We start from the raw sequence: 57,671 nt of genomic DNA on the forward strand, positions 1-57,671 counted from the left end.
CTCGAACTATAGTATATTCCTAATTTATTTAAAAATAAAATTATTAAAAATAAATATTACTTTAACACGCTACGATAAATTGGAATAAAAATAATTATGAGAATACCGCTGCTTTTTTGTGGTAAACTATATGAATAACTTTTCAAAAGCTGCCCAGCAGCCAGTTTAGTAATGGAGGGACAAAAAGTGTCAGACAAAAACACCTATTATATCACCACGCCTATCTATTATCCCAGCGACAATCTACATATTGGCCATGCGTATACAACCGTTGCGGCTGACTGCATGGCTCGATTTAAAAGGATGCAGGGCATGGATGTATTTTATCTGACCGGTACCGATGAACATGGACAGAAAATCGAAAGGGCCGCGCGGGAAAATGGCAAAAAACCTATTGAACATGTGGATGAAATCGTTGCTGGCATCCGTAAACTATGGGATTTGCTGCTGATTACCAATGATGACTTTATTCGTACCACCGATGAGCGCCATGAGAAACTGGTACAAAAGATCTTTAACCAGGTCTATGAGCAGGGCGATATTTTTATATCTGAATATGAGGGCTGGTATTGCAGCCCCTGTGAAACATATTTTACCGAACGCCAGCTGATGGAAGGCAAATGCCCTGATTGCGGCCGGGAGGTGGAGTTGCTCAAGGAAGAGAGCTACTTTTTTAATATGGCTAAATATGCGCCCCGTCTGCTTAAACATATCGAAGAAAATCCGGAATTTATTCAGCCTGATTCCAGGCGCAACGAGGTTGTAAATTTCATTAAGAGCGGGCTGGAGGATCTTTGTGTATCCCGCACCACTTTTAGTTGGGGGATACCGGTGCCCTTTAATAAAAAACATGTCGTCTACGTCTGGTTTGATGCCTTGATAAATTATCTGACCGGGATCGGCTATCTGGAAGATGACGCAAAGTTTAACAAATATTGGCCGGCCGATGTGCATTTGATGGCTAAGGACATTATTCGCTTTCATGCCATCATCTGGCCCATCATGCTGATGGCACTCGATCTGCCCTTGCCTAAAAAGGTATGTGCCCACGGCTGGATTATGCTGGAAGGGGGCAAGATGTCCAAATCCAAGGGCAATGTCATTGATCCGGCGGTGCTTATAGAAAAATACGGGGTAGATGCGGTGCGTTATTACCTGCTCAAGGAACTAACCTTCGGGCAGGATGGCTTTTATTCCGAAGAAATAATGGTCAATCGCATTAATGCTGATTTGGCTAACGATCTGGGCAACCTTATCAGCCGCACCGTTGCCATGATTATCAGATATTTTGACGGGGTTATCCCGGCTCCTGGGGCGGGCGCACCGGTAGACGGCGAATTGCAGAAAATGGCCCGGGACACTTTTGCTGAAGCTACAGAAAAGCTGGATAAACTGGATTTTTCCGGTTATTTGATCCTGGTTTCGCGCTTGATATCCCGCGCCAACAAATACATCGATGAAACTGAACCCTGGAATCTGGCTAAAGACGAACAGCAAAAAAGCCGGCTGGGTACAGTCATGTACAACCTAACCGAGACCATCCGCATAGTTTTGATTATGACGGCTCCGGCTATGCCGACCTTGATTGAACGTGCCAATCAACAGCTGGGGATTTTCGCTGATGTGAAGAATATACGTTGGGAGGAAGCCGGCACCTGGGGCCTTAGCCCGGTTGGAGCCCAGGCCAAGAAAGGGCCTGCCTTGTTCCCGCGCATTGATCCTGCGTCATTGCAGAAAGATGATAATACGGATAATGCCCAAGCCCCAGCGGCTGTCCAAGAAACTTCGGCAGAAACAGCCGCAACAAAGAGCGTTATCACCATAGAAGATTTTGCCAAAATGGATCTGCGGGTGGCGGAAGTTATCGCCTGCGAAAAGATGGAAAAGGCCGACAAGCTGCTTATATTAAAGTTAAAACTGGGGGAGGAAGAACGTACAGTAGTGTCCGGCATCGCCAAGCACTACAGCCCGGAGGATCTCATCGGCAAAAAGGTTATCCTGGTGGCTAACCTCAAACCGACCAAACTAAGGGGAGTTTTATCCGAAGGGATGATCCTGGCCGCATCTGATGCGCAAGATAGCCAGTTGGAGGTTATCATGCTGCAATCGGATTTACCCTCAGGCAGTCAGGTAAGATAAAAACGAGAAACGAGCGATAAAACGTTGAGAGCGGCCGGTATTCTGGCCGCTTAGCCGCGTTAGGAGGTAGAACGATGTTAATTGATACCCATGCCCATCTGCAAGATGATGATTTGCAAAATGATTTGCCTCAGGTACTTAAGCGGGCAGCGGAGGCCGGAGTGGAGAAAATCATCTGTGTTGGCTATGATGTTAAGTCCTCCCAGGAAGCCTTAAACATGGCTCGCAAATATCGCCAGGTCTATGCTGCGGTAGGCATCCATCCGCATGATGCCCAACACCTGGATGATAAGGCCTTAAAACAACTCTATACTATGGCCAAGGATCCGCGGGTGGTAGCCATAGGTGAGATCGGTCTGGATTTTTATCGGGATTTATCGCCGCGTGATATTCAGCGGCAGGCCTTTGTGGCCCAGATCAAGCTGGCGCAGGAACTAAGCAAGCCTATTGTCATTCATGACCGGGATGCCCACCAGGAGGTAATGGAGATCATAAAAACCGAAAAAGCCGGGCGAAATCAGGGCATCATGCATTGCTATTCCGGAAGTTTGCCGCTGGCAGCTGAGTTGATAAAAGCTGGTTTCTACATATCCTTTGCCGGGCCCATAACTTTTAAAAATGCCCGCAAGGCCCAGGAAACAGCCGCCCAAATACCCATGGACAAAATACTGATTGAAACCGATTGTCCCTATTTGGCGCCGGAGCCATGGCGAGGCCAACGTAACGAACCGGCTAATGTCAAATATGTAGCTGCCAAATTGGCAGAACTGCGTAACAAAGGCGCGGACGAGATTGCCTATTTAACTAATCTAAACGCCAAAAAAGTCTATCGCATCAAAGATTAATATACCGACGCGGATAATATATTATATTATCCGCGTCCATTAAAAACCTCCCGAAAAACCTACCGTATTAAATCACCATTTATGCAAAATTAACGTGAATAAAAAGGGTTGGAAAAGGTTCGATTTCTGCAAACTTTTTACCTGCCCAGGAATAAAATAATAAAAAACAGCTAAGAATATTAAAGAATCAAAAAAGGAAGGAGCAGGCGTAACTGCCAATAAGTACCTAATTATTTGACTTTTGTATTTTTGTTTGTTATTTTGATAAAACTGGATACCTTTTTATAATTTAACTAGGGAGAGGTAACAGTAAAGGGAGGAAAAATATGAATTTAGCCTGGTCAAGAAGAGGCATATATATTTTAGTTGGCCTTGTGACTGTGGGAGTGCTTTTCATAAGCCTATTTTTTGCCCTGCAAAAACCAGTTTCCGTAATAATTGATGGAAAGCTAATTAAAAGCAGTGTGTTATTTACAGGTACGGTAGGAGATGTTTTAGCCAAAAACCATATAAAACTTGGGCAAATGGACAAAGTCGAGCCGGGTATCGATGCCGGGGTCAAAAAGAACATGAAAATCATCGTGACACGCGCTTTTAAGGTAAAAGTGCTGGCCGATGGACAGGTGAAAACGATCTATACGACTCCGGTATCGGTTAAAGAGGCGGTAGAACTGGCCGGTTTTGAAATGGGCGAAAAAGATATGATAAAGACTTTAGCCACAGCCAAGGTACGCCCCAATCAGGAAATAGAACTGATAAGAGTGACTGAACAGGAATTGACTATTGAAGAACCGCTTCCATTTGGAGTAGAGAGGGTGGATGACCCTACCCTGGAAAGAGGTTTGACGAAAACCGTAAAAGCCGGCAAAAATGGTGTAGCCCGCAACAAGGTCAGGATTACCTTTTATAACGGACAGGAGGGGAAAAGGGAAGTAATCGGCACTGAAGTTTTGGTGCCTCCGGAAAATAAAATTCTGGCTATGGGAAGTATAACGGCTGTTTCCCGTGGAGGCGAACGCATGAATTTCCGGGAAGCCAGATATATGCAAGCCACAGCCTATACTTATACCGGCTACCGGACGGCAACCGGTCTTAATCCGGCGGTAGGAATGGTAGCGGTCGATCCTCGGGTTATCCCGCTGGGAACCCGTTTATATGTAGAAGGCTACGGTTATGCCCGGGCGGCTGATACAGGAGGAGCCGTCAAAGGCGATAAAATAGACCTTTTCATGGAGGAATATAAACAATGTATCAACTGGGGGCGCAGGGTTGTCAAGGTCTATATATTGGAATAACAGCCGTAAAAAGATATCTTCGTTACGATACTGGCGCTGTAATAAAGCTATAACATCCAGCCCCCGGAGTCACATAGATTTTCGGCTCATTGCCAAAGCCACGCTAAAAGAATAACGATGCTAAAACCCACTTAAATGGCTTGACCTTTTAAGTGGGTTTATTTTGCATACCAGATTTTACCCAGTTTTAAAAGTGAAAAGAAAATAGAAACTATATTATAACCGGGCACTTAGCTATATCCACGTATATATTTTTGGCAAATCGGGCATTTCTTTAGCAGTGTGAAATCACAACGTTATCGTTACACATAAGCAAAGCGCACCAAAATCTATAAAATCAAGAACAACTGCAGTATAAGGGGGTTTTAGAAATGCGAAAAAAATATAGCAGCCTAATTATTCTTTTAGCCGGAGTCCTGTTGCTGGGGGGCTGTCAGCAGGCTAAAAAACCAGTTCCACCCGATACGGCACCTGCTCCCCGGCAAGTGACCGAGTCGGATGAAAGGGTTCTGGCAAATCGATTTTCCAGCCTTGCCAAGGAAGTTAACGGAGTAAATCAGGCAACGGTGGTGGTAGCGATGGCTGATGCCAGCCTAGGCTTGGGCAAAACCACCCCCGACAAAAACGACACCGACAAGAGCCTGGAAGAAGCCAAACACCATCCGGGGAAAATGGTGGTAATGGTCGGACTGACCCTTAATGACCATGCCATGGGAAATGAAAGACGCCAACAAAACGTAAAAAACGCCGTCAAAAAACGTATTTTAAAGAGCGATGAAAAGGTAAGCGATGTACTGGTAACGACTGATCCTAATATGGTAAAGAAAATTAATGACGTGGCTGCCGGTTTGCTAGAAGGCAAACCAATATTAAGTTATGCCAAAAGCGCAAGCGAGTTAGGCAAAGCGATGAAAGGCAAGGTTAAATAAAAATCAAACCCGGGGCATAACCCCCGGGTTTGATTATTTGGATCCTAAGGTCAATAATGTATAATATTATTTAATTACGACAGACCGGGGTTTATTAACCCCCCCCTAAATAAATTCATAATTGGGAGAGGTAATGACATTGTCCTTGGGATCAATAAACACAGTGCGGGGACTAATGCAAAGGCATGATTTATATGCCCGCAAAGGCATGGGTCAGAATTTTTTGCTGGATCAGAATATTATCAACAAAATCGCTGAATCTGCCGATATTGAAGCTGATGATTACATTGTGGAAATCGGCCCGGGACTGGGTTCTTTGACCCAGGCACTGGCTAAGCGCAGTCAAGGAGTTTTAGCGATTGATATTGACTTGCGCCTTAAAGCAGTACTAGAAGAGACCCTGGCCGATTACTCGAATGTAGAGGTTGTATTTCAGGATATACTAAAAACAGATATCGAAAATGAATTAATCAAAGCCTTTGAGCTAAAAGAAATAAAGCCATATAAGGTCTGTGCCAATATCCCTTACAATATCACCACCCCAATTATTTTCCAATTGCTCAAAGATTGTCCGCATATGCAGTCTGCAGTACTTATGATGCAAAAGGAAGTCGGGAATCGCATCCTGGCTTCCCCCGGGAACAAAGATTATGGAAGGCTGACAGTCGCCGTAGGTTGTTTTGCAAAAATTGAACATATATTAAATGTATCATCTAATTGTTTTTATCCCCGGCCGCAGGTAGATTCAGTAGTTCTAAAGTTTACCCCCAACCAGAATCCGGATTACCTGCAGATAGACGAAGCATGTTTTCATAAACTATTAAATACAGCCTTTCAACAACGCCGCAAAACAATCTTAAATATCTGTGCCGGTTTTTTTAACCAGGATAAATCAGTTGTTAAAATAAAGCTTCAACAATTGGGATTAGACCCCAATTTAAGACCGGAAAACTTAAGCCAGCAGGATTATATAAATCTTTTAAAGGAATTTAATGAAAATCGTGGATATTATCAACGGTAGTTGTGGCCCTGCGGGTCATGGGCTGTTATGATAACCATTCTTAGATTAGCTAGTCTTACTCTAGCAGGAGGGCATCAACCCATGGAGTTATTTACCAGCCCCAGCAAGGGCAAAATGAGTCTTAAAGAAGTAGTAATGGATATCCTTGATTATGTATGTGAGGATACCAGTTATAGCTACAAATTAATAGTAGGCAGTGATTCGCATCCTTACGAAAACGAAACCTGTTTTGTTTCGGCTATCATTATTCATCGTATCGGCAAAGGGGCCAGGTATTATTACCATAAGCAGAATCAGAAACGCATTAACAGCCTCAGCCAGAGAATATTTACGGAGGCTGCCTTAAGCCTGGATCTGGCCGATCGGCTCAGCACCAGTTTAAAGGAAAACGGACAGGAAGACATGCCGGTAGAAATTCACCTGGATGTGGGAACCCATGGAGCTACCCGCGAATTGGTAAAAGAAGTGATTGGCATGGTCGTTGGCAGCGGATTTGATGCCCGCATTAAACCGGATGCGAGTGGAGCCAGTAAGGTGGCCGACCGGTACACCAAATAACCGCTTAAGACCAGCCTTGATCATTGCGGCAGGTACTAGATGCCATATGGCACTGGTACCTGTTTTGCTTTAGCTTTTATGGCAATCTTTACTTGGTAAGACTAAACGCAACCTTTTTCTCTTTACTGGGTTGCATTTACTTTGTCTATTGAGGGGGATAGATAAACTCTCGATTTTAACGTATTATGTGTTGACATGAGGATGCTTTTTTAATATACTATTTATTTCCCGATTGACATTATTGTTACGATGGTATAATATTAACATGGTAAATTGAATTAAGAGGGTGGTAATGTGATGACTTCTCCCAGAGCTATCTCAGATATAAAAAAAGATCTGGAGTCTTTCGTTGGCAGCAAAATAAAACTAAAAGCTAACCGGGGAAGAAACCGTATCATTGAGAGGGAAGGGGTACTTGAATCCATTTACCCAAATATATTTGTGGTTAAGCTAAATGAGAGAAAAATAGACCGCCGGGTGTCTTACACCTATGCGGATGTCTTAACCGAGACGGTGGAGCTTTTCGTATATGATACCCAGGATGAAGAGATAAGAATTGCCTCTGCGAACGGCTAAAATATTTTTTTAAGACTGCGATTTATTCGCAGTTTTTTTTTTGCATCTTTAGCAGCGTTCTCTAAATGCGGTTGGGATTGTTAAGGGCAGTTAAAGGATATTTTTTAATGCCTAATACATAAACTTTAGTTGGGTAAAAACCAGGTGGTAAACATACTTCTGCTTTTAAGGCCATATAATGAAATATTAATGGCACAGATTAATAATATTTATGCGCAAGACGGTGAGGTGGGATTTGTGTACCCGCAAGTAATTATCTGGTCTCCGGTGGTCGTGGCCGGTCTTAAGTCAACACGAAACTATAGATGCCAAAGCAGCTATCCGCTGGATAAAATATATAAAAAAATAGAAGATATGAAAATACGGATAAAGTCCCACCAGGTCAAGATTTACGGCAAAGCGGCAGAAAACCAAGTATATCTGCAGGTATTATGTTGGCTGGAAGACTACCAGGGAAAATCGTGTTCCATCATCCGGGAGGAAAAATTAACGGAGAGAGTATCCCTGAATGAATTTGACGATCATCCCTATGACCCGCTGGAGTTACGCCATATACTGGATATTCTGGATTTTAGCTGGGACGCAGACCTAAACGGTCAGTTGCTGGAAATAAACTACGAGCTGACCTATAATGTCTTGGCTGTGCGGGAGCAAAAGGTGTCAATTCAAACTGCTTTGGGAATTGCTCCCTTAGATGCGTTGCTGCCTCCCGGGGAGGGTGATCATTTAGAGCAGATTGCGGAGGAAAACAGGCAATTGCGCAAGCAAATGGATTTATATGAAAAAAACCTGGGCAGCCTGAAGCGGGGTATAAAAAAAGCCGAAAGCCAAAACAACTTATTAAATAAAGAACTGGGCAGTTATAAGGATATGGTTAGCGAATTAAGGGAGGCCGTCAGGAGGGATCAGGGCAGCTCAGGTTATCAAAACGAGTCGGCAAAAATGGCGCCTACCGAAGATAGCCTGGGCAAAAAAATAAAAAGGATGTTTTTAAACAACCAATAAGAAAACCGGAGCCAAAGCGGCCAACCTCTCACAAATATAGAGGTTGGCCGTTTTGGCGCTCTTATTTTGGGATGGATAAATTCGTTAACCAGGTAATCACACAATGATAACCCCTTTCATAATATATCATAGAAATTTAGCAGTAAATTTCTATGATTACCAGCAGCCTAAAGAATATTAGAGAAACGGAGGGGAAAGTAAGATGGCCGAACTAAAGTGCGAATATCCGGAAGGATGCAGGTTGGATCTCTGGGCCAAAGTCATCAAGGCAAAGTATATTGAAAAACAAGTCAAAGTTATGGAAGTCTTTGAATGTATACCCCTATATCCCCGTGATGAATGGGGTGACGGGTGTTATGTAAACATGATCGATGACTTTAAAGTCAAAGTAGTAAGGGCCGAGGAGATTCTTAATTTTAACCGGGTAAAAATCTTAATCGAGTTTGACGTTACTTTATTTGTAATCCTGGAGGACGGCAGTTATCAGGTATATAACATGCCTGGCAATATTTATGAACAAACCATAGAACTCGATGAGTTTGATCCGCCGCTGAGTGTTGAAGAATTCCGCAATGAAATTGATGATTCGGACATTATACTCTGCAACTGGACGTTTGATTACGAAATCAAAGGAGCTTGCGAAGATCCTTGTGGACCCTGTTATCCACTTATGGAGGGAGCGGACTGCCCAATCAATCGCGGAACCTGCGTATATCTGGTTGTTTATGTTGATATCATCGACAAACTGGGCAAGATGCATGACATTATCGTCTATGGCGAATTAGACCCGGAGGTAGACTGTTAAATCAGATTCTGTAAGCCCGGTGAGTGGTAAGCTGCCATGCCCGGCTGACTGGCCGGGCATTTGTCTGTCGATGACAAGTTTTAATGTAAACCCCTTATCCTGGAGGTGTTTAGATGAATACGCGAATTCCCAGGCCAGATAAAGACCGAATGCGGGCTCAGCTGGAAGAAGTTTTACGCCAACAGAAAGCCTGGATGGAAAAGATTGAAGCCTTCCAGATGGAAACAAAAGCCCCTGATTATCAAGCGTTTTGGGCAGATTTAAACAACAGCTACGTGGAGTTAAACAACAAAATATCCCGTTATATGGTAAGAAAATGCAACCGCTGAATATAGCGGCGGGTGAGCAGGTGCTCACAAACGCCGGGAAGGATCTTACCAGGGGAGGGAATGGATGAAAAGCCTGGGATTGGCTCTAGGCGGCGGTGGCATGAGGGGGATGGCCCATATCGGTATATTGCAGGTATTATGGGATCATGGTCTGACCCCGGAATTTATATCCGGTACCAGTGTGGGCAGCATAATGGCAGCTTTTTATGCCGCGGGTATTTCTCCCTATCGCCTGGAAAAGATCGTTTTAGGGTTAAAACCGACCGATTATCTGGACTACAATATCGGCGGAACTATTAAATATTTGTTCAGTCTGGTCTGTCCCGGCTATGATACTGCCTTAAACGGAGTTTTGCAGGGCAACAAGATTGAAAAGATCATATATCGTTATACCAAAGGCAAAAAGTTAAAGGATATGCCCTTACCCTTGGCTATCGTTGCCTGCGATATCGATACCGGCAAAAAAGTGATCTTTACCAACCAGGATATAGACTATGAGCAAGCCGATGTGGTTATTATAAAGGACGCCCTGGTCAGCGAAGCTGTGCGAGCCAGCATCTCTATACCGGTTACCTTTAAACCCAAGCATTTGCAGGGAATGCAGATGGTTGACGGCGGAATCAAGGATATCCTCCCGGTTACTGTTAATAAAGTGATGGGAGCGGATTATGTTCTGGGGGTAAACCTCGGCCGGGAAATATATGATACCAAAGTAGAAGGGATTTTACAGATAGTATCCCGCACTCTCAGTATCCTGACCTATGAAACTTCGGATTTGGCGGAGGAAATATATGCCGATATGATCATCTATCCTAAAATAAATGGAGCCCGGCTGGAGGATATTGGCAAAGCGGGAATATTTATACGCGCCGGGCGTCGTGCCATGAAAGAGAAGTTAAATGAATTAAAACAGGGTTTAAAGGAGTCTGGATAGTAACAGAAATTACCCCATCAACATATACTAAGCACAAAGCAGAACTTCTAGTCCAGGATTCACGATCTGACGGGGAGGGGGTAAAAATGGCTACTGAACAATTTGAACATGCAACGTTTTATTTAACACGTCAACAGGTCAATGACATAAAAGAGCTGGCCAAGAAAAACCAAATATCGCGCAGTGCATTGGTTAGAATGATTATTAGAGAATACCTGGCCAAACAGGATGAAAATAAAGGCTGATCTTACAGAGGGGGTTGTTTCCAGTCTGTATGCTTACATCTTAAAGGGGCACAGTCTGACGTTCTTGGGGTGTCGTTAAAATGACACCCCAAGAACGTCAGACTGTGCTGTACCATAACCATAGCAGTCTTAAAAGTGCAAGTGTTGTAAAGCAATCATTTTCCACTCAGGCATTGCTGAAGCCCTGTTTAGAGAGTTCTGCCAGTAATGGAAATTAAATTCATGTATCTGCCGTTGTCAGCATTTATCATGGCTCTATCTTCAACCGCATAAGGATTGTCAGTAGAAAGCCAATCATTCCAGGCCCTATCAAAGCAGTTCATTTCTTCTATACAGTAGTCAGCAAGCGACTTTTCAAACATTGGTCTCCACCAGTCAATTGAATGCCACATAGCCAGGGCTTCTTCTTCCCAAAATGACTTCATCTCAGCAGGAATATTTTCCTGCACTTCAAATTTCATGCCGGGAAAAGCAAGAGCCACCCAAGCATTATTTTTTAAGAACGGTTTTAACTTTTCGCTGAAGTATTTATCGTTATTCCCAAAATAATGATAAGCATCTACACTTACTACAGCATCAAAATAATCATTGGCAAACGGGAGGCTTAGTGCATCTGAATGTATGGGGATAATTAAATCATCAACCTCCATTTGTCGGAAACGCCTTAGGTTATCGGTTGCAGAAACCCACAAATCAACCGCAAAAACCTGCACCCCATATTTTTTTGCCAAAAAAATAGAAGTTAAACCTTTCCCGCAACCCAAATCTAGAACCCGCATCCCTTTTTTTAAGGGAAGAAGGTGAGTTAGTTCTTCAATTATGATTAGTGAGTTCGGTCCCATCATATGCAACGCCAGAAATTCTTTACTAAAGTTCATTGTCAAACCTCCCCAGTCAAGCCAGCCAAGGGGATGGATCTTGAGGCAGGCATTTCCAATTAACCGCATCCTTTATTAACGACCTGCCAAGACCGGTTACTCTGGAAATCTGACTGCAAGATAATCTTTCCCCGTGGTGTATAGCGTCTTTTTCATGCTTTAAAATAGTCGGCCGGTTTTTTCCCCGCCAAGCAATATGGTATATACCTGCCCATTTCTCCCGGTCAGTTCCCGGCATGGCATGCACCTCCTAGATTATAGTATAATTATACGGATATTTTTACCAGACCCAAGAGCCGTCTGGCTGGTCGAGATAAAATTCCCCAGCCCAAAAAATAAATCCATTCCCCAAAAAGTATCTGAATCCGGGTTAAACTGATATTTAGAAAAAAAGAGATTCCATTAGCCTGGTGAGGAAATCAAAGCTGGGGAGTCTGCTCCACCTTCCAAGAGCGTTCTCCTGGGGCATGGTATAATGATGTATACTGAATACCCGGTATTCATGTATACAAAATACGGGTATATTTAGTTATAATCATTTTTAATGAATGAAGCCATATTAAATGCAGCAGGGAGGAAAAAACCGCAATGAGTTCTTATAACCCTTATGAAAATGCGCAAGCCCAGTTTGACCGGGTGGCGAAAATTATCGGCCTAGATGAAGCCAGCTGTCAGCTGCTGCGCCAGCCGATGCGGGAGTATCATTTTACTATTCCGGTACATATGGATGATGGTACTACCAAAGTTTTTAACGGTTACCGGGTGCAGCATAATGATGCCCGAGGCCCGGCCAAAGGCGGCATACGCTTTCATCCTCATGAGACAGCGGATACCGTAAAAGCGCTGGCCATGTGGATGACCTGGAAATGTTCGGTAGTCGATATTCCGCTGGGCGGAGGCAAAGGCGGGATTGTCTGCGACCCCCGCAATATGACCGAGAACGAGCAGGAAAGACTTTGCCGGGGCTGGGTCAGACAGATTGCTAAAGACGTAGGGCCGCTTATCGATGTCCCGGCACCGGATGTAATGACTAACAGCAAACATATGTTGTGGATGCTGGATGAATTTGAAACGATTCATGGCGGCCGCTATCCCGGCTTTATCACCGGTAAACCGGTAGGCATGGGCGGATCTTTAGGCAGAACAGAAGCCACCGGTTACGGCGTAATCTATACCGTTCGCGAAGCCCTTAAAGACCTGGGGATCGATATTAAAAACACCACCGCCAGCATCCAGGGGTTTGGCAATGTAGCCCAGTATGCCACCCGGCTGTTTGAAAATCTGGGGGGTAAAGTGGTGGCAGTTTCCTGCTGGGACAATGTCGACCACAAAGCTTACACCTTTCTTAAAAAAGATGGATTAAATGGGGAAGCCCTGCAGGCAATAGCTGATCCCTTCGGAGGTCTTAATAAGGATAAAGCCCGCGATCTGGGCTGTCAAATACTGCCGGGAGATGCCTGGCTGGAACAGGAGGTTGATGTTTTAATCCCGGCAGCCCTGGAAAACCAGATCAATATGGATAATGTGAAAAAGATTAGTCCCGCCGTAAAAATTATCGCCGAAGGAGCCAATGGCCCGATTAATACCGAGGCCGATGAAATTATCAGGGCCAGCGGTATTTTCCTCATTCCTGATTTCCTGGCCAACGCCGGAGGAGTAACCTGCAGTTATTTTGAGCAGGTACAATCGAACCTGAATTTTTTCTGGGAAAAGGACGAGGTCTTGGACAAACTTGATATTAAGATGACCTCAGCTTATAGAGCCGTTAAGGATATAGCTGAGCGGAAATCCTTATACATGCGGGATGCAGCCTACGTCATAGCCATAAACCGGGTAGCCCAGGCTGTAAAGATGCGAGGCTGGGTATAAGCGTATTAGAAAGCGGAAACGCTGCGGGGAAATAATGTAGGGTGGGTAGCTGATGGATGATAGGCAAGCCGCCGGTGAATATTTGCTGGACAACCTGAAAGAAAGAGCCAAAGAGTTAAACTGTCTATATAAGGTGGATGAGATACTAAATAATCCGCGCTTATCCCTGGCGGAGATTTTTACGGGCATAACGAGGGTTATGCCCTCGGGGTGGCAGTTTCCTGAGCAATGTCAGGCCCGGATAGTATATGCCGGCAACAGCTACCAGACCCCGGGTTTTAAAAGCTCGCCCATATCCCTGAGTGCCGATATTAAAATAAGCGATAAGATTACAGGCACGATAGAAGTTATCTATACACATGAAGTGCCCAAAGCCGAAGACGATTATTTCCTGGAAAAAGAAATAAAACTCATCAATACTATTGCTGATCGGATTGGCCAGAGCATTTTTAAACGGCATATGGAACAGGTTTGGCAGGAATGGAATACCTCCAGAAACGCAACCGCGGACAGTGATGTTACCCGGGAATGGATGGTTATGGTTGACATTTTGAGCAGAACTGATCCCCATATGCTGCTGCATATCTGCCGCAAAATGATAAATCACCTCTATTTAAGCGGGATACAGGAAGCCGCAGCGATCTTCGGGGATTTTTCGTCCGGTTGGCAAGGAGGGTACGCCGGGGAAGTTAATTATCCCAGTGAAAAGCAGCCTCGGGCCAACATAGAAGATATACGTAAAAAAACATTTCACTTGGCTGCCCATCATTTAAGCGATGCGGAAATATCCGTGCGGCTGAAGCAATGGATACAGGAAGAAAAAGCCTATCCCTTGATAAGGGCCGTTGACCGGCTCGATGCTTCCGTAAAAGAAATAGTAAACGTAGTCAGTCGTTACAGCTATACCGCCCAGGACAACGAACGCAGTTATTTTCCCCTGGAAAGATGGCTGGTGGTAGCATTAATCCAGCGTTTTCTTTCCGAAAAAATGGACTTTATTGTCATTGCCCGTCAATACCTGGAAATAAGCGATTTTAGTAATATCGTCAGCCGGCTCATCTTTCCGGAAGGCAGCCATGGCAAAATTGGGGGCAAAGCCACCGGCCTGTTTTTAGCCCAGCAGATTATAGAAAAAGCCGCGGAGGATCAACCGCTCTTAAAAGCCGTCAAGGTGCCCAAAACCTGGTATATAACTACAGATGAATCCAAAGAATTTATCCACTACAACCATCTGGAAGATTTAAATGTGCAAAAATACAAGGAACTATATGAGATAAGACTTGATTACCCCAACATTATCCAAATCCTAAAAAATTCCGAATTACCGCCGGGTGTCGTTAAAAGTCTGGCCATGGCCTTAGATGATTTCGGGGATGTTCCCCTTATTGTACGCAGCTCCAGCCTGCTGGAAGACCAGTTGGGGGCAGCATTTGCCGGCAAATACAAAAGCCTTTTTCTGGCCAACCAAGGCAGCAAACAAGAACGGCTGCAAGCCCTTATGGGTGCCATAGTAGAAGTTTACGCATCCATTTACAGCCCGGACTCAATTCAATACCGGGCCGAAAGAGGTTTGTTGGATTTTAACGAAGAAATGGGCATCCTCATCCAGGAGGTGGTAGGGTGCCGCATAGGGCCTTATTATCTGCCGCTTTATGCCGGGGTGGGCTTCAGCCAAAATGAATTTCGCTGGTCCCCGCGCATCAAACGTCAGGACGGACTGCTCCGTCTGGTAATGGGTTTGGGTACCCGCGCGGTAGATAGATTAAGTGATGATTTTCCGGTGCTGGTTTCGCCCGGACAGCCCCAGCTCAGGGTCAATAAAGTTCCGGATGAAATAAAACGTTATTCCCCCCAAAAAGTAGATGTTATCAACCTGGAGAAAGACACCTTCGAGACGGTAGAAATAAACGAGCTGATTAGAACCCATGGTGACCAGGTTCCCCATCTGCAGAAACTTTTTTCGATATACAGGGAGGATTATATCAAAAAACCGCTGGCCTTTGAGGTTGACTGTAGGCAGGATGATCTCCTGCTGACATTTGATGGTCTGATTTCCGATACCCCCTTTATCAGGCAAATATATATGATCCTTACGCTGTTGCAGGACAAACTAGGCACAGCGGTGGATATTGAATTTGCCTCTGACGGGGAAAACTTCTATCTTTTACAATGCCGTCCCCAGTGTTTTGGCCCGGAAAACGCCGCGGCACCCATTCCCAAGGACATCCCGTCTAAGGACATCGTCTTTTCTGCCCAGCGTTACATTGCCAATGGAACCATATCGGATATATCACATATTGTATATGTCAGACCGGAAGGTTATAACCGGCTGCCTAACCGGGACAATCTGCTGGATGTAGCCCGGGCAGTCGGTAAACTCAATTTACTCTTGCCCAGACGTCGCTTTCTTTTAATGGGGCCGGGGCGCTGGGGAAGCCGCGGCGATATTAAGATGGGAGTTCCGGTAAGCTATGCCGATATATACAATACCGCTGCCCTAATCGAAATAGCCCGCCAAAAATCCAACTATCTGCCGGAACTGTCCTTTGGCACCCATTTTTTTCAGGATCTGGTCGAGGCTGATATTCGTTACCTGCCTCTTTATCCGGATGATCCGGGGATTGAATTTAACGAAAGATTCTTAGACCGCTGTGAAAACATACTAACCCGAATTCTGCCGGAATTCAGCTACCTTGACGAGGTCGTTCGGGTAATCGATGTGCCCGCCAATACCGGGGGCAACATACTGATGATAGCAATGAATGCAGATTTGAATGAAGCTTTGGGATATCTGGCGCCTTCTTCGCCGGCTATCCAGGCGCCTTATGCAAAAGCCATAATAGACTGGCAGGAGCCCGGGGAAACGTATTCTGAGGACAGGTACTGGCGCTGGCGTTTTCATATGGCGGAGAAAATAGCCGCCCACCTGGATTTAAAAAAATTGGCGGTCAAAGGGATATATCTGTTCGGCAGTACCAACCACGGAACCGCCGGCCCGGGAAGTGATATTGACCTTTTGATCCACTTTCAGGGGGATAATAAACAGTATGAAGAGTTGATGCACTGGCTCAAAGGCTGGAGCCAGTGCCTGGCCGAGATTAATTACCTAAAAACCGGCTATAATACAGAAGAATTATTGGACATTCATATCGTCACCGACCAGGACATCGCCAACCAAACCGCCTTCGCGATGAAAATAAATTCCCCCACCGACCCCGCTTACCCGCTAATTCAAATAAAATAGCGAGGGCCCACAAGGGTACTTTTTCAGTGGTCTCGGACGGTTCTTATGACACTACATCCTTGCTAAATGTGGAAAGTAAAAGTAATTGATGCCGGAAACAAATAGTTTTGATTTCTATCTGAGGCTTCAACCGATGCTTTCCTGCTTTAGTCACCTCACGTATACAAACTACTGTTTACGGCATATACTATGGATAAAGAATTCTTGATAATTCAAGAATTAAAAGGAGTGATATTGATGAACCTGGCAAAGGTATCTGCAAACGGTCAGGTCACTGTTCCCATCGAAATTCGACGCAAACTTAACCTTAAGGAAGGAGATAAAATACTCTTTATTGAGCGTGAAAACGGCGAAATTGTAATTAACAATGCGTCTGCCACGGCCATTCTAAAAGCACAAAAGGCATTTGCGGGAGTGGCTGAAAAAGTCGGTATCGAGGATGAAGACCAGGTGCAGATTCTTATTGATGAAGTACGCTACGGAAAGGATTCCAAATAATGAAGATACTGGTCGATACAAACATTCTCATATACGCAATACTCTGGCCTAATTCAAAGCCTGCTGCCGCTTTGCTCCACGTTGCGCGGTTTCATGAATTGGTGCTATGTGACCGTAATATCTTTGAACTGCGGGATGTGCTGAGACGTAAGGCACCGCAGGTTTTGGCCGATGTTGATGTTTTTCTGGCCGAGCTTGCTTATGATTTAGTGCCTGCGCCTGAATATCCGCAGAAACTGATAAGCGATCCAAAGGATCAGCCGATTCTCAATGCCGCCATCATTACGGATGTTGATATCATTATCAGTGGAGATAAGCATTTCTTGATGCTTGATATGGAGCGGCCGCGCACAATGACTGCCGCACAGTATTTGGAATGGATTGTATCAAAAGAATAGATTCAGCCTGTTTATCCATATCAACACCCTTTATTACCGCATTAATAAAATAGAGCATTTACTTGAACTCGACCTGTCCCGGATGGATACCCGGGTCAACCTTTACACAGCCATTAAAATATGGGACATGCTGAAATGCAATCGCCTTTTAGCATAAAAAAGCGGCGCCTGCTGACATCTCTTTCCGCAGGCGCCGCCGCTTAGAAGCCCGGGGATCTTTTTAGGGAATGAAATTCATCTTGCGGGTTTCGAATTCCAGGCAGTCTCCAGTGCCTGGCCGAGATTAATTACTTAAAAACCGGCTATAATACAGAAGAATTATTGGACATTCATATCGTCACCGATCAGGACATAGCCAACCAAACCGCCTTCGCGATGAAAATAAATTCCCCCACCGACCCTTTGTGTCCTCTGGTGTTTAAAGTTTTGGATTGCTGGCAATACTGAAAGCATAAGGGGGAGAGATGGGAATGTATAAAAAGTTAAGTGCTCTTATCGTTTTAATCACATTTATTTTGGCCGGGATTCAACTGGCCGGTGCTCAGGATGAAAAAATAGCTGATTCAGTACTGCGTTTGCACGTAATTGCCAACAGTGATGATCCGGCCGATCAGGCCTTGAAACTAGCTGTCAAGGATGAAGTGGTGCAGTATATGCTTAAGGAGTTTGTTGACACTGCCGATGCTGCCCAGGCCAAAGAGTTGGCTCAAAAAGAACTGCCTCGTATACAGGCTCTGGCCAAAGCCAAGGTAGAGGCCAGTGGTTACAGTTATCCTGTAGAGGTATGGGTAGGAGAATTTGATTTTCCCGCCAAGTCTTATGGCGATATGATTTTTCCGCCGGGAAAATATCAGGCAGTGCGGGTGATTATCGGCGAGGGTAAGGGCCAAAACTGGTGGTGCGTTCTGTTTCCGCCCCTGTGTCTGGTTTCATCCGGTGATCAGGGGTTAAGTCTCAACAGCCCGCAGAAAGCCCGGGTTACTTTAAAATGCCTGGAATTTTTCCCGGCGGGAAAAAATAATGACAAGTTATAAAAAAATATTGCTTTCCCATCCCCCATTTTAAAGGAACGGCCTTGGTGTCGTTCCTTTTTTTTCAAGTAAAAGTTATAATAATTAGAAAATGATGAAGGAGATAATATGCAAGCGCAGCGTTCTGACCTGACAGATCACGAAGCCCGACTTAATATGTCCGCCTCAGATCTTAAGGCTCAGCATTTTAATTATTGGATTGAAGCCCCGGCCAAAATCAATCTGACCCTGGACATCAAAGGCAAACGGCCTGACGGTTACCATGAACTGGAGACCATGATGCACCAGATTACTCTGGTGGATCGGATAGGTTTTAGGCGGGGCGGGCAAGGGATAAGGCTTAATACCGACAGTCCGGATATACCTGCTGACGAGCAGAACCTGGCCTATAAAGCCGCCCGGTTGCTGTTTGAAAAATTTAATCTTCAGGAAGGTATACAGATTTTTATTGAGAAAAATATACCTGTAGGAGCCGGCCTGGCTGGAGGCAGTACCGATGCAGCTGCGGTACTGACAGGTATCAACCGGCTTTTTGATCTGGGGCTTGAGGAAAAACAATTGCTGGAATTAGGGGGCGGTCTGGGATCGGATGTGCCGTTTTGTTTGCTGGGAGGAACCGCCCTAGGCAGGGGTCGGGGCGAAATACTAACACCGATAAAAAATGGGCCAAAACTTACTATCGTGCTGGTCAAGCCCGATTTTCAAATTTCAACGTCCGAGGTTTACAGTGATTTTCGCATGGACAGGGTAAAAAAATTTCCAGACAATGAGGCTTTTATTTCTGCTTGGCAGAGTTGTGATATTATTAGTGTATCCCGACAGCTGAACAATGTTTTGGAATCGGTCAGCATACAATGGCATCCCCGGATTGCGGACATTAAGGAGCAGCTTTGCGAACTGGGAGCCTTAAACGCCCTGATGTCGGGAAGTGGCCCGAGCGTATTTGGAATCTTTACCAGATATGAAATTGCCCGGCAGGCTTGGGCGCATATCAAGCAGCAATACCCGCAAACCTATCTGGTTTCAACTTATAAGAAGGGGGAAAAATATGACTGAAAAACGACTCATGCCGGTAAACTTGGACTCCTATAAGCCTTTACGGGAACTCGTTTTGGAGGCTATCCGTGAGGCGATTATGAACGGTTCTTTACAGCCCCGGGAAAGGTTAATGGAAATTCAACTGGCTGAGGAGTTGGGGGTATCCCGCACCCCGGTTCGGGAAGCGTTGCGAAAGCTGGAGCTGGAGGGTTTTATCGTCATGGTTCCCCGTAAGGGAGCCTATGTATCTGACCTCTCCCTGAAGGACATCGCTGATGTTTTTGAGATAAGGGCCGCCCTGGAAGGCCTGGCCGGGGGTCTGGCAGCGGATAGAATCACCGAGGATGAACTGGAAGAAATGGAACACACGCTGGTTGAAAAGGCCAATGCCATCCAAAATGATGATATCGATAAACTGGTAGAGGTGGATACCAAATTCCACGAAGCCTTGTATAAAGCCAGCCGTAACGAAAGGCTGTTTCCCATTATCAGCAACCTGCGGGAACAGATCCAAAGATTCAGACTAAACTCCCTGTCAGTTCCCGGCCGCAAACAGGAATCCCTGGAGGAACATCGTAATATCCTGGAAGCTATTCAGGCTCGCAACGTACCGCTGGCTCGACAGTTGGCCCAGGAACATATTGAAAACGCTGAAAATGTATTAATTGATTCACTCAAAAAAGACGGATTCTCTGGCAACAGATCAGATACTGAATAGAGTTTATACAATAATAATTTAATGACTCCCGAAGGAGGTAGAGCATGCCCTACGATACGGTTATACTCGCTGGCGGAGAGAGCAGCAGTGATTTAAAGAAGATGGCTCCATATGACAATGAGGCCTTAATCATTATCGGTAATTATCCTATGATCTACTATGTATACCGGGCATTGCGTGCATCGGCCCAGATAGACAGGATAATTGTAAGCGGGCCGATAGACGCCTTAAAAAACATACTGCCGCGGGATGAAAAACTCCTTTTTGTGGAGGGGGGCAGTAATGCCATGGATAGCTTTGCTCGGGCGGTAAAGATACTGGAAGCCACGCAAATCAGCAACAAGGTTCTGGTTTTGCCCACCGATATACCTTTTATTACTACTGCAGCTATAGATGATTTCCTGGATCGCTGTGAAGAAACCGATGATGATTTTTATTACCCGGTAACCTGCCAGGAGGTAAACGAAGCCAAATTCCCCGGCGTACAACGTACCTATGTGCGGCTACTGGATGGGGTTGTGACCGGAGGCAACCTGTTTTTAATCCGCAGTGCACTAATTGAGAGATGCTTGGAGATGGGCGTTAAATTAGTGGAAAGAAGAAAAAACCCCCTGTCCATGGCTCGATTATTTGGCTTTGGCTTGGTTTGGAAGTATATTACCCACCGGCTTAGCATAGCAATAGTCGAAAAAAGATTCTACCAGGTATTAGGCATCCGCGGCAAGGGCATTATATCACCTTATGCTGAAGTTGGGGTGGATGTGGACAAGCCCAGTGACTTGAGACTGGCCCAGGAAAAACTAGGCAATATAAGCTTTGATGATTAAAGAAACCAGCCTCCCGGCTGGTTTTTCATATGTTAGACCTATCGGCAGGATCAGATAAAAAATCCTAGAACTTTTTACATTTTGACTTATCTCGGGGTATAATACAGTAGGACTCAGACAGATAGAGAGGGTTTTGCATAATTAATTACCTATTTTTTACCCCTCAGCATCGCGTTTATTTTATGACTGCGGGTGTGCAATCAGTACCCCTTAATTTTTCAACAGTCGATTATGCAAAAACTTCAGATAACGAATTTGAGGTGAAAAGCCAAGTGAATTGTTCAGCGGTTATACTAGCTGCAGGCAAAGGGGTGCGCATGCACTCCAATTATCCCAAAGTGGTACACCGGGTAGCAGGTACGCCCATGATAGTCCACGTTGTAAATGCCGTCACTGAAGCCGGGATCGAAAAAATTACCCTGGTAGTGGGCCACCAACAGGAATTAATCAAAGCATTGTTTGTGGGACAAGAGGTTAATTTTGCCAACCAGGCAGAGCAATTGGGAACCGGACATGCCTTGCTGCAAGCGCGGGATATTGTCCAGGATGACGATATGATACTGGTAACAGCAGGAGATACCCCCCTCCTACAAGCCCAAACCTTAGAGGCTCTGATCAAACACCATCAGCAAAGCCAAGCTACAGCTACAATATTATCTACCAGGCTTAACAATCCATCCGGATACGGCCGGATTGTCAGGAATGAAAATGGTGTTTTTTTGCGTATTGTGGAAGAAAAAGATGCCACCCCGGATGAGAAAAGAATAAACGAGATAAATTCCGGTATGTATTGTTTCCAGGTCAAAGAAGCTTTCAAGGCTCTTTCTGCCTTAAGTTCCGGCAATGCCCAGGGAGAGTATTACCTTACCGATATATTGGAGATACTAAGACAGGATCGGCAGCGGGTGGAGGTACTTTGTCTGGATGCTAAGGAAGACATATACGGTATCAACAATCGGGAACAACTGGCCTGGGCAGAAAAAATCATGCGTCAGCGTATCAACCAGGAGTTGATGTTATCCGGTGTGACCATGATTGATCCGGACAGTACCTATATTGATGCCGGAATTAAGATAGGAATGGACACAACCATTTACCCATCCTGCATAATTGAAGGTAACAGCCGCATCGGGGAAGGCTGCGAAATTGGCCCCGGAACCCGCATAAGCGATTCAATCATCGGAAATCATGTATCCATCGAGAACTCACGCATTAAAGAAGCCCGGGTAGGTGATAACTGCACAATTGGCCCTTACGCCTACCTCAGACCGCAGGCAGTTCTGGAGACCGGGGTCAAGGTGGGTGATTTTGTGGAAATAAAAAAATCCACCATCGGTGCGGGCAGCAAAATTCCGCATTTAAGTTATATCGGTGATGCCAAACTGGGGCAGGGGGTTAATGTGGGAGCCGGTACCATAACCTGCAACTATGATGGTAAAAATAAATGGCCGACTCTCCTGGAGGATGGCGTATTTATAGGGAGCAATACGAATCTGGTAGCCCCGGTTAGAATAGGAGCCCATGCAGTAACCGGAGCGGGGTCAACCATAACCAAGGATGTGCCCCCCCAAGCCTTGGGATTGGAACGGGCCGAACAGAAAAACATTTTGGATTGGAAGTCAGGAAAACGCGACTAGCAGGGAGGTTAAAACAGTATGAAAGCATCCAGGTGGAGGATGAAATTGTTTACAGGGAATGCAAACCCCTGTCTGGCCGAAGAAATTGCTGATTACCTGGGCATTTCGGTAGGCAATGCTACCGTATCACGTTTTTCCGATGGCGAAATTAACGTAGCCATTGATGAGAGTGTCAGGGGAGTGGATGTATTTGTAGTGCAGCCCACCTGTTCACCAGGCAACGAAAATCTAATGGAATTGCTGATCATGATCGATGCCTTTCGGAGGGCTTCGGCCTCACGCATCAACGCAGTTATCCCTTATTACGGATATGCTCGCCAGGATCGCAAAAGCAGAGCCCGTGATCCAATAACTGCCAAACTAATGGCTAATCTGATCGTGGAATCCGGGGCACAGAGAGTAGTGGCCGTGGATCTGCATGCCACCCAGATTCAGGGATTTTTTGACATACCGGTTGACCACCTGCCTGGTGTACCTACCATTGCCGAATATTTCAAAACTAAGGGGATGGGGCAGAAGGCGGTGGTGCTCTCCCCTGATGTAGGCGGTGTTACCAGAGCCCGTGATTTAGCGGCTAAACTGGGAGCGCCGCTGGCCATCGTTGATAAAAGACGTCCGGCTCCAAACGTTTCGGAAGTCATGAATGTTATCGGTGATGTAGTGGGGAAATCCGTTATTATCGTAGATGATATTATTGATACCGCCGGCACGGTATGTACCGCGGCTCGGGCTATGATGGAAAAAGGTGCCGCCAATGTTTATGCCTGCTGTACCCATCCGGTGTTTTCCGGCCCGGCTTTGGAAAGGCTGGCGGAAGCTCCTTTTAAAGAGATAGTGGTTACCAACACTATTCCCATCAATAAGGAAAATCTCTTGCCAAATGTCAAAGTACTATCGGTAGCTCCGCTGGTAGGAGAGGCTATCTTAAGGATTCACGAAGATCTTTCGGTAAGCAAGCTGTTTGAACCCTGATCTTTATAAGTATCAAAACAGACTCGATAAACCCCATCGTTTTAGTTGGGGTTTTTTCACGGTCGTTATAATTTCCTGAGGCAGTCGACTTTATCGATGCACTTATTAAGGGTATACTTATAATAACCTGACAATCAAGCAGAGGGATTTCATATGAAAATTATTGTGGGCCTGGGCAATCCTGGCAAGGAGTACAAGGATACGCGTCACAATGTGGGCTTTATGGTAATGGAGGAACTAGCTTCCCGTTACCGGGTGGAAAAACAAGAGAGCCGCTTTGATGCAATTATTGGACACATACGCATGGGCGGCGAAAAGGTATTGCTGGTCAAGCCGCTTACATATATGAACCTGAGCGGAAAATCCGTCCAACCCCTGATGCACTGGTACAAGCTGGATTTAAATGATCTGATGGTGGTATATGATGATATGGATCTGCCCATGGGTACGCTTAGGATACGCAAACAAGGCGGAAACGGAGGCCACAAGGGCATGGCTTCCATCAGCGATAGACTGGGCAGCCAGGATTTTGCGCGCTCCCGCATTGGTATCGGCCGTCCCAACTCAGGCGAGGCCGTCAACTGGGTGCTGGGCCGATTTACAGAAGATGAACGGGAACAGATTAGGATGGTGGTGAAGAACGCCGCCGATGCCTTGGAAAAATGGGTACAAGTAGGTATAGATGAGGCAATGAATGCATATAATTAAGCAAAATGTATAAATCCTCCTTCACCCGGGGTAACCTAAAAAAAAGGGCGAAGGAGCATGGCCATGAAAATCTACTATATCTGCGAATGTTGTGACGAGATTTTTAGTGTTGATGAAACCGGAAGCGGTGAAGGTGCTGTTGAACTCAGGGGTTTTTGCAATGAATGTGCCCTGGAAATGGGCCTGAAAGAGCAACCCACCCTAACCGCCCGACAATTCTACAGTTAATCTAACCAATAAACCAGGAGAAGAAGGGGGGAATGGACATAGATAACACAGATTTTATAGATTTACACAGATTATTCCATTTAAAGTATTTGCATATTTGGTAAAGAATCTGATAGAGAAGGGATACTGTGCGGGGGAGAGTCAGCGTCCAAGGCATCTGATAAATCACGAACCATCCCCAATAAATCAAAATCTTTAATAAGGATAATCTGTGCAAATCCGTTAAATCTGTGTTATCTGTGTCCATTAACCCTATTTTTCTGATTATTTTAGTGGGGGCCGTTTTTTGGTGTCCGCTTTAAGGCATGGGGAGGATACAAGATTTGAACCAGACGTTCTTGGCAAAGTTTGGAGATACGCTCAAGCGGGGAGAAGATGTATTATTAAGTGGTTTATCCGGCACCGCCAGAACCTATTTTTTAAAGGAAACGAGTCATAAATACCGGGGCAAGTTCTTATGCCTGGTACCCACCGAGGAAAACGCCTATGACTTGGCGCGGGAGCTTAGAGCCCTGCTGGGTGAGAAGCGGGTATTTCTATTCCTGGCCCGGGATCTCGTTTTTGTCAAAGAAAACGCCTCCATAATTGAGGTGGAGAGAGTTTTAACCCTACAAGACCTTATTAACCATCCCCGCAGTCAGACGGTTATTATCAGCACCCCCGCTGCTCTAATGTATCGTATCATGTCACCCCGGCAAATGCAGCAGCAATCAATTTCGATAGACATAGGCCAGGAACTGCCTTTAAATAAGTTATTAAGTATTCTAATAAAGTCCGGCTACAACCGGGTTGATACCGTAACCCGCCCGGGACAATTAGCCGTCCGGGGGGGATTGGTGGATCTATACCCCTCCGGGGAGCGGGAACCTTATCGAATTGAGTTTTTCGGCGATACCGTTGATACCATGCGCAGTTTCGATGTTGACAGCCAACGCTCCCTAAAGGCGGCAAAACATATTCAGGTTTACCCGGCCGATGAATTGAGCGGGACGGAAAATGATGCCAGCCTGCTGGATTATTTGCCGCCTAAAAGCCTGATTTTCTTGGATGAACCCCGGGATTTCTATAATGTCCTGAACAAACAGGCCCAAAAATACAAGGAATATTTAAAAGAAGCCCGCCGGGAGGATAAAACTATCCGGGAATTAAGCCTGCTCAGCCAGGAAAACCTGCGCCTAAGCCTTGATGCGCATACCGTAATCTATCATTCCTTTTTTCCAGGCAATATTCCCCAGGTGGGTGTCGGTCTGTACCAACATATTTCCCAAATAGAAACCGAGACTTTTCATAATCGACTGGAAAGCTTATACCCCCGGTTGCGGGAATGGCAGGAGAAGGGCTACCAAGTCACCCTGGCCATCAAAAACAAGGCCCTGCGGGATGAAATGGCCGGTTATTTAAGTGACCAGCATTTAAGTGGCGTAAAAATTAGCTCCGATTCTTTTGAAAGAGGCTTTATAAGCCCGGATCTGGGAATTGCCCTGGTGGCCGAAGAAGATCTTTTTGCCAAAAGGGTTGGTAAAAGCAAGGCTCCCAAAAAACAGGCGGAACCAAGGCTTTTAGCCGAGGACTTGAAGCTGGGGGACTATGTAGTCCATGAGAATTACGGCATCGGTATCTATCGTGGGGTTACCCAGGTTGAAAGCAACGGAGTCACCCGGGAATACCTGCTGTTGCAGTATGCCGGAACCGACAAGCTGTACCTGCCCGTAGACAAGCTGGATCTGCTTTTTAGGTACTCAAGTTCAGAGGACAAACACCCCCGTTTGAGTAAACTAGGCGGCACCGAATGGGAAAGAACCCGCCAGCGTGTGGCGCAATCCATCCAGGATATGGCAGAGGAATTATTGGTGCTGTATGCAACCCGCGCCAACATAAAAGGTTTTGCCTTTTCGCCGGATACCCCCTGGCAAAGGCAGTTCGAGGACGATTTTCCGTATGAGGAAACCCCTGATCAGCTTAAGGCCATTGAGGATACCAAGCGGGATATGGAAGCCCGCAAACCCATGGATCGGATTATTTGCGGTGATGTCGGTTATGGCAAAACCGAAGTAGCCCTGCGGGCTGCCTTTAAAGCGGTAATGGATGGCAAACAGGTAGCCATCCTGGTTCCGACAACGGTTTTAGCTGAACAACATTTTGAAACCTTTAAAAAAAGGTTTGCCAACTATCCGGCCAATATCGAAGTATTAAGCCGCTTCCGCACCGCCGCCCAACAGAAAAAGACCGTTAATGAACTGTCTAAAGGAGCGGTTGACATAGTTATAGCTACCCATCGATTGCTGTCCAAGGATGTTGAGTTTCATAATCTGGGCCTTTTGGTAATAGACGAAGAACATCGTTTTGGGGTTGCCCAGAAAGAGAAAATCAAGCATTTAAAAGAACAGGTAGATGTGTTAAGTCTTTCCGCGACCCCTATACCCAGGAGTTTGCATATGGGGCTGACAGGTTTAAGGGATCTGAGTCTGATCGAAACCGCCCCACCCCAGCGCTATCCTATCACAACTTACGTGCTGGAGTACAACCCGGAAATCATAAAAGAAGCCGTCCGAGCGGAACTCAGCCGCGGCGGGCAGGTGTTCTTTGTTCATAATCGTGTCCAGGACATGGAGCGGGTCAAAAAGGAATTAGAAGAACTCCTGCCCACGGTTAGAATAGCCGTGGGACATGGGAGAATGCCCGAAGAAGAACTGGCCCGGGTTATGTTTGATTTTGCAGAGGGCAGGTATGATCTGTTTTTATGCACTACCATAATTGAATCCGGACTGGATATGCCTAATGTTAACACCATAATAATCGATATGGCCGATCACCTGGGAATGGCTCAGCTTTATCAACTACGCGGCCGGGTAGGGCGCGCAGATCGCGTAGCCTATGCTTATCTGACCTACCGTCCGGACAAGGTGGTAACGGAAATCGCCCAAAAACGCCTTAATGCCATCCGCGAGTTTAACGAACTGGGGGCCGGGATGAAGATCGCCTTAAGGGATCTGGAGATTAGAGGGGCCGGCAATATTTTAGGAGCGCAGCAACATGGTCACATCCATGCAGTCGGTTTTGACCTGTATTGCCGCCTGCTGGAGCAGGAAACGGCCAAGCTGCGGGGAGAAGTGCGTGATGATCCGGTCATTCCGCAGTTGGACATCGATGTGGATAATTATATCCCGGATGATTATATCCCCGATCCCGGAACCAAGATGCGTATATACCGTCGCTTGTTGCTGGCTGTCGAAGCGGAAGAAATAGACGATATCCGTAATGAGATCAGGGATCGCTTTGGCAAACTGCCTCCGGCTGTGGAAAACTTCTTGCAGATTGCCGCCTTAAGGGTAAAAGCCCGCGACAAGGAGATCAAAGCCCTGCGCCTTAAGGAGCGGGAATTAGAAATCATCCTCTCCCAACCGCTGCAGGAGAAACTGCAGATTCCGGGAATAAAACAGGTAAACGACCACACCTTGTTTATGCGGATGGATAAAGCCGTATCATTACAGAGGCTGCAGGAAATCCTGGAGGCAATTTAGCCGGGAGTTACTTCCTGTTCACTTTGATAGCCGGATCGTCTTTTCCTGTAAATCAGGGCCGCTACTAAAACGATCAAGGGATAGAGGACGTTGACCGGAAATGTGTAAACCGGGGTATATTTAAACCCCAGCTCCAGGTAGATAATTTCCGTAGGGAACATAACATAAGAAAAAACCAGCAGACATAGGCCCACCGGCAGAATCAAGGCCCGATCTTGTTTTAACCCCAGGATGTCGCGGGTAACAAAGATAAGCCCTTGGAAATAGATGAGGATAGCAAACAATCCGGTTATAAACCAGAGCAGAAAAAAGAGCATTTCCAGACGTTGAAAATCTCCAAAACCAGCCAGGCGAAAGAGTTCAAAAAGGGGAAAAGTGTACAGTTGGGCCAACCCCGGACCCAGTACGGCGACTAGCTGCAGATCAAACAACACCAAGAACAGGGCACTTATCAGGTACCAGTAGTAGATGATTCGCCCTCGGGAAGCCAGATCATGCACAGTTGGCAAAAACAGTGCTAAAATAACGACTTCGTTAAACGGAAAATCAGCCGAATATATTACCCCGGCCATTAACGGTTTCCAATTCTCCAAGACCGGGGCCAATTTAGCCAAATCCATAAGGGGAATAAACAGGATAAAGCTTAACAAAATAAAGAAAAGGCATACCCCGATAGAAACATCGGCCAGAATCCCAATAGACTGCAATCCTTTAAATAGGCAGTAGGAACTGGTCAGGATTATCAAAGCAATCAAGAGCAAGGTCGGAAAGAGCGGATAGATTATTTTTAATACAGATGTCAAATCATAAATTAGACTAAGCGTTAAAATAAATAACGACCAGAAAAACAAGATATTTAATATTGTACCCGGTACTTTACCCAGAACCAGGGGACATATTTGAGTTATGTTCTTGCCGGGAAAGAGGCTGTGCACCTGCATGATTACATACAGCATTCCCAGTCCTGAGAATACGGCTATCCCGGCTGCCAGCCAGGCATCTTGCCGGGCGGCCATGCCGGCAAAATAAACCAGCGAACTTCCGGGTAACAGAAAAAAAACCATAAAGGCCAGTTGACGGCTGGATAAAGGTTTACCGCTCATATGCACTCCTTAATCTAGTCTGTAACCTGCAAAAGTGTTTCCAATGCTTGTGAGACCGGTTCCAAAACGTATATCAAGGCGTTAGGATTGGGCAGATAATGCCAGTTAAAAGCTATATCCAGGCCATACAATCCAGCCAGCAGGAATAAAACAACTGCCACGATAAGCTCCTTGTACGCCTGGCTTTTAAGCAGCGTTCGGACTTGAAAGACAGTGAACAGCAACATAAAGAGTAATACATAATACAATATGGAACTCGGCATAAGTGTCCCCCGGATTTTTATTTAAAGCCATTGATTTTACGAGCCAGATAGGCGCGCTTTATATGAACCTTAACGTGAATATCAGCCTCGACATGGGGAAATATAGTATTCCACTCCGTTTTAAGCCTTTGCCATTCCTTAGGCTCATAGGAATGTATTTTACTTCCCCAACCCAGGATATCACTGTTTAACTGCTGCGACCTTTTGATACAGGCTGCGATTTGATCCTTGATCGTAACACCGGCTTGTTCTTCCAGCAGACTTATCGTTTCCGGTGTCAGTAGTTCAGCGGTACCGGTGGTTTCGTAAAAAGACAGGTTGGCTTCAATATCGATGCGCATCTTAAGTTCTTCATCTTTAAGGCTGGGTCTGGTTTTGCCGGAAAAACGCACCGTCTCCAATGCCACAGAAGATTCAGGATCTAACGGGGATTTCACAGCAAACATGCCCCCTTGCTTGTGCTTGGAATTCAGCCAGCGGTAGCCGCGGCTCTCCTTTTCGTTAAGTATACCGACCATTTTTGGGCCTTTAAAAACCGCCATACCCTGCAAAACGATCTTTTCCTGCTTATTATTTGTCTGCGGCGGCTTCTTATTCATTATTTCTGCAATCGGCCTTTTAGAAGTCTCCGTTTTTAAAATAACCATCGGCACTGCCGGTTCTATGCCGGGGGTTGTTAACCGGTAGGCAAATTCCCCTATGTCCATAGGGGTGTAGATACCGGACTGGCGTTCACTGAAAAAAACGAGCTGCATTAACCCTCCATCGCCCAGACTGCCGATCTGAGCAAACAGCTTTTCAGGTTTGGTTTGTCCGCATATCATCAGATTCATGTCCGGCCGGAGATTTCTATTGCGGGTCATAAAATCTATTACCAGTGCCAGATCCTGGGATGCCAGGTTTTCTCCCAGGACAAAGGTTCTTACATGGGCCCATTCCAGGAACTGGGATAATGATAAATGAAGTCTGCGGGCCGCCATGGCAGCTCCCCGGTCATTGGCGCTGATCAGTTGAGTAGCCTTGTGCGCTTCCGGCTCCGCGGAAGGCCGAGGTTGGGTCAGTAATGCTGTGACCTGGATTTTTTTATCTTCCCGCAGATCCACCCCGATAGCTAAGGGAATGGCACTATCATTTATCTCCCGCTTGTCCCAGCATCCGCCCAAAAAAAGCAGTAACCAGAAGCAAATAAAGCCTAACAGGATTTTTTTAACCATCCAGATCCTCCAGCAAATATGTGTTTATATATTCGAAAAACTCCGTTATCTGCCCATCGTTATAACAAGAAATACTCATCCAAATGCCTATGGCTAACAAGACCATAAAAAATCCTGTCTCCAGATACCATCTTTTTCGAAACAGTTGGGGCAGTTCCATGATCAGGATTAAGCCATACAGTCCGATTAAAAGCCATACCATTGTTAAACCTCCATATTATTAGCGGAAAACAAAGGATTTGTCCGTCAGGTAAGAGCGCCGCAAAGAAAAGTCTACACTGATGTCGCTTTGCACAGCTGGAAAAATCTGATCCCATTTTGGCTCCAGGGTTTTCCAGATGCGTGGGTCGCTCCGATAAACCATCTCTCCCCAGCCAAATATATCGCTGTTTAATTCCTGGGCTTTGTGAATAGAATCCAGTATTTGCTGCGTTAATTCCTGCTCGGCCGCTGCTTCCAGTCGTTTAAACATTGGTTCGGTAAAAAGATTATCCGTCCCGCTTTGTTCATAAAAATTGCCCTCTGCTTTTAGCTGGATTTTCATTATCATCTGGTTATCCTTAAATACCGGTGTGATCTTGGCCTGGGAGCGGGACAGTTCCAGGGTTACCAGGTTTTTGCGGTTAAGCGGGGAGGGCATGATAAACAAGCCACCCCGTATTTGTTCAGGTCTCATCAGTCGAAATCCCCGGCTTTCATTTTCATTCAGAATGCCGACCATTTTCCTGCCTTTAAAAACTGCCATGCCATCCAGCAGGAACCTATCTTCTGCTCCGGATCTGTCAATGGTGATCATGGGGATAATCGGCTCTATCCCCGCAGTTAGAAAGCGGTGCAGTATTTCCGTATAATTCATGGGGGTATAAATACCTGTTTCAGCCTCCTGAATCTTTAACATCTTTTTGATGGCGGTGGGAGGATGGGGTGCCAGTATAGGCTTGACACTGAGTATCTCGGCCGGGGTAACCTTGTGCGTCACTACAATTAAAAGATCTTTGCGTACATAGCGGTTGCGGGTAATAAAGTCCAAAACCAGGGACATATCGCTACGGGCCAGGTTTTCTCCGACTATGGAGAGTTGCAAATGGCTCCACAGTGGGTAGTCGGAAAAGGAGAGGCTGATATTTCTGATCGCTTCGGAAAAGGTCGAGCCACTGCTGTTTAGAACCATGAATTGCGGTTCATTATCAGTGGACTTTTCAGTGGGCAGCGGATTGGCCAGGCAAATGGCCAGATCTATCTGATCATCTTTTAGATCAGCGCCTACGGATAGAGGGATGCCCGTGTCCTGCAGCTCAATTTTTCCGCAACCACCTATCAAAAGGGCGGCCAGTATCAGCCCGCACAACCCTATGTGACGCATCTTAGCGACCTCCATCCTGTTCAGGGCCAGCCTGGCGCACCACATTTTGCATCCCGCCTATATAAGGGCGGTTGTGATTATTAAACCAAGGGCGGCGTACCAGGATATCGCCCATCTGACTTAGATTCAGAGGAGCCAGAGGGGACAGGTAAGGCAGACCGAACGATGACAGGGACGCCATCCTCAACATCATGAGGATTAAGGCAATGATAATCCCCATAAAACCTAAGAGGGCTGATGCGAACAAAAATCCGAACCGGGCTATACGGATAATGATTCCGGCATTATAGGACGGATTGACAAATGATGCGATACCGGTAAAGGCTACCACCACAACCATGGGGGTGGATACCAGACCGGCTCGCACGGCAGAATCGCCAATGATTAAAGCCCCAACGATACTGACTGCCGGTCCGACTGCCCGGGGCAAACGCAAACCGGCTTCACGCAGCAGCTCAAAGGTAAATTCTAACAGCAATGCTTCCAAAAAGGCCGGAAAAGGTATCCCTTGGCGGGTCGAGGCAATCGTCAGCAAAAGGGGAGTGGGAATCATTTCATGGTGATAAGTTATGATCGCTACATATAAAGATGGCAGCAGGAGTGCCATCAAAAAGGCCACGAAACGCAGCATACGAAAAAGGCTGGCCGCTATAAAATGGACATAGTAATCCTCGGGAGAAATCATATATTCCGGAAAAGATATTGGCACGATCAGGGCCATCGGCGAACCATCGGCTATTATGCATACCTTGCCTTCCAGAAGCTGGCCGCAAACCCGATCCGGTTTTTCGGTATGCTCCGTCTGGGTAAAGATGGTCCATTTATAATCCGTGATCAACTCGGCGATGTAGCCTGTATCCAGGATGGCGTCAATATCGATATTCTCCAAACGTTTTTTCACTTCTTCAACCAGTCCGGCGGGGGCGATGTTATCAATGTAACAGACGATAACATCCGTTTTGGTGACCCGGCCTATGGTCAGGGATTCCATTTTAAATTGGGTCGACTTGAGTTTTCTTCTTAATAGGGCCGTGTTAAAACGCAGGGTTTCGGTAAAGCCTTCTTTAGGGCCAAATACCGTGATTTCATTTTCCGGTGTCTGAACCGCGCGGGCTTCCCAGGAACGGGTACCGGCTACTAATCCCTCGGTATAGCCGTCTATTAAAAGTACCGTATCCCCGGAAGTCATGTGATGGCAGACATCCTGCAAAGAATCGAGTTTTTTAAGCTCCGACATGTTAAGGATACGGGTTTCCACGTAGTTTAACATATCCTGGATACTATTAACGGGCGGGGGATTGTTTTGCATATTCAATTCCAACATCAGGGGTTTTAAAAGACTGTATTCAACCTGGTATTTATCGACCAGCCCGTCAAAGAAGAATATACCGGCCCGGATACCCGGTTGGCCGAAACTAAACTCCTTGATTACCACATCTGAGCAGGAACTTAGCAAACGCGATAACCTGTCCAGGTTTTCCTGAAAACTGGCCGAAATCGGTTGCTTAATCAATTCTTCCGGGGGACGCAGTTTTGCCTGGTTTTTATGCTTGATAATACGCATAAAGGCTCCTTTCTGTAGTCTTCCTGGAAATCAAATCCGCATGGAGTTAGTTTTTACCGCTAAAGGGCTGGTTATTCACTGGAGTTGATCTGGATCGGGTTGGCGGCATTAGGCTTTTTAGGGGTTTTAATCCAGGCTGCCAGAAAGATGAGCAGGGGAATAATGATATAGGCTATCCCGTACAATATGGGAATGACATAAAGACTCCAGGCAACAACCTGTAAACTATTGTTGCTAATTACTATGGATAAAACACCGATGATTAAACTGGTGGGAGCCGCCAGCAAGCGGTAGTCCCGCAGATTAAAGAGTTCCTTTATGGTAAAACAGGCCATAAACCAGGGAATAGTAATAGCTGCAAAAAAACCGGCTATAAAAACGGTTATAAAAACGATATCCAGGTTTTGGACAAAAACTCCTATTCTAGCCAGACGAATCATATTAAAAGTCGGAAATACAAAACTAAGGGAGGGAATAGTGCCTATGGTTATTACCAGGACCAGAAGGACAAAGGTTAGCGCCGCAATAAACAACAACAGTGCCATATTAAGACCAACCAAGGCATCCTCTTTGCGCGGCAGCCAAAAAGCCAGGAGCAGTACCGGCATGGTTTTGGCGAAAATAACACAGGTATTGGACATTCCTGACATAAGACCGGACAGGCTTACATTGGCCAGGGGCAGGAGGCGTTCGGGTTGATAATTGGTAAACAAGGCAATAATAACGATTAAAAAAGTCAATACTAAACCCAGCGGCATAATTATTTCACACGCCCGGACAATAACATTAAAACCTATTTTAATAGCCACAAAACCGGTAAAGAGCATACAGATAATGAAAATACTGATGGGTGTGGAGGGCAAAACGTTTAGCTTCATAAAATCGACAAGCAGGCGCAGGGTAAAAGCACTGCTTAAAAAAAAGGCGATAATGTATATAAAAGCCAGAGATTTCCCGATAATTTTGCCGAAATGTTCATCCAGCATGTGCGGAAAAGACTGATGGCTTTTTTGAATGATGTAGTTATACATGAGAACCAGCAAATAACCCGGTATAATAGCCGTCACAACTGTCAGCCAGGCGTTATGGTAGGCTGAATGGAGCAAACGGTGGGGAACCTCCAAGACGGCCACCGGGACTATCAAGAGAATCAGCAGGCAAAGAAACTGGTAATAGGTGAGTCTGGTCATGATTAATCCCCTTTTATTAAAGTCAAAACTATTGTCACCAAGTTAAGGCTTAAATATAACCGGCCGTTAAACAACCCGAAAACAAGCTGATTTTTTTTTATTTAAGTCTGATGGCAAAAAGTGAATAAAAGGGTATTTTGAGTTATATACTATCATTGAGAAAGAAAACAACATTTTCAATATTATTAAAAAAAAGGAGGGATAGTTGTTAATGAAAGCAACAGGCATTGTACGCCGCATAGACGATCTGGGGCGTGTAGTAATCCCCAAGGAAATAAGAAGAACTTTACGCATACGTGAAGGCGACCCTCTGGAGATTTTTGTGGATCGTGAAGGGGAAGTTATATTAAAGAAATACTCTCCCATTGGTGAGTTAGGGGATTTTGCCAAGGAATATGCAGAATCACTTTACGAAACGATCGGGCATATATCCATGATAGCTGACCGGGACGTGATTATCGCTGTAGCGGGCGGCAATAAACGGGAGTTTTTAAGCAAACCGGTGGGAAAATTACTGGAAAAATCTTTGGAAGACCGCAATACTATCATAATGAACGATATGGAAAATGTAGATGATGAGAATATGCACATAATCCAGACCGATGATCGGGAATATACGATCAGGGCTCAGGTAGTTGCACCTATCATAACCCAGGGTGATCCTATTGGTGCTGTTATGATTGTTTCCAAAGATCCTGCGACCAAATTGGGTGAGCTGGAAGTCAAGCTGGCAGAAACCGCGGCTGGATTCCTGGCTAAACAAATGGAACAGTAGTCTGACAACCCGTAGTTTTGAAGCGGCCTGTCCCAGGGCCGCTTTTTTAACGGCAAGTAATTTGCCAAAAGTCAAAAATTACTTGACTTAATCATCGTTCTGGACTATCTTAAGCAAAGATTTTAAGCTGGGGAGGCTGAAATGGAGAAGAAGAGCAACTTTCTTAAGGGTGCGCTTATACTCAGCATCGCCGGAGCCATAAGCAAGATCCTGGGAGCCATCTATCGCATTCCCTTAGCTCGCCTGCTGGGTGCCGAGGGCATGGGCCTTTATCAAATGGCATATCCCATCTATACAACGATTCTGGCCCTGGCAACCGCCGGTGTACCGGTAGCAATATCGGTGCTGGTTTCCCGCCGGGAAACAGAGGGCTATAGTGGTGACAGCAAAAGAATATTTAAGGTTTCCTTATTAATGTTATTCATATTTGGTATCTTACTGACCCTTTTGGTTATGCAGGCGGCGCATTTTTTAGCAGCCAAGGTATTGCATGAACCTAGGGCCTACTACCCTATTCTGGCAGTTGCCCCGGCCATATTTTTCTCCGGGCTGATGTCGGTTTTCAGGGGCTATTTTCAGGGCTATCAATGGATGCTGCCTACGGCAGTTTCTCAGGTGATAGAGCAACTGTTCAGGGTTACGGCGGTATTAATCCTGGCTTTCCTTCTGTTCCCGCGAGGGTTGGAATATGCGGCCGCCGGGGCTACATTCGGAGCTGTCGTGGGCGGTATCGTAGGTCTAATCGTACTTATATGCTTTTATATATTTTTCCAAAAGAAAAACCAGGGTTTATCGGCCCCCATTGGACCTGACAGTTCTTTCAGCCTGGCTCGGGAAGTAGTGCGCCTGGCTATTCCGGTATCATTTGGAGCGGTGATTTTGCCGCTGGTACAGATGCTGGATGCGATTATCGTGCCTGGTCGTTTGATGGCCATAAACTATACCACTTCCCAGGCAACGGCGTTATATGGACAGTTGTCTGGTATGGCGGCGGTTCTTATCAGCCTGCCGACCATATTTACCATTTCTATTGCTACCAGTCTGGTTCCGGCGGTGTCCGAAGCCCTGGCCAAAAAGGATTACAACACCCTTAACAGCCGCATAAATTATGGACTCAGGGCGGCCATGATCATTTCCCTGCCCTGTGCCGCCGGTTTATATGTGTTGGCTTATCAGATCTGCGATTTGCTGTATGCGGCTCCGGAGGCCGGATTGCCACTGGAGGTACTGGCTTTTTCCACCATCGTCCTGGCTGCTTTTCAACTTTCCAGTGCCGGGCTGCAGGGCATAGGCAGACCCGAGGTAGCTATGCGCAGCCTGATTATAACGGGAGCCCTTAAAGTGCTGTTTAATTTCACCCTAACCAGTGTCCCCGCGCTCAACATACAGGGTGCGGCTATTGGCACGGTGCTGGCCTTTACAGTAGGATCAGGTCTTAACCTGTATTATCTGAAACGTTTTACCAAGGTGCACTATGAAACCGGACGTCTGCTGAAACTAACCCTGGCTACGGTACTGATGGCTATAGGTGTTAAGATTTCCTATGCCCTGATCGTGGGTTCCGGAATCCACTCGCATATCTCCACCCTGATAGCTATCTGCATAGGCGTAGGTATATACGGAATACTCCTGCTCCTGCTAAAAGAACTGGACAGAGATATGCTAAGAAAAATAATCAGCTAACCCTGCCCTGGCAGCAAAACAAAAACCGCGTGTGAGGAGTAAGGTGGGAGGCGTGGCAGCGGAAGCTTTAGCTTCCGCTGCATCGGAGCGACCCCAGGTCGCCCCTCCAAGTTGCCGGTTCTTTTGAGCATTTACGATTATGCTGCTAATAGCGTTTTATTAATTAAAAATAATCCCCCTACGGGGACTACTGATATGAACTGCGTTCATAATTAAGGTTGCCCCCTACGGGTACTACTGATATGAACTTCGTTCATAATTAAGGTTGCACCCTGCGGGTACTACTGATATGAACTGCGTTCATATTTAAGGTTGCCCCCTTCGGGGACTACTGATATGAACTGCGTTCATAATTAAGGTTGCCCCCTACGGGTACTACTGATATGAACTTCGTTCATAATTAAGGTTGCACCCTGCGGGTACTACTGATATGAACTGCGTTCATATTTAAGGTTGCCCCCTTCGGGGACTACTGATATGAACTGCGTTCATAATTAAGGTTGCCCCCTACGGGTACTACTGATATGAACTTCGTTCATAATTAAGGTTGCCCCCTGCGGGGACTACTGATATGAACTTCGTTCATAATTAAGGTTGCCCCCTGCGGGGACTACTGATATGAACTGCGTTCATATCTAAGGTTGCCGCGTTATCCGCGTCTATTTCTTACTAACGAAAGAAGGTTTTTTGCATGGGAGACAATGGACAAGCTTTAGAAGAACTTATTGCTATAATGGATCGGCTTTTAGGTGAAGGAGGGTGTCCCTGGGATCAGGAACAAACCCACGAATCCCTGATCAGGTATCTAATTGAAGAATGCTATGAGGTAATTGAAGCAATCAATCAGCAGGATATGGATGAACTGGCCATCGAATTGGGAGATCTTTTGCTGCAAGTAGTATTTCATGCGGCTCTGGCTGAGCGGGCCGGGGCCTTTGATTTTGCGGATGTTGCCAGGGCGGTCAGCAAAAAGATGGTCGACCGGCATCCGCATGTCTTTGGGAATATGGATCTAAAGACCGCCGATGATGTGCTAAACAAATGGGAAGGGTTTAAGAAAAAGGAAGGCAAAAAATATCTCCTGGAGGGCATACCCAATAGCCTGCCAGCCTTGATGCGGGCTGAGAAAATGCAGGAAAAAGCGGCCCGGGTAGGTTTTGATTGGCCGGATGCCGTTCAGGCGGCAGCCAAGTTTAAGGAAGAAGTAGATGAACTGGTCGCTGCCCAGAGTGCACAGGAGATACGGGAGGAGATGGGAGATGTCCTGTTCGCCTTAGTGAATGTGGCCAGATTACAGGGAATTGAACCAGAACAGGCCTTGCAGGCAGCCAATGACAAATTCGAGCGGCGTTTTCATTATATTGAGAAAAAAATAGAGGCTGCCGGGGAGCGGATGGAAGATTATAATCTGGCTCAGCTGGATCAGATTTGGGATGAAGCTAAAACCAAGGGCCTGTAAACTGCCAAGGAGGACTTTTAACCCAGTGATAATTCCGTCAAAAACCCCTGCGGGCAACTTTTATGACCAAAAAGAAGGATAAATAATTAAAAAGGCGAATAGCACAATATACCATTAATACTCAGAGGAGGGATATCTTGAACAAGACCGAATTAATCAGCGAAGTAGCCCAGAAAGCCGATATAACCAAAAAGGATGCGGAGAAAGTTGTCAATGCTTTCTTCAGTACAGTTGAAGATGCCTTAAAGTCAGGAGATAAGGTACAACTTATTGGCTTTGGCACCTTTGAAGTAAGAGAGCGGCAGGCCAGGAAGGGCAGAAATCCCCAGACCGGAGAAGAAATAAGCATTCCCGCGGCCAGAGTTCCGGCCTTCAAATGCGGCAAGGCATTAAAAGATGCCGTAGATTAAGATGCGTTTGGACAAGTTCCTGAAAATATCCAGAATTATCAAAAGACGTACTGTTGCTAAAGATTTTGCCGAAGGCGAAAGGGTCATGGTTAACGGTAGAATAGCCAAGCCGTCTACAGATGTCAAAAAAGGAGATATACTTACCCTGCGCATAGGCGACCGTGAAACAGTATTTGAAATCCTTGATATTAAAGACAATGTCAAAGCCGCCGAAGCCAAAAATCTATATCGTATAATCGAATAATCCAACCGCCCTGTATTAGAAATTATGCAGGGCGGTTTTTTGCTGCCCGCCGGGATTTGTGACATAAATAAGCCCTTGGAAGCATAACTTTTCTTAGGGGTATGCATATGTGATGCTCTAACTAGGGGAAATTTTAAAAAAAGAGTCTGCGTAAAGTAAGTTATTCTGCCCTAATCAGCGTCTTATAACCTTAATAAGAAAGGGGAGCCTAAGCGTATGACCGATCATTCAGTTAATATGATAAACCGTAAGTCAATTGATCTTTCCGGGGTAAACAATGTTGTTAATTTCGATGATGAGGAAATCATTCTGGATACGATGATGGGATGTTTGGAAATTGGAGGCGAGGAACTGCATATTACCATGCTTAATCTGGACAATGGCAAGGTATCCATACATGGAAACATCAGCCACCTGGCCTACAAGGCCCAGGGTGCTGATTTTAAAGCCCGCGGCAAGACGATATTAAACCGGCTGTTTAAATAGGGGGGATTGCTTTGCTGGGTCTTTTCGCCCAGATAAAAACATTTTTCCTGACCCTGTTGCTGGGGTTGATAGCGGGAATGGTTTTTCATTACTATCAATTAACGGTGCGTGCCTTGCGAGCCGGCCGGTATTCGCTATACCTACTGGATATTTCTATCTGGGGCCTAATGATCCTGTTGATATCTATCGGAATGCTGTTGATAAGTCAGGGTGAATTGAGGATATATTTCTTTGTGTTTCTTATTGCGGGCGGTTTTATTTATTTCAAACTGCTGTCCAGCAAAATGAAAAAGCCCCTTCAGGCCATGGCAACAGCCAGCGAAAAAGGCCTGCGCAAAATTGTCATTCTGCTGCAAAAGCCAATTCAATGGGCCAGGCAACGTATCAGGAACTGGCGGCAAAAGCGTCCTCCTGCGCCGCCTCCTGCCGATATTGAACCCTAGTCATGAAGTCCGGCCAGACCTTTTTTGGCTGGATGAACAGGGGACTTTTCCAAAAAAGGAGTCAAAATGTTTTTATCGAGCAGGAATTAACTATCGTTATCCCGAAAGATAAATTATAATAAATTTGTCCACAGTTTGTGGATAAATTGTGGATAGTGTGTAGTTAAAATGCAGATAGAAATCAGAGGAGCAGAGAAACTTAGCTTTAGGGAGAGACAAGTAGTGGTACTCAAGGAAATGGGCAAAAGTACGGAGGAGATAACCCGTACGCTCAAAATCAGTGCCAGTACGGTCGCGACCCTGTATAACCGCGCCCGCAGCAAAGGCTATGAGGTTGTAATTGTGTTGCCGGGCGATGTCATGGGACTTTATGACGGGGAGGATGAAGATGAAAAAGAATAACCCGGAGCGCAGGCCGCTTAAATGGGCAGTAACCGGTCTGATCTGTATGTTTTTAATGATCACGATTGTACCCCGGGTTCATACGATTTGGGAACTCGCAAACCGCAAAAGTGAACTGCAACAGGAAAAATTAACCTTGACGAAGATAAATAAAGAACGCCAAAAGGAATTGGAAGAATTAAAATCCCCCGAAGCTATTGAACGAATTGCCAGAGAACAGTTGGGAATGATAAAAAAGGGCGAAAGGGTAGTGATTGAGGTTATAGAACCGTAATAAATTAACAGTTTGAGGTTGACTGTGCCCTAAGCATTGCATACAATTAAATATAGTATATTTTTGAGGGGGATCTAATTTTAATGCCAACTGAACAAACTAATATTATACCTGGCGACATAATAGAAGGCAAAGTCCAGGGTATCACTACGTTTGGAGCATTTATTGAGTTACCAGGTGGATTGGTAGGTTTGGTGCACATTTCTGAAATTGCAGATACCTACGTAAAAGATGTCAAGGACTTTATTAAGGAAGGCGATGCGGTCAGTGTTAAAGTACTAAGCATTGATGGCAAGAAAATAGGGCTTTCCATAAAACAGGCATCAACCCCCAAGGTTGCGCCATCGGTGACCGGCCAGCCGAGATTTAATCGAGCCGATAACCGACGCGACAATCGTGGTTTTAACAATCCGAAAAAACCTGAAACCCCCGTTACTTTGGATGACAAGATCAGCAAGTTTTTAAAGGAAAGCGATGAGAGGATGCAGCCTCTTAAAAATAGAACCGAAACCAGGCGACGCAACAAATATAATTCATAAGACATAAAAAGCACTTCCCAAACGAAGTGCTTTTTTTAATAGACGCGGGTAACGCAGATTCCGCTCAAATTACCGCCCAGCTTACCGTAGCGGAAGCTTTAGCTTCCGCGAGGAAACGAACCCCAGTTTAATTAATAGACGCGGATAACGCGGATTCCCGCCGATTTGCGCGGTTTAAATAAATTAGACATAGATTTACACAGATTAATACAGATTAACAACCCAGCTCAAATTACCGCCCAGCTTACCGTAGCGGAAGCTTTAGCTTCCGCGAGACCGCTCAAATAAGCGCAATACAATACCGTAGCGGAAGCTTTAGCTTCCGCGAGAAAACTTGAATTCAGTGCCTAAAATAACCGCGCAGTTCCGCGCAATCAGCAACTATTCAGGGGGATTAATTATGAAGTATGCAGCTATTGATATAGGAACTAATTCCTGCCGTTTATTTATCGCAGAGTTTGACGGAAAGCGAATGATCCCATTATATAAGGATCTTAAAACCACCCGTATCGGCCAGGGTTTAAATGACACCGGTTTGATTAAGCCGGAAGCTCTAAGTCGAACCCTGGCCTGCCTGACTGACTATCATCAAATCCTGGTGGACTGGGGGGTGGCAAAATATCAGGCTATTGCTACCAGCGCTGTGCGGGAAGCGATTAACGGCCAGGATTTTGTGCAGCAGGCGGCCGCGCACAGCCGGATAAAAGTTGATATTATCAGCGGCGAAGCTGAGGCCCGGTTGAGTTATCAGGGCGTAGTAAAAGGGCTATCCCTTAAACATCCGCCCCTGGTGGTTGATCTAGGCGGCGGCAGTATGGAGTTTATATGCGAACCGGATTTTGTTTTATCGATTCCCTTAGGGGCGGTGCGGGCTACCGAACTGAATATGTCAGCGGCAGAAATCAGCCGACACCTTGACCCCATCCAGGAATTTCAGCACCGTTTCGGAGAACACCAACTGGTTTTTACGGGCGGAACCGCCAGCAGTCTGGCGGCGATAAAATTAGGTCTGGCTACCTTTGAACCCAGTCTGGTGCATGGCTGCCGCTTGAGCCGCACGGAGATAGATGATCTTTATGAACTCCTGGCCCGAACCCCTTTATCTAAGCGCCGCGGTCTGCCGGGTCTGCAGCCGGAAAGAGCCGATATTATCGTAGCAGGAGCCCTGATCGTAAAGACAACCCTTGCCAAACTAGACAAAACTGAGCTTTATATAAGTGAAAACGATCTCTTGCAAGGCATCATCTGGTCTTTAATAGAGGCGGACAGTACGGATTTTGCGGATTTTAGCGGTAATAATGGACAAAGATAACACAACCCATCGCGGAGCAGTCCGTAACCCGTAGCGGAGGCTTCAGCCTCCACAGGCATACGAAGGCCCGTAGCGGCGCAGCCCATAGCCCGTAGCGGAGGCTTCAGCCTCCGCAGGCATACGAAGTCCCGTAGCAGAGCAGCCAATAACCCGTAGCGGAGGCTTTAGCCTCCGCAGAAATACAAAGACTCCGGGCATACGTGTTCTTAAAGGTCAAAAAATAAAATTCTAAAAAATCTGTGTTAATCCATTAATTCTGTGTTATCCGTGTCTATTATTCTCACCAAATCCCCGTTACCCGCGGCTATGTGAAAAACATCCAGGATTTTGTTTGAAAAAAATAATTGCCGCTCTATAGAGCTGACAATTTATCTAGCGCCCCCTTGGTATAATAGTGGGACTCAGGCTTAGGATTAGGGGGTAATAGACAAATGGAAAGACTGGAAGTATACCCTTTTCAAAGAGTAGAGGAACAAATACCGTCCAGAGAAGCCAGAAGGAAGGAAAAAAACAGCCTTCCCCGTATCAATTTAGATATTAAACGGGTTTTTAACGCGCAGAATCTACAAACCGCAAGCCGGCAAATAATGGCTCTATTAAAGGCCGAGTATCTGCTCCTGGCCTTGGGGGCGATTATTATGTCTCGAGCCTTTATCCTTGGTGAGCTACTTCCTTTTATTTACGCATTTGTGGCCGTTTTCGCGGTCAAGGACAAGAAACGCAGCCTTGTTTTGGTTAGTGCGGCCCTGCTGGGACTCTCTACCGTACTGGAAGGGACAGCTCTGCTGACCAATGTTTTGGCGGTAGGAGCTTTAGCCCTGGTACTTAATTATATTAAAATTGAAGAGAGCAAAGGTTGGTGGGAGCTGCCCCTGATTACACTGACGGTGGTTATCCTGGTAAAAACCATAGCGATCCTGATTGGCGGCATAAACTTCTATCAGGAAATGGTAGCCGTTTTTGAAGCCATGATCAGTGCGGTTATTACCTTTGTTTTTTTAAATTGCGGTCAGGTTATAAAGCAAAAGAAAGCCGTAGCCCATTTCAGCTTTGAAGAAATGGCGGCCTTTATGGTTATGGGTATTGCCCTGATTATGGGTTTAAACGATATTAAAGTGGCCGGGTTGGAGGTAAGCAGCATCCTGTGCCGGCTGGGGATTATGACAGCCGCATACGTTTGGGGTATGGGCGGAGGGGCTATAATGGGCGTAATGTCGGGCATCATTCCTTCCATCGCCTCCAGTGTTTTTGCCCAAACCCTGGGAATTTACTCCATATCCGGACTTTTAGCCGGTGCTTTTCGAAACTTTGGACGCCTGGGAGTGATAATAGGCTTTATGTTGGGAAATCTGGCCTTATCCATGTTTATTGCGGAAAGCCAGGTAACCATCCTGGGAATGTGGGAAACCGTGATTGCCAGTATGATGTTCTTCCTTTTGCCGGAGTCCTTAAAGGATAAGCTGCCTTATCATAGTCTGGGGTCGCTGGATGCCGGAAAAGACCTGGACTTTAAAAAGGTGGATAGCCGCGTCAAGCAATCGGTTGAAAATCGTATCCATCACCTGGCCCAGGTTTTCGATGAGTTAAGTGCTACTTTCGCCGGCAATCCGGAACGGGATGGCAATAGGCGCAACAGTTCATATATTAGCTATCTCTACGATGAACTGGCCCATGGCTTCTGTGATGGCTGCACCCGATTCAATAGTTGTTGGCATCGGGACTATTACAATACTTCTCAGGAGATACTCGACCTTTTCAGCATCATTGAGAGGGAGGGGCAGTTAAGTTATGATGATTGCCCGCCCGCTTTTAAACGCAAGTGTATTAATGGAAGAGAATTGATAACGACCATAAACTATCTATTTGACAATCTGCGGGTAAATGAATACTGGTCGGAAAAGATGGACGAATCGCGGGAACTGGTGGCCCATCAGCTTAAAGGGGTCAGCCAAGTAGTTAGAAACCTGGCCGAGGAAATCGATGTCGATACCTTTGTGGATATTGAAATGCGGGATAAACTGCTGAAATCATGTAAACGGATGGGCATCAATCTGAAAGATATCATCCCTCTGCGCGCCGCGGATGAGCAGATCCTATTAAACGTTGTCTGCGGGTCGTGTATAGACGGCAGCGGCTGCGAACTCAGTATCGCTCCGGCCATATCTTCGCTTATGGGTTATAAAATGGAGGTCTGTCAAAAAAAATGTCCGCCCCTGCCGGGTAAAGGAGCCTGCGAATTTACCTTGGCGCGGACATTTACGTATCAGGTAAACACTGCGGCCGCCCAAGTGGCCAGGGAAGAATTAAGCGGAGACAGCCTGACTATAACCACACTTAAAAGCGGCAAGGAATTGATCGTATTAGGTGATGGCATGGGTGTCGGCGAAAAAGCCTGGGAGGAGAGCAGCACCGCTGTCAGGCTGTTGGAGGATTTGTTAGACAGCGGCTTTGACAAGGAACTGGCGTTAAAGACTGTAAATTCAGTACTTTTGCTGCGTTCCCGCAGTGACACTTTTACGACCGTGGATATGGTAATGATAGATCTTTATACAGGTGACGTTGATTTCTTCAAAACGGCCGGCGCTCCGTCGTTTATTAAACGAGGTCAGCAGGTCAGTGTAATAAATACTTCCTCACTGCCTTTAGGAATATTGGAAGAGGTTGAGCCGGCCAGTGCCAAAAGATCCTTGTTGCCCCGGGATATGATTATAATGGTCAGTGACGGGGTCATGGAGGTCTCCCGCCAAAAAAACGGAGAAAAGTGGATTGCAGACCTTTTAAGGCATATGCATGAAACCGAGCCCCAGCAAGTAGCCGATCTGGTTATAAACCAGGCCTTAAAACTGGCCGATGGCAAACCCCACGATGACATGACCGTTATCTGCCTGAAATTAGAATTAATCTAATCTAAAAACAAATAATAAAAGCTTTCATAAGATGCGGGTAACGCTCGTTTACAGGGATTAATCAGATACAGATTTACACAGCCGCTTAAATAGCGATCCGGCACACAGCCGAGGCGATTTACGGCTAAAAGCCGCGTAAATCACCCTGCGGGTACTTCCGATAGGCACTTAGTTCCTAATTATGGTTGCCATGCAATCCGCGTTTACTAATAAAAACGGGGGATTATATGGTGACGGCGGTTAAGGACTTTATTATTCATATGCCCGGCCTCAGGAAAAAACCTGGGGTCTTTTGTTTGACAACCGCTCCAACTTGGGTAGGATATTAAATAGACGACAGGTGTTAATAGACGCGAATAACGCCCGTTTACAGGGATTAATCAGATACAGATTTACACAGCCGCATAAATAGCGACCCGGCACACAGCCGAGGCGATTTACGACTAAAAAGCCACGTAAATCACCCTGCGGGAACTGCCGATAGACACTGCGTTCCCAAGTTGCCGCGCAATCTGCGTCTACTAATAAAAGCGGGGGATTATATGTTGACGGTGGTTAAGGACTATATTATTGACAATAGGTTGCTTGAGCCGGGGGAACGGGTGATTGTGGCCGTTTCCGGGGGGCCTGATTCCATGGCGCTTTTAAATATTTTAAAAACCCTTTCAACCCAGCTTGATATTGAGCTTGTAGCTGCGCATGTCAACCACGATTTGCGCCCTGAAGCCCAGGCCGAGGCTGAATTTGTAGCGGAGCAGTCACATAGTCTGGGTATACCCTGCCACATTCGCAAGATCAACGTCAGAGAACTGGCCCGTCAGGAAAAAACCTCCCTGGAGGATGCCGGCCGCCGGGCCAGGTATCGTTTTTTCTATACTTTGCTGGCGGAACAAGGGGCAGCCAAAATTGCGACCGCCCATCATCGCGATGACGTAGCTGAAACAGTTTTGCTGCATCTTTTAAGAGGTTCGGGCATCCAGGGATTACGAGGCATTATGCCGCAAAACGGTGAATTGATCCGGCCCTTGCTGGCAGTGGAAAAAGAAGAACTGATCTATTATCTTAAAAAAAACAACCTAAACTACTGCTGGGATCAGAGCAATGAAGATCCGGAATTTCTGCGCAACCGCATTCGCCACCAGTTGATTCCATTGTTGGAACAGGAATACAATCCGCGTATCGTTGCCAACCTCAACCGTTTGGCGGATATTGCCCAAGCGGAGAATGAATTTCTGGAAGATGAAACCAGCGCCTATTGGAATAGGGTGGTCGAAAAAGCAGAACCTAATACGATTATATTTTCCCTGCCGCTCTTCAGCCAAATGCCGCTGGCAGTCCGAAGGCGTCTGGTGATGCGAGCTTTGGCTAAGCTGGGCAGCCCCGGCGGGTGGGAAGCCCGGGATGTGGAAAAGATCTTAGAATTAAGCGAAAAACCCGGTTCAGCTAAGGTTATAAAGCTAAAAAAGCAGCTTTTGGTCAACAAGTCTTATGAGAGAATAATATTTACAAAAAACTGGTCAAAACCCCAGGCTTTTTGTCTAAGGATAGCTATTCCCGGTGAAGTTAAATTGCCGGGGGGAAGCGCCTACTATTTTTCAGTCGAGGCAGCCGGTGGGTCTACCCCGGATAAGGGAGATAGGCAAGAAGAAGTAATCTATCTGGATTACGATAAAATGCCCCAGCCTCTGGTGGTTCGTTCCCGTCAGGAAGGCGATGTTTTTCAACCGGCGGGTTTTTCCGGTCATAAACGCCTAAAAAAGTATCTGATCGAAAAAAAAGTGCCCTTTTGGGAGCGGGATCTGGTTCCGGTTTTGGCGTCCCAGGAAGGAAAAATCTATGCTATCCTGGGTCATTGCGTCAGTCAGGCCGCTGCTGTAAGTGCCGCCACCCAAACCGTGCTGATAATAAAAAAGATCTGAATATAAAACCATACGGTAAATTGAAAAGGCATCCCGCTTATGCTACAATATGACAATGTTTTAAACCACATAGGCTAAAAACAGCACAAGCTGCATTGCCATAAAAAATCACCAAACAGGGGAGGTAATTAATTGGACAGAGCCCTAAAAAACATTGCGATTTATGTTTTGATTGTTCTCCTGGCCTTATTTGCAATAAAAATGACCTCAGCACCGCAGGCAAAAGTAGAGGAAATTTCCTTTTCCCAATTCTATAACAAGGTGCAGGCTGGAGAAGTCAAATCAGCAAATATTGAAGTTAATAACCTCGTTTATACGGTGTCGGCTCAGTTAAAAAACGGAGACAAGGTTACTACCGTTGCTACCAAAGAAAGCGGTATCGAAAAAACCATGCAGGAAAAAGGCGTGCAGGTAAAAACCAAAGCCGAAGACCCGCCTCCATGGTGGACATCGCTTTTGACAACCCTGTTCCCGATTCTTATCCTGATTGCCTTCCTGATCTTTATCATGAACCAAACCCAGGGCGGCGGCAATAAGGTTATGCAGTTTGGCAAGAGTAAAGCCCGCATGATGTCTGGAGAAGCCGTTAAAACCACCTTTAAAGACGTAGCCGGGGCGGAAGAAGCCAAGGAAGAAATGGCCGAAGTGGTTGAATTCCTGAAAAACCCGGAAAAATTCGTAAAAATAGGCGCTAAAATCCCCAAGGGAGTATTGCTCTATGGTGCGCCGGGAACCGGCAAGACCTTAATGGCCAAAGCCGTTGCCGGGGAAGCCGGAGTCCCTTTTTTCTCCATCAGCGGTTCTGATTTTGTGGAAATGTTTGTAGGTGTAGGTGCAGCCCGGGTACGGGATCTGTTCGAACAGGCCAAGAAAAATGCACCCTGTATCGTATTTATAGATGAAATTGATGCCGTCGGCCGCCAGCGCGGAGCCGGTCTGGGCGGCGGGCACGATGAAAGGGAACAAACCCTCAACCAGTTGCTGGTTGAGATGGATGGTTTCAGCACTAATGAGGGCATAATTGTTATGGCCTCCACCAACCGCCCGGATATTTTGGATCCGGCCCTCTTAAGACCAGGCAGATTTGACCGCCATATCCTGATTGACCGTCCTGATGTCAAAGGTCGGGAAGAGATCCTGAAGGTACATGTAAAAGACAAACCTCTGGATGAATCGGTAAATTTAGAAATACTGGCCAAGCGAACCCCTGGTTTCACAGGTGCTGACCTGGCTAATCTGGTGAATGAAGCGGCATTGTTGTCGGCACGCCGTGACAAGGACAAAGTAGGCATGGGGGAAATGGAAGAATCGATAGAACGGGTCATCGCCGGCCCGGAAAAAAAGACCCGGGTTATTTCCGAAAAAGAAAAGCGTCTGGTGGCATACCATGAGGCAGGTCATGCCATGGTTGCATATTCTCTGCCGCATACGGACAAACTGCACAAGATATCAATTATTCCGCGCGGACGTGCCGGGGGTTATACCCTGCTTTTGCCTGAGGAGGATCGCAACTATATTACCAAATCCCATATGCTGGATGAAGTTACCACCCTCTTAGGGGGGAGGGTAGCCGAAGCCCTGGTTCTCAATGATATCAGCACCGGCGCCCAGAATGACTTGGAGCGTGCCAGCAGTATCGTCCGCAAGATGATCACCGAATACGGCATGAGTGAAGAATTAGGACCGCTCACATTTGGACATAAAAGCGAGGAAGTATTTTTGGGCCGGGATATTTCCCGGGATCGCAACTATTCTGATGCCATTGCCTATGCTATCGACAAGGAAGCCTCGCAGTATATGGAAGCCAGTTATGAGAAAGCCGAACAGATATTAAAGGATAACATGGAAAAACTGCATATTGTAGCGGGCCGCTTAATTGAGCAGGAAAGCATGGAAGCCGATGAATTTGAAGAAATTATGACCGGCGTTAATGGACAGGCTGCCAATGAAGCTGACAAGTCAGCGGATCAGAACCAAAATGCACCAGAGCTGCCGGCAAACCCGGAACAGGAAGCTAAAGAAGCAGACCAACCCGGCGTCCCGGAAAATGATGTACCGGCGGAATAAAACCCCAGCCGCCCACTAGGATAGTCAGGCAAAACATTTTTAGCACCTTAATAGACACAGATAACACGGATTACAAGGATTTTCACAGGTAATTTATAGATATTTATTAAAAAATGTGTGAAAACCCAATAGATCTTTGTTATCTGTGTCTATTTTATTACTACCCCCAAGGGCAACATCAGTAGTGCCCGAAGGGTACAGCCGCCTAATAAAAAGTTAGCTGTGTGTTGCGAATTTAGATAATTCGTTCCCTCGCAAAAGCTAAAGCATCCGCTGCGGGGTTAAATTTTATTTTAAAAACCGTGCCAATCCGCACCGATTTTCTAAATAAAAAAAGCATAAGAACGTTGCTCGCAGACAAAAGATAATAATAATACAAATTGACGAAAGAGCTAGAAAAAATTATATAAATAATTTTATGGGGAAGGATTTTTAGTTCAGCCGTTTAATATAAATAATTATAATGAGATTTTGCTTATTCAGAAAATCTATTAATGCTTACGGTTAACGAAGAAACTTTAAGCTTCGTTTTCTCAAATCATTATCCACGGACATACCCGGTCATAAAATCAACCTGATTATGCAAAACCCTCAAATACAATTCGCAGGGGTGAAAAAATGAAAAGGGTAGAGTTGCTATTAAAAGACGCGCACTACATTGAATATATCAACAACAATAACGAAGAGGAAAGCGCCAATAAATACTGCCAGCATGGTCTGCAGCACCATATTGACGTGGCCCGGATTGCCTATATTCTGGTTCTGGAACACAACGATTTGAACTATTTTGTCAAAGAAGGCGGTCTGAGTGGAAAACTGGCTGCCAAGGAATGTATATATGCTGCCGGTTTGCTGCATGATATCGGAAAATGGAATGAATACCGCACCGGAGCTGACCATGCTGCCTTTGGTGCCAGGCTGGCCCGCGATATACTGCCGCGAGTCTTTTATAATCCTAACGAAATAGAATTAATCTGTCGGGCAGTATATGAGCACCGTAATATCAGCCGGGACATGAGTTTCCTGGGTGAGCGCGTCCACCGGGCCGATAACCTGTCCCGGGTTTGCAGTCAGTGCGAAGACCGTGCCAACTGTCCCAAACGGAGCAACAAGGAATTCAGTGTGACCGCTTTTGAATATTAAGAGTAAATGGACGCGGATTACGCTGATCAAGGAGTTTGTTTAACTGATGAATGGGCATCATGCGGTGTTTATATCCAACCGGGATGAGGCCAGGGGATTTTTAGAGAAAATCGGCGCCTCGCCCCCCGGAATTGAATATATGCTTCCCAAAGCGGTATTTCGTTGTCTTAAATTAAAAGACATCCCCAGCCGGGCTGCCAACCTGATTAAGCAGGAAATGCTGGCTAAAGGCGGCGAAGCTGCCGTAGCCAAAAATGTGGCTGTAGGTGAAGGCAGCAGTGACGTCCTGCTTTTAGGAACCTTAAGGCAATACCAATTGTTAATAGAAAAACTAAAATTGCAGCCCTTTGGACTGCGCGCGCTGGCGGAGGAAATTGAAAACATCCTGCTGGCACTCGAAAATAAATCCGGTAATCTAAAGCTGCCCCATGGACGTGTCCTGGAGTTTGGTCAAAAAACCCTCATAATGGGTATACTAAATGTGACCCCCGATTCCTTTACGGATGGGGGCCGCTATCTTAATACCGATGCAGCCGTGGCACATGCCTTGGAAATGAAGGCGGAAGGAGCCGACATAATAGATGTGGGTGGGGCTTCTTCCCGGCCTGATTCCACAATGGCCGCTGCTGAGGAAGAATTAAAACGCATCCTGCCGGTAATAAAAAAGCTGGCTCAGGAAGATATAATCATTTCAGTTGATACCTTTCGGGCTGAGGTGGCGCGTCAGGTTCTTGCTGAAGGCGCGCATATAATTAACGATATCGGCGGCCTGCAGTTGGATCATGAATTGGCCGGAGTCCTGGCAGAGTGGCAGTCCCCGGCAGTCCTAATGCACAACCGTTTACAACTGAATCAAGGACAACCCTATTTTGATCTGATTGCCGACATTATAGCAGAATTGAGTAATTCTATCGACACGGCTGTAGCAGCGGGTCTGCCCCTTGAGCAGATCATCATCGACCCCGGGCTGGGATTTGGCAAAAGCGTGGCAGAGAATCGCCTTTTGATAAAGAACCTGCAGGATTTTAAAAGCTTGGGTCGTCCCATACTGCTGGGTGCTTCCCGCAAGGCGTTTATAGGCCGCACCTTGGGTCTTGAGGTGGAAGAAAGACTGGAAGGCAGCCTGGCGGCCGTGGCCCTGGGAATCATGAATGGGGCTGATATCGTCCGGGTTCATGATGTTAAACAAAGTAAACGAGTGGCCCAGATGACCGATGCGGTGAGGAATGAATATGGATAAGATTATGGCCAGGGGCTTAACCTTCAGTGGCTGTCACGGAGTTTTGCCGGAAGAAAAAACTAAACCGCAGACCTTTATCGTAGACCTGGATTTATTTTTAGACCTCAAACCAGCCGGAATCAGCGATAATCTGCAGGATACCGTATCCTACGCCGAGGTATTTGCACAGGTGCGCCAGATCGTGGAAGATGAGAGTTATAACCTGCTGGAGGCCTTGGCCGAGAACATTGCCACGGCTCTTATCATGCGTCATCCGCTGACCGGAGTCGAAGTAACCGTTTACAAGCCGGATGCTCCTATAAAAGGAGAATTTACCAATTTTGCGGTAAACATTCAGCGTTTCCGAAAATAGGTCTTGCCCTAAAAAATACTATATGATAATTTAAAGGGTGAAAACAGATTTGGGAAAAAGAGCTTACCTATCATTGGGCACTAATCTAGGAAACAAGTACCAGAATATCGTTTCTGCCCATGCGTATATTAAACAGATTGCCGGTGTTAAGATTAGCCGCCAATCATCCATATACAGAACATCACCCTGGGGAAAGACCGACCAGAGTGATTTTTTAAACCAGGTTATTGAGATAGAAACTGAACTAAACCCCTTGGATTTACTGCATGAATTGCAGTCTGTTGAAATTAAAATGGGACGCCTCACGAACGAAAAATGGGGTCCCCGTATAATAGATCTGGATATTGTCCTATATGGCGACGAAAATATCCACCTTAAGGAACTAACGGTTCCGCACCCTTATATTTTTCAGCGTTTGTTTGTATTGATCCCGCTACAGGAAATTGAACCGGACTTTATATTTCCTGATGGATCGAGTATTAAGGAGGTGTTGGCCAGGGTACCACACCAGGATGGTGAAAACAAGAGCATAATCAAACTCGAATATGCATAATAAAAGGAGTCTCCCGCCAGTGCTCCTAATCTTTAAACCGCATGGATCCTATTAGGACCAGGACGGAATTTCGCAAAACAGATCAAAGAACGTTTTTGAGCTGTTTTCAGAGGGGGTATAATGTTGTGAGTGGAAAGCGAATTGGTATTATCGGGGCGGGAGTTGTAGGAACGGCAATTGGGATTGTATTGCATGACAAAGGCTACGAGGTTACAGCTATTTATGATATAAAAGCTGAATCTACTCAGGTTTTAGTTGAAAAAACCGCCTGTGTCAATTGTGCGACCCCAGAAGACGTTTCTCGCTCGGCTGATATCTTATTTATAACCACAAGTGATACGGCTATTGAAAATGTGGTGGATACGCTGGCTGATCGGAACGCTATTCACCAGGGGCAGATATTAGTGCATATGAGTGGTGCCCAGTCCTCAGAAATACTGGACAGAGCCAATGACTTCGGTGCCCACGTTTTATCGGTACACCCGCTTCAATCTTTTGCAAATTATGAAAAAGCCATTGAGAACCTGCCCGGATCAATATTTAGCATTGAAGGGGACAAGCAGGTTTATGATGCTGCCGTTTGCATAGTTGAAAACCTAGGCGGAGAATATTTTTTCATTGACCGCAAGGCTAAACCGTTATATCATGCCGGAGCCTGTGTAGTATCAAACTACTTGGTTACCTTGATTGATTGTGGGGTTAAACTCCTGGAATCAACCGGTATTCCCAAGAGTATGGCGATTCGAGCCTTAATGCCTTTAATTTCCGGCACTTTAAACAACATTGAGAATATTGGTATACCCAAATCTTTGACCGGACCTATAGCCCGGGGGGATCTTTCCACGATTCTCAAGCATCTGGATTGCCTGGAAAAAATGGCTCCCGATCTTTTAAGGATCTATAGCTGGCTGGGCTACTATACGGCTCAGATCGCTACAGAAAAAGGTACGATTGATACACAGGCCATGGAGGAGTTTCAGCAAGTATTTGTGCGTGAACTCTCCCAGATAGCATCGGCAAGTTAGGAGGCGGTACAATGAGTCGAGTTTCTACTGCTAGTATTAAAGATAAAAAGCTCCAACAAGAAAAGATCACCATGCTGACTTCCTATGACTATTCAACTGCAGCCATGGTTGACGCAGCAGGCATTGACATGATCCTGGTAGGTGATTCGCTGGGGAACGTGGTGTTAGGCTATGAAAATACCCTGGCGGTAACCATGGAGGATATGCTCCATCATACTAAAGCGGTAACCCGTGCTACCAGCCGCACCATGGTGATCGGAGACATGCCTTTTCTATCCTATCATATTTCTGTGCCGGAAGCTGTCCGGAATGCCGGACGTTTCATAAAAGAAGCCGGGGCGCAGGCTATTAAACTGGAGGGCGGTACGGAAAGGATAGATACGGTTAAGGCCATTCTCGATGCCCAGATTCCGGTAGTGGGGCATATCGGACTTACACCGCAGTCGGTTAACCAGTTCGGTGGATTCAAAGTACAGGGCAAAGACCTGGAGGGAGCCCGGAAACTGATTGCCGATGCCAAGGCCCTCGATGAGGCTGGTGTATTTTCCATCGTTTTGGAGTGTGTACCCAACGGACTGGCGCAAAAAATTACTCAGGAAGTATCTGTACCGACTATCGGTATAGGAGCCGGGCCTTATTGTGACGGCCAGGTTCTGGTGATAAACGATATGCTGGGTATGTATAAGGGACATATACCCAAATTCGTAAAAAAGTTTGCCAATCTGGAACCACTGATTATGGAAGCCCTTAAAGGCTACAAAGAAGAAGTTGAAGCCGGGATTTTCCCTGCTCCCGAGCATGGATTTACCATCCAGGATGAAGTCTTGGAAAAACTGTATTAGAAGGGTATGAGGAGAGGTTTGGCATTGACCAGCCGGTTGATGCCAAATCCTCCGACCTGGTTTTTATATACTAAAATGAATCTATTATAACGAGGAATTGGCGATGCAAGTATTTAAGCATATAAACGATATGCAAGCCTGGAGCCAGGCCCAAAAGAAGCAAGGCCTTACTATTGGATTGGTACCCACCATGGGATACCTGCATGCCGGACATTTATCACTGGTACAAGCCGCCCGGGAGCAGTGCGATCGGGTAATCGTTTCGATATTTGTAAACCCCACCCAATTCGGGGCCGGGGAAGACTTTGCAGATTATCCCCGGGATATAGAACGCGATTGTGAATTGTTGCGGCAGGCTCAGACCGATGCCGTTTTCGCCCCAGATGCCAGAGAAATGTACGCCCAGGACTTTAATACCTGGGTCGAAGTTAAGGGAGAAATTACCGCCAAGCTCTGCGGAGCATCCCGACCCAATCATTTTAAAGGGGTCACAACGGTAGTCAGCAAGCTTTTTAATATATGTCTGCCGGATCGGGCTTTCTTTGGACAAAAAGATGTCCAGCAGGCTATGATAATAGAGAAGATGGTCAGGGAACTTAATTTTCCGCTGTCAATTGTCAGAGTACCGATTATGCGGGAGGCCAGCGGCTTAGCGATGAGTTCGCGCAATGTTTATCTAAGCAGTGAACAGAAGGAACAAGCCCTGGTACTTAGCCAGTCCCTGCAAAAAGCCGCTCAGCTGATTGCTGCCGGCGAGAGGAATCCTGCCCATATTAAGGGTGTAATCCGGGACATGATTGCCCAAAGCCCGGAGGCGGTTATTGATTACGCCGAAATATATGATGCCCATGGTTTAAGCGATGTGGAGGTGGTTCAAGGCAGTGTGTTGATTGCCTTGGCTGTAAAGTTTGGAACTACCAGGTTGATTGACAACTTGATTGTGGAGGTGTAAAGACAGTGTTCCGGTATATGCTTAAGTCAAAAATCCATCGTGCCGTGGTGACGGATGCCGATCTTAACTATGTGGGGAGCATTACGTTGGATCGAGATCTCATGGATGCTGCTCAGATCGTAGAGAATGAAAAGGTAACCATCGTCAACAACAATAACGGAGAACGCTTTGAAACCTACGTGATTGAAGGAGAACGGGGTTCAAAAACGGTCTGTTTGAACGGTGCAGCGGCCCGCAAGGTGCAGCCGGGAGATGTCGTGATCATTTTGACATATACGGTAATGGATGATAAGGAATTAAAGGGTTACAAACCCACCCTGATCTATATGAACGAAAAAAACGAGATAGAAAATATCAACCACGGCAGCTTTGAATAATTATTGGCTGACCGCCTGTATGGGGCTGCGGACTAAAAGCGTTTGCAGGATCTGTATTACCTGAAGAAGGATAATAGGTTATACGTATGAGAATAACGAGATACACCCGGGAATTAGCCGAAAACCTCCCGGTTATTTATACTGACTTTCTAATTGTGGGAGGCGGAATAGCAGGTTTGTTTACCGCGCTTAAAGCCTCAGCATTTGGAAAAGTCATAGTCCTTACCAAAAAAACTATAAAAGACTCCAATACGGGGCTGGCTCAAGGGGGAATTGCTGCTGCTGTGCATGAAGAAGATTCTCCCTTTTTGCATTTGGAGGACACCCTGGAAGCAGGAGCAGGGATCTGTGATATTGAATCAGTAGATGTGCTGGTAAGGGAAGGCCCGGAGCGGGTGCGTGAATTAATTGCCGCCGGAGCCAGCTTTGACATGAAAAACGGCAGCATATCCCTGGCTCGGGAAGGAGCCCATAGCAAAGCCCGCATACTGCATGTGGCCGATGCCACCGGGGAAGCAATCCGGGTTGCACTCGTAAAACAATGCGCCGACCAGTCCCGGATTGAAATAATAGAAGACCAATTTTTGGTGGATCTTTTGGGGATTAAGGAAGGGGAATGTCAGGGTGCACTCGTTTATGATAAAAGGTTAAATCAAAGTAGGCTATATATCAGCCGGGCCACGGTTTTAGCAACCGGAGGGGCCGGACAGCTTTATCGCTACACCACCAATCCGGACGTGGCTACGGCGGACGGAATGGCGGCCGCCTTTCGCAGTGGCTGTGAGTTAAGTGATCTGGAATTTATCCAGTTTCATCCTACCGTACTTTACAGCCAGGACACCCAGCGTTTCCTCATATCAGAAGCGGTGCGGGGCGAAGGAGGTCTGCTTTTAAACATCCATGGGCAGAGGTTTATGGAGAAATATCATCCCCTGGGGGAACTCGCCCCCCGCGACATAGTATCGCGCGCGATTTTAAGCGAAATGACTGCTAGCGGCAGTGACTATGTGTACCTGGATATGCGGGCCATATCAGGTGTAAAAGAACGTTTCCCCAATATCTATAAAACCTGTCTTAAGCGGGATATTGATATTGAAAAGGATCTGGTACCGGTATCTCCGGCCGCCCATTACACCATGGGAGGAATAAAGACCAACACCGCAGGAGAGACTGGAATCCAGGGGCTTTATGCCTGCGGAGAAACGGCCTGCACCGGGGTGCATGGGGCCAACCGTCTGGCCAGCAACTCTCTTCTGGAAGGGATTGTTTTCGGCCAGCGGATCGTTGATCAGGCTGAAGAGATCATGTATCGGCGTCAGGTAA

The 57,671-nt window shown here is 46.2% G+C and carries 58 protein-coding genes (1 of these 58 running past the window's edge); 49 read left to right on the forward strand and 9 right to left on the reverse strand.

From position 1 onward, the window contains the following. Positions 1–171: 171 nt before the first annotated feature. The 12 genes from metG to AAV90_RS14325 all read left to right on the forward strand — a co-directional run bounded on the left by metG (position 172) and on the right by AAV90_RS14325 (position 10,681). Positions 172–2,139: a methionine--tRNA ligase gene (gene metG, locus AAV90_RS02050; protein WP_046495282.1), complete on the forward strand. Its 1,968-nt coding sequence runs from the start codon at positions 172–174 to the stop codon at positions 2,137–2,139. Positions 2,140–2,213: 74 nt separating this feature from the next. Next, entirely contained in the window at positions 2,214–2,984 is a 771-nt protein-coding gene (locus AAV90_RS02055; RefSeq protein ID WP_046495285.1) for a TatD family hydrolase, read from the forward strand. Positions 2,985–3,310: 326 nt separating this feature from the next. After that, complete coding sequence (locus tag AAV90_RS02060) at positions 3,311–4,279, forward strand: 3D domain-containing protein (RefSeq protein ID WP_046495287.1); 969 nt, start codon at positions 3,311–3,313, stop codon at positions 4,277–4,279. Positions 4,280–4,650: 371 nt separating this feature from the next. Further along, positions 4,651–5,208: a YhcN/YlaJ family sporulation lipoprotein gene (locus AAV90_RS02065; RefSeq protein WP_046495289.1), complete on the forward strand. Its 558-nt coding sequence runs from the start codon at positions 4,651–4,653 to the stop codon at positions 5,206–5,208. 145 nt (positions 5,209–5,353) lie between these two features. Beyond that, positions 5,354–6,229 (forward strand): 16S rRNA (adenine(1518)-N(6)/adenine(1519)-N(6))-dimethyltransferase RsmA, encoded by an 876-nt coding sequence (gene rsmA / locus AAV90_RS02070; RefSeq protein WP_207642028.1) that lies wholly within the window; start codon positions 5,354–5,356, stop codon positions 6,227–6,229. Positions 6,230–6,310: 81 nt separating this feature from the next. Then, positions 6,311–6,787 (forward strand): ribonuclease H-like YkuK family protein, encoded by a 477-nt coding sequence (locus tag AAV90_RS02075; RefSeq protein WP_046495293.1) that lies wholly within the window; start codon positions 6,311–6,313, stop codon positions 6,785–6,787. Between the two features lie 297 nt (positions 6,788–7,084). Continuing rightward, complete coding sequence (locus tag AAV90_RS02080; protein ID WP_046495294.1) at positions 7,085–7,363, forward strand: Veg family protein; 279 nt, start codon at positions 7,085–7,087, stop codon at positions 7,361–7,363. A 129-nt stretch (positions 7,364–7,492) separates the two neighbouring features. Next, positions 7,493–8,368 (forward strand): hypothetical protein, encoded by an 876-nt coding sequence (locus AAV90_RS02085; protein WP_046495296.1) that lies wholly within the window; start codon positions 7,493–7,495, stop codon positions 8,366–8,368. A 202-nt stretch (positions 8,369–8,570) separates the two neighbouring features. Beyond that, positions 8,571–9,173 (forward strand): hypothetical protein, encoded by a 603-nt coding sequence (locus AAV90_RS02090; RefSeq protein WP_046495299.1) that lies wholly within the window; start codon positions 8,571–8,573, stop codon positions 9,171–9,173. A gap of 113 nt (positions 9,174–9,286) precedes the next feature. Then, on the forward strand, positions 9,287–9,502 hold the full coding sequence (locus AAV90_RS02095; protein WP_046495301.1) for a hypothetical protein: 216 nt from the start codon (positions 9,287–9,289) through the stop codon (positions 9,500–9,502). A 64-nt stretch (positions 9,503–9,566) separates the two neighbouring features. Further along, a complete protein-coding gene (locus tag AAV90_RS13905; protein WP_052729542.1) occupies positions 9,567–10,436 on the forward strand; it encodes a patatin-like phospholipase family protein in 870 nt (289 codons plus the stop codon). Between the two features lie 86 nt (positions 10,437–10,522). Continuing rightward, positions 10,523–10,681: a ribbon-helix-helix domain-containing protein gene (locus AAV90_RS14325; RefSeq protein WP_084691433.1), complete on the forward strand. Its 159-nt coding sequence runs from the start codon at positions 10,523–10,525 to the stop codon at positions 10,679–10,681. A gap of 188 nt (positions 10,682–10,869) precedes the next feature. Here the strand turns inward: AAV90_RS14325 and AAV90_RS02105 are convergent, their stop codons facing one another. Beyond that, positions 10,870–11,559 (reverse strand): SAM-dependent methyltransferase, encoded by a 690-nt coding sequence (locus AAV90_RS02105; protein ID WP_046495303.1) that lies wholly within the window; start codon positions 11,557–11,559, stop codon positions 10,870–10,872. Positions 11,560–11,575: 16 nt separating this feature from the next. Continuing rightward, positions 11,576–11,797: a hypothetical protein gene (locus tag AAV90_RS02110; RefSeq protein WP_046495305.1), complete on the reverse strand. Its 222-nt coding sequence runs from the start codon at positions 11,795–11,797 to the stop codon at positions 11,576–11,578. Positions 11,798–12,147: 350 nt separating this feature from the next. Between AAV90_RS02110 and AAV90_RS02115 the strand changes: the two genes are divergently transcribed. From AAV90_RS02115 to mfd, 14 genes are all read left to right on the forward strand, one after another. Then, positions 12,148–13,428 carry a Glu/Leu/Phe/Val family dehydrogenase gene (locus AAV90_RS02115; RefSeq protein ID WP_046495308.1) on the forward strand — a complete coding sequence of 427 codons (1,281 nt, stop codon included), beginning with the start codon at positions 12,148–12,150 and terminating at the stop codon, positions 13,426–13,428. Between the two features lie 52 nt (positions 13,429–13,480). Then, positions 13,481–16,672: a PEP/pyruvate-binding domain-containing protein gene (locus tag AAV90_RS02120; RefSeq protein ID WP_046495311.1), complete on the forward strand. Its 3,192-nt coding sequence runs from the start codon at positions 13,481–13,483 to the stop codon at positions 16,670–16,672. Positions 16,673–16,861: 189 nt separating this feature from the next. Then, positions 16,862–17,170: an AbrB/MazE/SpoVT family DNA-binding domain-containing protein gene (locus AAV90_RS02125; RefSeq protein WP_341363004.1), complete on the forward strand. Its 309-nt coding sequence runs from the start codon at positions 16,862–16,864 to the stop codon at positions 17,168–17,170. Further along, entirely contained in the window at positions 17,170–17,568 is a 399-nt protein-coding gene (locus AAV90_RS02130; protein ID WP_046495315.1) for a PIN domain-containing protein, read from the forward strand. The genes AAV90_RS02125 and AAV90_RS02130 overlap by 1 nt, the downstream gene beginning before the upstream one ends. Next, positions 17,552–17,725, forward strand: coding sequence for a helix-turn-helix domain-containing protein (locus AAV90_RS15690; protein ID WP_198142797.1), 174 nt, complete (start codon positions 17,552–17,554; stop codon positions 17,723–17,725). Before AAV90_RS02130 ends, AAV90_RS15690 begins: the two co-directional genes overlap by 17 nt. Before the next feature lie 313 nt (positions 17,726–18,038). Beyond that, complete coding sequence (gene spoIIR, locus AAV90_RS02135) at positions 18,039–18,602, forward strand: stage II sporulation protein R (RefSeq protein ID WP_052729543.1); 564 nt, start codon at positions 18,039–18,041, stop codon at positions 18,600–18,602. Between the two features lie 105 nt (positions 18,603–18,707). Beyond that, the gene (gene ispE / locus AAV90_RS02140; protein WP_052729544.1) at positions 18,708–19,655 is read left to right on the forward strand and encodes a 4-(cytidine 5'-diphospho)-2-C-methyl-D-erythritol kinase; all 948 of its coding nucleotides are present in this window, start codon (positions 18,708–18,710) and stop codon (positions 19,653–19,655) included. After that, a complete protein-coding gene (locus AAV90_RS02145) occupies positions 19,648–20,355 on the forward strand; it encodes a GntR family transcriptional regulator (RefSeq protein ID WP_046495317.1) in 708 nt (235 codons plus the stop codon). The genes ispE and AAV90_RS02145 overlap by 8 nt, the downstream gene beginning before the upstream one ends. Before the next feature lie 44 nt (positions 20,356–20,399). After that, positions 20,400–21,182, forward strand: a complete 783-nt coding sequence (locus AAV90_RS02150; RefSeq protein ID WP_046495319.1) for a nucleotidyltransferase family protein — start codon at positions 20,400–20,402, stop codon at positions 21,180–21,182. Between the two features lie 272 nt (positions 21,183–21,454). Beyond that, positions 21,455–22,819, forward strand: coding sequence for a bifunctional UDP-N-acetylglucosamine diphosphorylase/glucosamine-1-phosphate N-acetyltransferase GlmU (gene glmU / locus AAV90_RS02155; protein WP_076982593.1), 1,365 nt, complete (start codon positions 21,455–21,457; stop codon positions 22,817–22,819). A gap of 18 nt (positions 22,820–22,837) precedes the next feature. Beyond that, entirely contained in the window at positions 22,838–23,791 is a 954-nt protein-coding gene (locus AAV90_RS02160; protein ID WP_046495321.1) for a ribose-phosphate diphosphokinase, read from the forward strand. A gap of 153 nt (positions 23,792–23,944) precedes the next feature. After that, entirely contained in the window at positions 23,945–24,499 is a 555-nt protein-coding gene (gene pth / locus AAV90_RS02165) for an aminoacyl-tRNA hydrolase (protein WP_046495323.1), read from the forward strand. Between the two features lie 63 nt (positions 24,500–24,562). Further along, entirely contained in the window at positions 24,563–24,727 is a 165-nt protein-coding gene (locus AAV90_RS14780) for a hypothetical protein (RefSeq protein WP_157609464.1), read from the forward strand. A 305-nt stretch (positions 24,728–25,032) separates the two neighbouring features. Continuing rightward, complete coding sequence (gene mfd, locus AAV90_RS02170) at positions 25,033–28,248, forward strand: transcription-repair coupling factor (protein ID WP_046495325.1); 3,216 nt, start codon at positions 25,033–25,035, stop codon at positions 28,246–28,248. Here the strand turns inward: mfd and AAV90_RS02175 are convergent. The 7 genes from AAV90_RS02175 to AAV90_RS02205 form a co-directional block, all read right to left on the reverse strand. Further along, positions 28,245–29,351: a GerAB/ArcD/ProY family transporter gene (locus AAV90_RS02175; protein WP_046495327.1), complete on the reverse strand. Its 1,107-nt coding sequence runs from the start codon at positions 29,349–29,351 to the stop codon at positions 28,245–28,247. The two genes, mfd and AAV90_RS02175, sit on opposite strands and share 4 nt — an antisense overlap. 14 nt (positions 29,352–29,365) lie before the next feature. Beyond that, the gene (locus tag AAV90_RS02180; RefSeq protein ID WP_046495329.1) at positions 29,366–29,614 is read right to left on the reverse strand and encodes a hypothetical protein; all 249 of its coding nucleotides are present in this window, start codon (positions 29,612–29,614) and stop codon (positions 29,366–29,368) included. A gap of 17 nt (positions 29,615–29,631) precedes the next feature. Beyond that, positions 29,632–30,828, reverse strand: a complete 1,197-nt coding sequence (locus AAV90_RS02185; protein ID WP_046495331.1) for a Ger(x)C family spore germination protein — start codon at positions 30,826–30,828, stop codon at positions 29,632–29,634. Next, positions 30,821–31,030, reverse strand: coding sequence for a hypothetical protein (locus AAV90_RS02190; protein ID WP_046495334.1), 210 nt, complete (start codon positions 31,028–31,030; stop codon positions 30,821–30,823). Before AAV90_RS02190 ends, AAV90_RS02185 begins: the two co-directional genes overlap by 8 nt. An 18-nt stretch (positions 31,031–31,048) precedes the next feature. Then, positions 31,049–32,191 carry a Ger(x)C family spore germination protein gene (locus tag AAV90_RS02195; protein WP_046495336.1) on the reverse strand — a complete coding sequence of 381 codons (1,143 nt, stop codon included), beginning with the start codon at positions 32,189–32,191 and terminating at the stop codon, positions 31,049–31,051. 1 nt (position 32,192) lies between these two features. Continuing rightward, positions 32,193–33,755, reverse strand: coding sequence for a spore germination protein (locus tag AAV90_RS02200; protein ID WP_052729545.1), 1,563 nt, complete (start codon positions 33,753–33,755; stop codon positions 32,193–32,195). Between the two features lie 71 nt (positions 33,756–33,826). Beyond that, the gene (locus tag AAV90_RS02205; RefSeq protein WP_046495338.1) at positions 33,827–34,945 is read right to left on the reverse strand and encodes a GerAB/ArcD/ProY family transporter; all 1,119 of its coding nucleotides are present in this window, start codon (positions 34,943–34,945) and stop codon (positions 33,827–33,829) included. Positions 34,946–35,156: 211 nt separating this feature from the next. Between AAV90_RS02205 and spoVT the strand changes: the two genes are divergently transcribed. The 23 genes from spoVT to nadB all read left to right on the forward strand — a co-directional run. Continuing rightward, positions 35,157–35,720, forward strand: coding sequence for a stage V sporulation protein T (spoVT, locus tag AAV90_RS02210; protein ID WP_046495341.1), 564 nt, complete (start codon positions 35,157–35,159; stop codon positions 35,718–35,720). Between the two features lie 141 nt (positions 35,721–35,861). After that, positions 35,862–37,403 (forward strand): putative polysaccharide biosynthesis protein, encoded by a 1,542-nt coding sequence (locus AAV90_RS02215; protein WP_046495343.1) that lies wholly within the window; start codon positions 35,862–35,864, stop codon positions 37,401–37,403. Between the two features lie 691 nt (positions 37,404–38,094). Then, positions 38,095–38,862, forward strand: coding sequence for a nucleoside triphosphate pyrophosphohydrolase (gene mazG / locus AAV90_RS02220; protein ID WP_046495345.1), 768 nt, complete (start codon positions 38,095–38,097; stop codon positions 38,860–38,862). A gap of 113 nt (positions 38,863–38,975) precedes the next feature. After that, entirely contained in the window at positions 38,976–39,272 is a 297-nt protein-coding gene (locus AAV90_RS02225; RefSeq protein WP_198142798.1) for an HU family DNA-binding protein, read from the forward strand. 1 nt (position 39,273) lies between these two features. Next, on the forward strand, positions 39,274–39,516 hold the full coding sequence (locus AAV90_RS02230; RefSeq protein WP_046495349.1) for an RNA-binding S4 domain-containing protein: 243 nt from the start codon (positions 39,274–39,276) through the stop codon (positions 39,514–39,516). Positions 39,517–39,732: 216 nt separating this feature from the next. After that, positions 39,733–40,002: a sporulation protein YabP gene (gene yabP, locus AAV90_RS02235; RefSeq protein WP_046495351.1), complete on the forward strand. Its 270-nt coding sequence runs from the start codon at positions 39,733–39,735 to the stop codon at positions 40,000–40,002. A gap of 11 nt (positions 40,003–40,013) precedes the next feature. Next, positions 40,014–40,445, forward strand: a complete 432-nt coding sequence (gene yabQ / locus AAV90_RS02240) for a spore cortex biosynthesis protein YabQ (RefSeq protein ID WP_046495354.1) — start codon at positions 40,014–40,016, stop codon at positions 40,443–40,445. Positions 40,446–40,613: 168 nt separating this feature from the next. Next, complete coding sequence (locus tag AAV90_RS02245; protein ID WP_046495356.1) at positions 40,614–40,847, forward strand: helix-turn-helix transcriptional regulator; 234 nt, start codon at positions 40,614–40,616, stop codon at positions 40,845–40,847. Beyond that, entirely contained in the window at positions 40,834–41,121 is a 288-nt protein-coding gene (locus AAV90_RS02250; RefSeq protein WP_052729546.1) for an FtsB family cell division protein, read from the forward strand. The genes AAV90_RS02245 and AAV90_RS02250 overlap by 14 nt, the downstream gene beginning before the upstream one ends. An 83-nt stretch (positions 41,122–41,204) precedes the next feature. After that, complete coding sequence (locus tag AAV90_RS02255; RefSeq protein ID WP_046495358.1) at positions 41,205–41,660, forward strand: S1 RNA-binding domain-containing protein; 456 nt, start codon at positions 41,205–41,207, stop codon at positions 41,658–41,660. A gap of 400 nt (positions 41,661–42,060) precedes the next feature. After that, complete coding sequence (locus AAV90_RS02260) at positions 42,061–42,972, forward strand: Ppx/GppA phosphatase family protein (protein ID WP_046495360.1); 912 nt, start codon at positions 42,061–42,063, stop codon at positions 42,970–42,972. Positions 42,973–43,403: 431 nt separating this feature from the next. Next, complete coding sequence (spoIIE, locus tag AAV90_RS02265) at positions 43,404–45,878, forward strand: stage II sporulation protein E (RefSeq protein WP_046495362.1); 2,475 nt, start codon at positions 43,404–43,406, stop codon at positions 45,876–45,878. A 542-nt stretch (positions 45,879–46,420) separates the two neighbouring features. Then, positions 46,421–47,797, forward strand: a complete 1,377-nt coding sequence (gene tilS, locus AAV90_RS02270; protein WP_046495364.1) for a tRNA lysidine(34) synthetase TilS — start codon at positions 46,421–46,423, stop codon at positions 47,795–47,797. Between the two features lie 132 nt (positions 47,798–47,929). Then, positions 47,930–49,864, forward strand: coding sequence for an ATP-dependent zinc metalloprotease FtsH (gene ftsH, locus AAV90_RS02275; protein WP_084691438.1), 1,935 nt, complete (start codon positions 47,930–47,932; stop codon positions 49,862–49,864). Between the two features lie 618 nt (positions 49,865–50,482). Continuing rightward, positions 50,483–51,007 carry an HD domain-containing protein gene (locus AAV90_RS02280; RefSeq protein WP_046495366.1) on the forward strand — a complete coding sequence of 175 codons (525 nt, stop codon included), beginning with the start codon at positions 50,483–50,485 and terminating at the stop codon, positions 51,005–51,007. 46 nt (positions 51,008–51,053) lie between these two features. Then, a complete protein-coding gene (gene folP, locus AAV90_RS02285; RefSeq protein WP_046495368.1) occupies positions 51,054–52,247 on the forward strand; it encodes a dihydropteroate synthase in 1,194 nt (397 codons plus the stop codon). After that, entirely contained in the window at positions 52,240–52,599 is a 360-nt protein-coding gene (folB, locus tag AAV90_RS02290) for a dihydroneopterin aldolase (RefSeq protein ID WP_341363005.1), read from the forward strand. The genes folP and folB overlap by 8 nt, the downstream gene beginning before the upstream one ends. Positions 52,600–52,648: 49 nt before the next feature. Then, positions 52,649–53,152: a 2-amino-4-hydroxy-6-hydroxymethyldihydropteridine diphosphokinase gene (gene folK / locus AAV90_RS02295; protein WP_046495373.1), complete on the forward strand. Its 504-nt coding sequence runs from the start codon at positions 52,649–52,651 to the stop codon at positions 53,150–53,152. A 125-nt stretch (positions 53,153–53,277) separates the two neighbouring features. Then, positions 53,278–54,177, forward strand: a complete 900-nt coding sequence (locus AAV90_RS02300; protein WP_046495376.1) for a Rossmann-like and DUF2520 domain-containing protein — start codon at positions 53,278–53,280, stop codon at positions 54,175–54,177. A gap of 11 nt (positions 54,178–54,188) precedes the next feature. Continuing rightward, on the forward strand, positions 54,189–55,019 hold the full coding sequence (gene panB, locus AAV90_RS02305; RefSeq protein ID WP_046495377.1) for a 3-methyl-2-oxobutanoate hydroxymethyltransferase: 831 nt from the start codon (positions 54,189–54,191) through the stop codon (positions 55,017–55,019). 103 nt (positions 55,020–55,122) lie between these two features. Then, entirely contained in the window at positions 55,123–55,971 is an 849-nt protein-coding gene (panC, locus tag AAV90_RS02310; RefSeq protein ID WP_046495379.1) for a pantoate--beta-alanine ligase, read from the forward strand. A 17-nt stretch (positions 55,972–55,988) separates the two neighbouring features. Next, the gene (gene panD, locus AAV90_RS02315; RefSeq protein ID WP_479725400.1) at positions 55,989–56,348 is read left to right on the forward strand and encodes an aspartate 1-decarboxylase; all 360 of its coding nucleotides are present in this window, start codon (positions 55,989–55,991) and stop codon (positions 56,346–56,348) included. Between the two features lie 86 nt (positions 56,349–56,434). After that, positions 56,435–57,671 carry the 5' portion of an L-aspartate oxidase gene (gene nadB, locus AAV90_RS02320; protein ID WP_046495383.1) on the forward strand. Its footprint extends 362 nt past the window's final position, so 1,237 of the gene's 1,599 nt are visible here — the first part of the coding sequence; it begins with the start codon at positions 56,435–56,437; its stop codon lies beyond the right edge, outside the window.

This window comes from Syntrophomonas zehnderi OL-4 (genome assembly GCF_000983115.1).
Classification (GTDB): Bacteria; Bacillota; Syntrophomonadia; order Syntrophomonadales; family Syntrophomonadaceae; genus Syntrophomonas_B; species Syntrophomonas_B zehnderi.

Excerpts from the sequence above, each read along its gene's own strand:
- spoVT (WP_046495341.1), top strand. The coding sequence starts at position 35,157 with ATGAAAGCAACAGGCATTGTACGCCGCATAGACGATCTGGGGCGTGTA.
- AAV90_RS02075 (WP_046495293.1), top strand. The coding sequence starts at position 6,311 with ATGGAGTTATTTACCAGCCCCAGCAAGGGCAAAATGAGTCTTAAAGAA.
- AAV90_RS02105 (WP_046495303.1), bottom strand. The coding sequence starts at position 11,559 with ATGAACTTTAGTAAAGAATTTCTGGCGTTGCATATGATGGGACCGAAC.
- AAV90_RS02260 (WP_046495360.1), top strand. The coding sequence starts at position 42,061 with ATGAAGTATGCAGCTATTGATATAGGAACTAATTCCTGCCGTTTATTT.
- AAV90_RS02280 (WP_046495366.1), top strand. The coding sequence starts at position 50,483 with ATGAAAAGGGTAGAGTTGCTATTAAAAGACGCGCACTACATTGAATAT.
- AAV90_RS02055 (WP_046495285.1), top strand. The coding sequence starts at position 2,214 with ATGTTAATTGATACCCATGCCCATCTGCAAGATGATGATTTGCAAAAT.
- AAV90_RS02060 (WP_046495287.1), top strand. The coding sequence starts at position 3,311 with ATGAATTTAGCCTGGTCAAGAAGAGGCATATATATTTTAGTTGGCCTT.
- AAV90_RS02185 (WP_046495331.1), bottom strand. The coding sequence starts at position 30,828 with ATGGTTAAAAAAATCCTGTTAGGCTTTATTTGCTTCTGGTTACTGCTT.
- AAV90_RS02115 (WP_046495308.1), top strand. The coding sequence starts at position 12,148 with ATGAGTTCTTATAACCCTTATGAAAATGCGCAAGCCCAGTTTGACCGG.
- AAV90_RS02095 (WP_046495301.1), top strand. The coding sequence starts at position 9,287 with ATGAATACGCGAATTCCCAGGCCAGATAAAGACCGAATGCGGGCTCAG.
- AAV90_RS02120 (WP_046495311.1), top strand. The coding sequence starts at position 13,481 with ATGGATGATAGGCAAGCCGCCGGTGAATATTTGCTGGACAACCTGAAA.
- ispE (WP_052729544.1), top strand. The coding sequence starts at position 18,708 with ATGCAAGCGCAGCGTTCTGACCTGACAGATCACGAAGCCCGACTTAAT.
- tilS (WP_046495364.1), top strand. The coding sequence starts at position 46,421 with ATGTTGACGGTGGTTAAGGACTATATTATTGACAATAGGTTGCTTGAG.
- metG (WP_046495282.1), top strand. The coding sequence starts at position 172 with ATGGAGGGACAAAAAGTGTCAGACAAAAACACCTATTATATCACCACG.
- folP (WP_046495368.1), top strand. The coding sequence starts at position 51,054 with ATGAATGGGCATCATGCGGTGTTTATATCCAACCGGGATGAGGCCAGG.
- AAV90_RS02145 (WP_046495317.1), top strand. The coding sequence starts at position 19,648 with ATGACTGAAAAACGACTCATGCCGGTAAACTTGGACTCCTATAAGCCT.
- AAV90_RS02125 (WP_341363004.1), top strand. The coding sequence starts at position 16,862 with ATGGATAAAGAATTCTTGATAATTCAAGAATTAAAAGGAGTGATATTG.
- AAV90_RS02190 (WP_046495334.1), bottom strand. The coding sequence starts at position 31,030 with ATGGTATGGCTTTTAATCGGACTGTATGGCTTAATCCTGATCATGGAA.
- AAV90_RS02130 (WP_046495315.1), top strand. The coding sequence starts at position 17,170 with ATGAAGATACTGGTCGATACAAACATTCTCATATACGCAATACTCTGG.
- spoIIE (WP_046495362.1), top strand. The coding sequence starts at position 43,404 with ATGGAAAGACTGGAAGTATACCCTTTTCAAAGAGTAGAGGAACAAATA.
- AAV90_RS02065 (WP_046495289.1), top strand. The coding sequence starts at position 4,651 with ATGCGAAAAAAATATAGCAGCCTAATTATTCTTTTAGCCGGAGTCCTG.
- AAV90_RS02195 (WP_046495336.1), bottom strand. The coding sequence starts at position 32,191 with ATGCGTCACATAGGGTTGTGCGGGCTGATACTGGCCGCCCTTTTGATA.
- panD (WP_479725400.1), top strand. The coding sequence starts at position 55,989 with ATGCTTAAGTCAAAAATCCATCGTGCCGTGGTGACGGATGCCGATCTT.
- AAV90_RS02250 (WP_052729546.1), top strand. The coding sequence starts at position 40,834 with ATGAAAAAGAATAACCCGGAGCGCAGGCCGCTTAAATGGGCAGTAACC.
- AAV90_RS02110 (WP_046495305.1), bottom strand. The coding sequence starts at position 11,797 with ATGCCGGGAACTGACCGGGAGAAATGGGCAGGTATATACCATATTGCT.
- panB (WP_046495377.1), top strand. The coding sequence starts at position 54,189 with ATGAGTCGAGTTTCTACTGCTAGTATTAAAGATAAAAAGCTCCAACAA.
- AAV90_RS14780 (WP_157609464.1), top strand. The coding sequence starts at position 24,563 with ATGAAAATCTACTATATCTGCGAATGTTGTGACGAGATTTTTAGTGTT.
- pth (WP_046495323.1), top strand. The coding sequence starts at position 23,945 with ATGAAAATTATTGTGGGCCTGGGCAATCCTGGCAAGGAGTACAAGGAT.
- spoIIR (WP_052729543.1), top strand. The coding sequence starts at position 18,039 with ATGTATAAAAAGTTAAGTGCTCTTATCGTTTTAATCACATTTATTTTG.
- AAV90_RS02175 (WP_046495327.1), bottom strand. The coding sequence starts at position 29,351 with ATGAGCGGTAAACCTTTATCCAGCCGTCAACTGGCCTTTATGGTTTTT.
- AAV90_RS14325 (WP_084691433.1), top strand. The coding sequence starts at position 10,523 with ATGGCTACTGAACAATTTGAACATGCAACGTTTTATTTAACACGTCAA.
- AAV90_RS02160 (WP_046495321.1), top strand. The coding sequence starts at position 22,838 with ATGAAAGCATCCAGGTGGAGGATGAAATTGTTTACAGGGAATGCAAAC.
- panC (WP_046495379.1), top strand. The coding sequence starts at position 55,123 with ATGCAAGTATTTAAGCATATAAACGATATGCAAGCCTGGAGCCAGGCC.
- AAV90_RS02230 (WP_046495349.1), top strand. The coding sequence starts at position 39,274 with ATGCGTTTGGACAAGTTCCTGAAAATATCCAGAATTATCAAAAGACGT.
- AAV90_RS02180 (WP_046495329.1), bottom strand. The coding sequence starts at position 29,614 with ATGCCGAGTTCCATATTGTATTATGTATTACTCTTTATGTTGCTGTTC.
- mazG (WP_046495345.1), top strand. The coding sequence starts at position 38,095 with ATGGGAGACAATGGACAAGCTTTAGAAGAACTTATTGCTATAATGGAT.
- AAV90_RS02215 (WP_046495343.1), top strand. The coding sequence starts at position 35,862 with ATGGAGAAGAAGAGCAACTTTCTTAAGGGTGCGCTTATACTCAGCATC.
- mfd (WP_046495325.1), top strand. The coding sequence starts at position 25,033 with ATGGGGAGGATACAAGATTTGAACCAGACGTTCTTGGCAAAGTTTGGA.
- AAV90_RS02205 (WP_046495338.1), bottom strand. The coding sequence starts at position 34,945 with ATGACCAGACTCACCTATTACCAGTTTCTTTGCCTGCTGATTCTCTTG.
- AAV90_RS13905 (WP_052729542.1), top strand. The coding sequence starts at position 9,567 with ATGAAAAGCCTGGGATTGGCTCTAGGCGGCGGTGGCATGAGGGGGATG.
- AAV90_RS02245 (WP_046495356.1), top strand. The coding sequence starts at position 40,614 with ATGCAGATAGAAATCAGAGGAGCAGAGAAACTTAGCTTTAGGGAGAGA.
- AAV90_RS02090 (WP_046495299.1), top strand. The coding sequence starts at position 8,571 with ATGGCCGAACTAAAGTGCGAATATCCGGAAGGATGCAGGTTGGATCTC.
- AAV90_RS02255 (WP_046495358.1), top strand. The coding sequence starts at position 41,205 with ATGCCAACTGAACAAACTAATATTATACCTGGCGACATAATAGAAGGC.
- yabP (WP_046495351.1), top strand. The coding sequence starts at position 39,733 with ATGACCGATCATTCAGTTAATATGATAAACCGTAAGTCAATTGATCTT.
- AAV90_RS02150 (WP_046495319.1), top strand. The coding sequence starts at position 20,400 with ATGCCCTACGATACGGTTATACTCGCTGGCGGAGAGAGCAGCAGTGAT.
- AAV90_RS02080 (WP_046495294.1), top strand. The coding sequence starts at position 7,085 with ATGACTTCTCCCAGAGCTATCTCAGATATAAAAAAAGATCTGGAGTCT.
- AAV90_RS02200 (WP_052729545.1), bottom strand. The coding sequence starts at position 33,755 with ATGCGTATTATCAAGCATAAAAACCAGGCAAAACTGCGTCCCCCGGAA.
- folB (WP_341363005.1), top strand. The coding sequence starts at position 52,240 with ATGGATAAGATTATGGCCAGGGGCTTAACCTTCAGTGGCTGTCACGGA.